Source organism: Streptomyces sp. NPDC048420, assembly GCF_040651535.1.
Lineage (GTDB): Bacteria > Actinomycetota > Actinomycetes > Streptomycetales > Streptomycetaceae > Streptomyces.
Genome location: NZ_JBEZKG010000001.1, coordinates 536,224 through 593,894 on the forward strand (window position 1 = coordinate 536,224; position 57,671 = coordinate 593,894).

Consider the following 57,671-nt stretch of genomic DNA (forward strand, 5'->3'; position numbering starts at 1 on the left):
CGCCCGATGCTCGCCGACCCGGAGTTCGTGAACAAGGCGGCCGAGGGGCGTCCCGAGGCCATCAACACCTGCATCGGCTGCAACCAGGCCTGCCTGGACCACACCTTCAACCTTCAGATCACCTCCTGCCTGGTCAACCCGCGCGCCTGCCACGAGACCGAGCTGGTGCTGTCCCCGACCCGGCTGCGCAGGCGGGTCGCGGTGGTGGGCGCGGGGCCCGCCGGACTGGCCTGCGCGGTGAGTGCCGCCGAACGCGGCCACGAGGTCACCCTGTTCGACGCCGCGAGCGAGATCGGCGGCCAGCTCAACGTCGCCCGCAAGGTCCCCGGCAAGCAGGAGTTCGACGAGACGATCCGCTACTTCCGCCACCAGCTCGACGCCCACGGCGTGGACGTACGGCTCAACACCCCCGTTTCCTCCGGTGACTTGGACGCCTACGACGAGGTCGTCGTCGCCACCGGCGTCAGCCCCCGCACCCCCGACATCCCGGGTGTCGACCACCCGAGCGTGGTGGGCTACCTCGACGTGCTGCGCGACGGCGCCCCCGTCGGCGACCGGGTGGCGATCCTCGGCGCCGGGGGCATCGGCTTCGACGTCGCCGAGTTCCTCACCGACGGCGGCGACAAGGCGCACGAGGACCCGGCGACGTACTTCCGCCAGTGGGGCGTGGACATGGACTACTCGGCACCCGGCGGACTCGCCGCCCCCGAACGCCCCGCCCCGCCCCGCACCGTGCACCTCCTCCAGCGCAAGACCAGCAAGGTCGGCGCCGGGCTCGGCAAGACCACCGGCTGGATCCACCGCACCGAGCTCAAGCACCGGGGCGTCACCATGGTCCCGGGCGTGCGCTACGACCGTGTCGACGACGCCGGACTGCACATCACCGTCGGCGAGGAGAGCACCGTCCTGGAGGTGGACACCATCGTGCTGTGCACCGGACAGGAACCGCGCCGGGACCTGTACGAGGAGCTCGTGGCCGCCGGTCGCAGCGCGCACCTGATCGGAGGCGCCGACGTGGCCGCCGAACTGGACGCCAAGCGGGCCATCAAGCAGGGCACCGAGGTCGCGGCGGCCCTCTAGTCGAACAGGCGCCGTCCCTAGGATGACCCCATGTCACTCCCGCACGCGATCCTCATCGCTCTGCTCGAAAGGCCGTCGGCGGGGCTTGATCTGACCCGTCGGTTCGACAAGTCGATCGGCTACTTCTGGTCGGCCTCGCACCAGCAGATCTATCGCGAGCTGGGAAAACTGGAGGCGGAGGGCTACATCCGGGCCCTGCCCGCGGCCCAGCCCACGCGGGGCCAGAAGAAGAGCTACGAGGTCCTACCCGCCGGCCGTGCCGAACTCGAACGCTGGACGGCCGCGGCGCAGGACCCCAAACCGCACCGGGACGCCCTGCTGCTGCGGCTGCGCGCGGCGGCCGTGGTCGGCACGGAGGGCCTCGAAGCCGACCTGCGCCGCCATCTCGACCTGCACCGGCGGCAGTTGGCCGAGTACGAGGAGATCCAGCAGCGCGACTTCCCGCCCGGCAACGACAGCGCGCAGGCCAGGCTCCAGCACCTGGTCCTGCGCGCGGGCATCGAACTGGAGACCTTCTGGACCCGGTGGCTCACCGAAGCCCTGGAGGAGTTCGCCGAACTCCCCGACAAGTAGGGGCCTTTCAGAGGCGGTACGGCCGCGAGCGGCGACGCAGGAACCACGCCGTGGCCACTGCGCCGAGTGCCACCAGGCCGCCGCCGGCCGCCAGTGTCAGGGTGCCGTAGTCCTTGGTGGCGCCGCCCAGACCGCCCATCACACCGCGGGACGGGGAGGCGGAGGCCGTCGCCGAGATCGTGGGCGTCGCCGACCCCGAAACGATGATCGACTGGGTGCCCGCGACGCTGTTGTCGAAGGCGCACATCACGATGACCGTGTACGTCCCGGGGCTCACGCTCGACCAGGCCGCGGACTGGAGCGAGGTGGTCCCCGACAGGGCCGCCTGGCGGCCCTGGCTGAAGTTCGCCTGGCTGCTGGTGAGCAGCGAGGCGGTGCCCCAGCCGCCGGTGGGGGCGGTGCGGGAGCAGGCCGTGGTCGTGACGGAGACCGTCGATCCGGAGGTGCTCACGGAGATGCCCGGGGCAGCGGCGGCCGGCCCGGCGGTCAGGGCGAGCGGCAGCGCGGCGACGGCCGCGACGGTCAGGCCGGAGCGGAGAAGTGGCTGAGTAGTGCGCATGGACTGCCCTCCGGCGGCACGGTCGGCGGTACATCCGTGGCGCCGCCGAGGTGGGGGAAGGCCCGTGCTGCCTCAGGGAAAGCCAACGTGCCCGTCGCCCGGCCCGCATGCGGAGCTCCCCCGGTCAGGTGACGGGGTCGTTCGTCCGGCGTAAACGCGACGGGCCGGTCACGGAGCCGCGGGAGCGCCCGTAGTCACGGTCCGCTCCTCCGACAGGCCGCCCCAGGTGCCGTCGGGCAGCCGGGCCCGTATGCGCACCCGGTGGCTCTCCCCGGCCTCGCGGCCCAGATAGAAGCTGTACGTCGCCCTCCCGCGCGGAGGCGTCCCGCCGAACACCAGCGAGGTGGCCGCCGTGCCGTCGAGGTGGACCCGGTACTCCGTGACGACACCGTCCGTAGCGGGCGGCACCCAGGCCAGGTCGAGGTAGTACGCGCCGTCACCGCCCAGCCGTGTCGTGGCGCGGAAGTCGGCCGGTGCCGTGGCCCGGCCGTCGTCGCTGCCGGGCGTGGTCAGGCGGATGGTGGCTCCGGCCGGCGAGAGGTTGTCGGCCGCGTCCCGGGCACGGACGGTGAAGGAGTAGTGGGTGCCCGGACGCAGCCCAGTGACCACGGCCGCAGTCTGGTCGCCGCCCACACTGTGGATCTTGCTGCCGCCCTGGTGGATGTCGTACGACACCACGTCCCGGTCGTCCGTCGAGGCGGACCAGGACAGCTGGACGGCCCGGCTGCCCGCCGCCCGGCCCGTCAGGTCCCCGGGGCGGGTCGGGGCCGAGCGGTCCGCCACCGCGACCGCGGGAGTCGTCGCGCGCACCTCTCGGCTGGGCGGGCCGAGGCGTCCCTGGGTGTCGCGGGCGCGCACAGTGAAGACATACGGGGTGGAGGGCTTGAGCCTGGTGACATCCACCATGTGCTGTGAACCCGGCACATCCTCGATCTTCGTGGGGCCGCGATACACCTCATAGCGATCGACGCCCTCCGCCGAGGGCACGGCGTTCCACATCACGTGCACGCTGGTCGCGCTGCCCGCGGCGGCGGTGACGCCCACCGGCGCGGCGGGCGGTCGGCCGCTCTCGCCGCCGTCCGGCCCGGCCCACGCGCAGGAGGGGACGAGGACGAGTACGGCGCAGAGCCGGAGGGGAACGGGAACGACGCGCACGTCTCTGCCTCCAGGAGAGGGCACCACGGCAATGGTCCGGACCAATATGGCGCCGGAGGGGTGCGCGCATCAAGAGGGCGGACCGTGTGGGTCCGCCCCGGGGGGAGTTACGTATGCTGAAGCCCTTCAGGGCTGAACTCTCTTGAGAGAAAGAGGAGTTCTGGCCGGTGGCGTGGGTTGCTGTCGTCGCTGTTCCCACGCCGGTACGGGTGGCCGGGAGGCCGGAGTCCGTCGAGGACTCGGGCCCCCGGGCCCCTGCCCCGTCCGGACCCCCTGCGGTGGCCGCACTGCTGAAACAGCATCAGATTGGGCTGAGTGTGCGTCACCGTTCTCCAGGAGAGGGTCCCTCATCGTGCGTGTCCAGTCGCTGACGCTGGCCGCGGCAAGCGCCGCCCTGCTCGCTCCGACGCTGTCTCCCGCCGTGGACCTCACCGCCGCCCGTATGGGACCCGCGGCCCAAAGCGAGGGCGATGTCCAGGCCGCCGACCTGCTGGCCGGGGTGCGGGACTGCACCCCCGTCTCGCGCGGCCGCTACCGCAGTGACGAGGACAAGCCCGCGACCATCCCGGTCTGCGGCACCCCGGACGCCGTGTTCTGGAAGGCCGACATGGACATCGACTGCGACGGTCGTCCCGGGCTCCTCTGCAACCGCCGCACCGACCCGCTGTTCTCCGACGCCACCGCGTTCCAGCAGTCCGACGGCCGCTATCCGAGTGCCGAACGCCTGCCGTACATCGTGGTCCCGGCACCGAGCGGGATCTGGGACTACCGCGACCACGGGGTGCGCGGCGGAGCGGTCGCAGCCGTCGTCCACGAGGACCGGGTGCAGTACGCGGTCGTCGGGGACGTCGGCCCGCAGAACATCATCGGCGAGGCCTCCTACGCCACCGCGAAGGCCCTCGGCATCCGTGCCGACCCGCGCGGGGGCGGCACGGACTCCGACGTCACCTACATCGTCTTCAAGGACACGAAGGTGACACCCATCGAGGACCACGAGGCCGCCGTGACGCTCGGGGAACAGTTGGCCCGCGAGTTCGTACAGGGGGAGTGAGCGCCTCCGGTTCGGGGCTGCGCCACCTGGCCTCTGGGAGGGGCGCCCGTCACACCTTCCGGTAGGTGTAGGCCTCCGCGGCCGCCGCCTCCACCGCCGTGAGGTCGGCGCCCGTCGCCGCCGTGACCACCGCGGCCACCGCCCCCTCGACGAACGGGGCGTCCACCAGGCGGGTGCCGTCCGGGAGTTCGTCGCCCTCCGCCAGCAGCGCCTTGACGGTGAGCACCGAGCTGCCGAGATCCGTCAGGACGGCGACTCCGGCGCCCCGGTCCACGGAGGCGGCCGCGGCGACGATCAGTTCCGCGCTCGTACCGAGCCCGCCGCCCTCGGTACCGCCGGCCGGAGCGACGGGCACCTCCGTGCCGCCGCCCGCGAGCCCTTTCGCCAGCTCCGCGACGGACGCGGCGACCTCCGCGCTGTGCGACACCAGCACGATCCCGACCAGCCGAGCGTCACTCACCGGAGGCCTCGGCGACTTCGCAGAGCGCGGCGATCAGCAAGGAGGCCGACGTCGCACCCGGGTCCTGGTGACCGATGCTGCGCTCGCCGAGATAGCTCGCCCTGCCCTTGCGGGCCTGCAACGGCGTGGTCGCCAGGGCCCCTTGCTCGGCGGCCGTCCGCGCGGCGGCGAAGCCGGTACCGAGCGCGTCGACGGCGGGCACCAGCGTGTCGATCATGGTCTTGTCGCCCGGCGCGGCCCCGCCCAGCGCCATGACCGCCTCCACCCCGGCCCGCAGCGCCTCGGTGAGCTGCTCCGCACTGACCTCGGCCGCCTCCCCGAGCGCCTTGCCGGTCCGCCGCAGCAGCGTCCCGTACAGGGGCCCCGATGCGCCGCCGACCGTCGAGATGAGCTGCCGTCCGGCCAGGATGAGGACCGCGCCCGGGGTCTCCGGGGCCTCCTTCTCCAAGGTGGCGGCCACCGCGGTGAACCCGCGCTGCAGATTGCTGCCGTGATCGGCGTCCCCGATGGGGGAGTCGAGGGCGGTGAGCCGTTCCGCCTCGCGGTCGACGGAGGCGGCGGTCGCCGTCATCCAACGGCGGAAGAAGTCGGCGTCGAGCACTGGATCTCCTTGCGTGGTCGGTTCGTTGGTCGACTGCTCACACACCCCAGCGCAGCCCCGGCGTCCTCACCGGCGCGTCCCACAGCCGCAGCAGTTCCTCGTCCACCTGGCACAGGGTGACCGAGGCGCCGGACATGTCGAGCGAGGTGACGTAGTTGCCGACCAGGGTGCGGGCGACGGCGACCCCGCGGTCGGCGAGCAGCCGCTGCACCTCGGCGTTGAAGCCGTACAGCTCCAAAAGCGGGGTGGCTCCCATGCCGTTGACCAGGAGGAGCACGGGGTTGCGCGGGCTCATGTCGTCCAGGATCGCCTGCACCGAGAAGTCGGCGATCTCCCGCGAGGTCATCATCGACCGCCGTTCCCGGCCGGGCTCGCCGTGGATGCCGACGCCCAGTTCCAGTTCGCCGGGCGGCAGGTCGAAGGTGGGGCTGCCCTTCGCGGGCGTGGTGCACGCGCTGAGCGCCACGCCGAAACTGCGGGAGTTCTCGTTGACCTGACGGGCGATCGCCTCCACCCGCTCCAGCGGCTGACCCTCCTCCGCCGCGGCACCCGCGATCTTCTCCACGAACAGGGTGGCGCCGGTGCCGCGCCGACCGGCCGTGTAGAGGCTGTCGGTAACGGCGACATCGTCGTTGACCAGGACGCTCGCGACCTGAATGCCCTCGTCCTGGGCGAGTTCGGCCGCCATGTCGAAGTTGAGCACGTCACCCGTGTAGTTCTTCACGATGAACAGCACACCGGCCCCGCTGTCCACGGCGGCCGCCGCCCGGACCATCTGGTCGGGGACCGGAGAGGTGAACACCTCGCCCGGGCAGGCCGCGGACAGCATGCCGGGTCCGACGAAACCGCCGTGCAGCGGCTCGTGTCCCGAGCCGCCGCCCGAGACCAGGGCGACCTTCCCGGCGACGGGGGCGTCCCGCCGTACGATCACACGGTTCTCGACATCCACGGTCAACTCCGGATGGGCGGCCGCCATCCCACGCAGCGCATCCGCCACGACGGTTTCCGGAACGTTGATCAACATCTTCATGGGTGCCTCCTGGTGGATGTGCGTCGGCTCGGAGTGCTGCTCCCGGCAGTATCGACCTTGGGACAGTGAAGGTCACGCCGGGCGACGGCGGACGGCGAGCTCGTCAACTCCGTTGATCGCCACTTCGCCCACCGCATAGGTTCCCGGGTATGACGAACCTTCGGATCGGTGTCATGCACGACCGCGACTGGGCCCCGGAGGGGCTGCCGGACTTCGCGCGGCGGGCCGAGGTGCTCGGGGTGGACGACCTGTGGGTCGTCGAGGACCTCGGCTGGAACGGCGGGGTGTCCGCGGCGGCCGTGGCGCTGGGCGCGACGCGGCGACTGCGCGTGGGCATCGGCATCGCACCCGCCCCGCTGCGGAGCCCGGCGTTGCTGGCGATGGAACTGGCCACTCTGGCAAGGGTGTTCCCGGGCCGGCTCGTGGCCGGGATCGGACACGGTGTGCGGGAGTGGATGGAGCAGGTGGGGGTGGCGCCGGACTCGCCGCTGGCCCTCCTGGAGGAGACGATCACCGCAGTGCGCGCACTGCTGCGAGGTGAGAAGGTCGAACTGGACGGTCGTGAAGTACGCCTGGACGGCGTCCAGTTGGTCCATCCTCCGGCCGAGGTCCCGCCCGTCGTCGCCGGTGTCGTCCGTCCCCGTTCCCTCGAACTCTCCGGCCGTGTCGCGGACGGCACCCTGATCGCCGAGGGCCACGGCCCACGCGACCTGGAGAACACCCGAGCCCTGATCGGCAAGGGCGGCGCGGGCGCCGACCACACCCTGAACGTCTTCGCCTTCTGCCACGTCGGCGACGACCCCGCTCAGGTGGCCCGGACCCTTCACCCCCACACCGAGGGCCACGGCGGCTGGCTCGGCCGTCCCCAGGAGGAGGTCTTCACCGTCTCGGGTACGGCGGCGGAGGCCGCCGAGGACATCCAGGCCCTGTCGGCGGCGGGCGCCGACACGGTCGTTCTGCGTGTGATCGGCTCCGAACCGCTCGGCCAGGTCGAAGCCGTACTCAAGGCTCTGGGGCGCCATCGCGTCTGATCCCGAATAGGCGGGAGAGCGCATCCACAGGTACAGGTGCCAGTCCTGGTCGTTGGCGAGCGGGTCGGCGCGGTGGGCGGGTCTGCCGTCGGTGGTCGAGGGCATGACGTATGCGCAGGTCGCCGCGCCGTCCTCGCCGACGTTGGCCGCGCCCGCGCGGAGGATCGTCTCGGCGAGACGGTCGGCGCGCGGGCCAGGCCGGGAGGCGCAGGAGGGTGGTGGCGGTCAGGGTGCTCCAGTAGTGCGGGAAGACGTCTCCCCACAGCCGGTCGGCGTCGAACAGTAGCCGTCCCAGTGCCGGATCGCGACACCGTGCAGCCGGACATGGGGCTGTGGGCCGCCGAACGCCGAACGCCGGCAGCCAGGGCAGCCGTTCGCCGATGGCCTCTTGGAAGACGGGGTCGCCGGGCAGGGTGTGGGCGTCGACGAGGAGGTCCGGCAGGGGCGCGCGCTCTTGATCAGTTGGGCACGCAGGTTCTCGGCGCGACCGGACTGACCAGTGGCATCGAGGCTCTCGCAGAGGGCCAGGACAGGTGTCGGCTGCCATCGAGTTCGAAGCCGCGCTCGATGATGCGGGCGGCGCCGTCGAGGTCCTCCTCCCTGCCGTGGACGAGACGCCGGTCGTGGAAGAACCGGGCCGGCCACGGGGTGTCGTAGAGACGGGGTCCGGTGTGCCAGGTCCGGAGAAGGTGTCGGACATGGGCGTGCGGCTCCCGGAGGCCGCGGGTGGGGTGGCTGCCGGTCAGACGGCGGTGAACGTTGGTGCTGGTGCCCCAGGTCCACTGCTTGGTGACGGAACCGGAGGAGACGTCGCCGCTGCCGTCACGAGCGGTGGTTGCGGGAACACCTGCGATCCCTGGAACCGGCCGCAACCCATAGCAGGGCGGCGGCCGGCGCCAGGCGCCGCGTGGCTGCCCGACCGTGCGAGGGGTCAGGCCCGCAGCGGATTGGCGCGGGCCCCGGCCAGGAGGTACCAGGCGGTGGCGCCCGTGTGCCGGTAGGGGTAGTAACCGAACCCGAAACCGGTGTCGAGCGGGCTGCTCGCGGAGACCACTCCGGAGCGTGCGGCCAGTGCCGTGCCGCCGATGCTCTGGCCGGTGCCGAGGAGGTCCTGGGCGCGTTCGATCGAGGCGAGCAGCCGGCGGGCACGCTGTGCGTCGCCGGCCGAGCCCCGGTCGCGCAGGGCGAGCGCGAGGTGGGCGGTGCCCTCGAACCAGACGCCGTTGCGGTCCGGCCTCGGCTGGCCGTCGGCGATCGGGGCGTCCTCGTTCGCCGCCAGGCTCGCGGAGCTGAAGGTGACGCCTTCGTAGGACTGGCCGGAGGGGACCGTGCTGTTGGGGCGGTCGGCCGTGTCCAGGACGGCCAGCTCGGTCGCGGCCCAGTCGAGCGAGCGGGAGTGGGTGCGGGAGGCGAGGGCGAGATGGGTCCAGGTCTGGGTGTCCTCCGGGATCGGGGACTTGTTGATCGTCACTCCGTCGTTGGTACCGGTGTAGAAGAAGCCGCCCGACGGCTCCCACATTCTCTCGACGAAGGCCCGTGCCCGCGCGCGCCGCTCCCGCCACGCCTTGTCCCCGGTCAGCCGGGCGAGCCGGCCGAACAGGCCGACCAGGTCCGTGTTGTGCTCGGTCGAGGTGAACGGCAGTTTCTCGTCCGCCCCGTTGACGCCGAACTTGTAGCCGCCGAGCGGCTCGTCCGTCCGCCCGGTCCGCTCGATCCACTCGCCGATCCGCACCGCCCCGGTGAGGAAGCGCCGCTCACCGGTCCGCCCGGCGAGCGCGCTGAGCGCGATACCGGCCCACGCCATGTCGCCCACCGCGGTACCGGTGAAGCCGAACTGGGTGCCGACGTTGGCCGTGCCGTCCGCCCGGACGAACCCGTCCGGCTGCGGGGAGCCGTCGTAGAAGGTGTACGGGCCGACGTTGTAGGCCTGCCGCAGTCTGCCGTCGTCGTGGACGGGGTCATGGGCCTGGGCGTACAGCAGTGCGTCACCGAGCGCCACCGCCCGTGACCCGCCCCCGGGTGACGCGAGCAGGGCGAGGATCGCCAGGGCGTTGTCGTACGTGAACGCCGTACTGAACAGGCCCGACTGGTCGGTGTAGCTCTGGGCGAGGCGGATCGTGCCGTGGTCCGGGTAGCCGTCCATGGCTGCGGCGAGGAAGGCATGCGCCCGGTGCGCCGCGGACGACGTGCTCTGCGCGGCCCGGGCCGTGCCGGTGCCGGTGGCGGAGAGGACCGCGACGCCGATGCCGGTCCCGAGAAGCGTACGGCGGCTGAGGGGCTGGCGTGGGCTGCCGGTCATGGGTCTCCTCGGGAGGGGCGGGCGGGGCGCGGTGCTGAGAGCGCTCTCAGGGCATGCGGGATCATTCTGCTGTTGCGTGTGAGGCGGGTCAACGTCCCTGAGCCGAACACCAGTTGACGATGCCGCAGGGCGCGGCCCCCTCGGCCGTTCGACCGAGGGCCGCCTCGTGTGCCGCGGCCGTTCCTGGCCGAACGGCCGATGTCGGGCGAGAGCGCGCGATCAAGAATCGATCAGCAGTCGGCGCCACCCGACCCCATGAGGGCGCCGGACCACTGAACGGAGAGCCCCCATGCCGGCTGCTGTCGCGCTGCCCCCTGCCCCGGCGGACCGAGTCCTAACGAGCGGCCCATGGCGGAGACGGCGGCTGCGCCCGCATCTGCGCCGCCACCGGGTCCCCCTGCTCGCCACCGTGACCATGCTGCCGCTGTACCTGGTCTGGGCCTTCTTCCGGGCCAACGGCGGCGGCGACCTCGCGGCGCAGGAGACCTGGGCGCGCTTCGCCGTCGAGCACGGTGACTCGGCGTACGGCCTGTTCTGGTTCGGCGGTGCCCACACGGCCAACTACAGCCTGATCTCGCCGTATCTGATGGGCTTCTTCGGCGTCCGTACGGTCGCCGTCGTCTCCGGGCTGGCCGCCGGCTGGCTGGCCTCGGTCCTCCTGCTGCGGTGCGGTGTCCGGCGGCCGCTGGCGCCCGCCCTGCTGGCCGCGTTCGGGCTGTGGACCGACGTGGCGGCGGGCCGTACGACCTTCGCGCTCGGCGTAGCCCTCGGGCTGGGGGCCTGTGTGCTGCTGGTGGGGGAGCGGCGGGCGGTCCTCGCGGCGGGGTACGCGCTGCTGGCGACGGCGGCGAGCCCGGTCGCGGGGCTGTTCCTGGTCACGGCGGGCGCGGCCTACGTCCTGACACGTGACCGGGTCCGGGGTGCGGCCCTGGGCCTCCCGCCGTTCGCCGTGGTCGCGGGCACCACCCTGCTGTTCCCCTTCCACGGACAGGAGCCCATGGCGGCGGGGCGGGTCCTGTGGCCCTGCCTGCTCGGTACGGCCGTCGCCGTGCTGGCGCCGCGCGGCTGGCGAGTGCTGCGGCTGGGCGGCGCCGTCTACGCCGTCGGGGTCGTGCTGTCGTATCTGATCCCCTCGCCGATCGGGGCCAACGTGGAGCGGCTCGCGCTGCTCTTCGCACCGGCCGCGCTGCTCGCGGCACTGCTGTCGACGCACCACCGGGCCCGGGTCCGGCGCGGCGCTCTCGCCTTCGCACTGGTGGGCTCCCTGTTCTGGCTGGGCTCGGGCACCCCCGTCTCCTTCCTGCGCGGCAGCGCCGAGGTCCCCGCGTGGGCCGCCGACAGCCACAGTGTCGTGCGGGCACTGCACCGGCTCGGTGCCGACCGCGCCCGCGTGGAGGCCGTCCCCACCGGCGACCACCGCGAGGCGGCCCTGCTCTCCCCGTACGTCAATCTCGCCCGTGGCTGGAACACCCAACTGGACATGCAGCGCGGCCGGTTCTTCTACGACGGTACGTTCTCCGCCGCCAAGTACCGGGCCTGGCTGGATCGGTGGGCCGTCGGATACGTGGCCCTTCCGGACACCGAGCCCGACCGTTACGGGGAGGCGGAAGCGCTGCTGGTGCGGAGCCGGCCTGCGTGGCTGGAGCCTGTGTGGAGCGATGCGCACTGGCGGGTGTACCGGGTGCGGGACGCGGTGCCGCTGGTGTCGGGAGCCGCCCGTGTGATTCGGACCTCGGACGCCGAACTCGACGTACGGATGCCGGAACCCGGGTCGGTGACCGTGCGGGTCGCGTACTCGCCGTGGCTGCGGGTCACGGGCGGATGCCTCAGCGAACAGGGGGAGTTCACGCGGCTGACGGTCCCCGAGGCGGGGGTGTACCGGATCGGCTCGGCCTATCTCCCCTCGGAACCGGCGTCGGACACGGAGGGGTGCTGAGCCGGTCTCACGCCGGTCCCGCAGGGATCAGCCTGCCGTGCGAGATGAGCGACGCGGCCTGCTTGAGACGGCGGACGCGGATGCTGACGCCGTAGGCGTCGATGCCGGGGACGGCGGCCATCCGTGTGGTGAGGTAGCGGTAGAAGTCCTGTGCGTCACGGCAGTTGACGATGACCATGACGTTGTGATCGCCGCTCATGGCACCGGCGAACGCCACTTCGTCGTGGCCCGCCAACTCCTCGCCGACCCGGTGGAGACGGGCCGGGGCGACGCGCAGCCAGAGGGTGGCGTTGAGATGGTGGCCCAGGCGCTCGGGGAGCAGGTCGATGTCGTAGGAGAGAACGCCCGAGGACTCCAGGGCGTCCACCCTGCGGGCGACGCGGGCCTTGGACCAGCCCGTGAGTTCGGCGAGCCGTGTGTGGGTGGTACGGCCGTCCTCGGCCAGGGCGTCGAGGAGCGGGGTGTCCTCGGCGGTGGGCGGGTCGTGCGGGCCGGGGGTGGGCGCGGGCGGCCGGTCCGCGGTGAGCAGGTCCACTTGGTCGGGGGCGAGGTGACCGCCGTATCCGCTCCATTCGGAGTTGCCCTTGGTGCCGAACTGGTGGATCAGCAGGTCGATGCTGACGTCCAGCACCGAGGCCGCCTTGGGCAGTTGCCGCAGCAGGATGTCCTCGCGGTGGGCGTCGACCGGTGAGTGGATCACGCAGATGATCTCCGAACCGCCGGAGGCGAGACCGAGGTAGGCGATGTCGGACCGGCGGGTGAGGGCGTCCGCGAGCGGGGTGACCCGGTCGGGGCGGCAGCGGATGCGGGTGATCCAGCGCGCCAGCCCCTGCGCCTCCGGGTTGACCAGGCCCACCACCCGCATCACACCCTCGCGCCGCAGGGCCTGGTAGCGGCGGGCCGCGGTCTGCTCCGACACACCGGCGACCTCGCCGATGAGCCGGAACGAGGCGCGCGGGGAGTAGTGCAGCGCGCGGAGGATTTTCCTGTCGATCTCGTCGGCCATGAGAGAACTCTGGCAGAGCCGGCGACTCGGATGGAGGTTTGTGCTCACTTCGGACCGTGGCGTTGGGATCCGTTCCGGTGTCGCCGATGCTGGGGCGCCTGAGCACCAGTGAACGACCGCGGCGCGCGTCGCCGTAGAGGAGAGTCCCCCGTGAATGTCACGACCCCGGCAAGCGGGCCGGCCGATCGGCGGGCGGCCACGTTCGTCATGGCCTGCCTCGGCGTGTTCGTCGCCTATCTGCCGGTCACCACGGTCGCCGTCAGCCTGCCCGCCATCCAGTCGGCGCTGGACGCGACGACCGCCCAACTGTCATGGGTCCAGGACGCGTTCGTCCTGCCCATGGCCGCGTTCATCCTGACCGCCGGGGTCGTCGGCGACGTCCACGGGCGCAAGAAGGTGTTCCTGGCCGGGCTGCTGTTCTCCGCGGCCGGTGCCGCCGTCGCGCTCTCGGCGCAGTCGGTGCAGGTGCTGTGGATCGGCCAGGCCCTCGCCGGACTCGGCGCGGCCACGCTGCTGCCCACCACACTCGCGCTGATCAGCCACGCGGTGCCCGACCACCGTGAGCGCGGCAGGTTCATCGGCCTGTGGGCCACCGCGCTCATGCTGGCGCTGGCCGTCGGCCCGATCGTCGCCGGTGTGATTCTCGACCACTTCTCCTGGCGCTGGATCTACCTGCTGGCGATCCCCGCCTCACTCCTCGCGACCGTCGCCGCCGCCCGGCTGCTGACCGACTCGCGCGCGCCTTTCGAGCGACGCCTCGACTGGCCCGGGCAGATCACCGCCACGGTGGCGGTCACCGCCCTGGTCTACGGCGTCATCGAGGGCGGAGCGGACTCCTTCACGGAGCCGAAGGTGCTGGTGGCGCTCGCGGTGGCCGTCGTGGGAGGCGTCGCCTTCGTGCTCGCCGAGCGGCGCAGTGACAGTCCGATGCTCGACCTCGCGCTGTTCCGGAGTCCGGCCTTCACCGCCACCACCTTGGTCGCGATGATCACCTTCCTGGGGTTGATCGGGTTCTTCTTCCTGCTCAGCCTCTACTTCGGGCTCGTGCAGCGGCTCGACACCCTGGAGGCGGGCTGGCGGATGCTGGTGGTGACCGTGTGCGCCATCCTGGTCGGCGGGCCCGTGGGACGGCTCATGCACCGGGTCTCCGCGCGCGTTCTGATCACGGGCGGTCTGCTCGTCGTGTCCGCCTCGCTGTTCTCGCTCACCGGCATCGACGCGGACACCTCCTTCCTGTCCCTCGCCTGGCGGCTGGCGCCGCTGGGACTCGGCCTCGGGGCCGTCATGACCCCGATGACGGCGACGGCCGTGGCCTCCGTGCCGCACCACCTCGCCGGTATGGCCGCGGCGGGCAACAACGCGTTCCGGCAGGTCGGCGGAGCGCTCGGACCGGCCGTCCTGGGGGCGTTGCTGACCACCCGGGCCCTTGACACCCTTCCCGGTCGTCTGGCCGACGCCGGGGTGACCGGGACGGCGAGCGAACGGGCCCTCGCGGCCGCGGACCAGGGGGGACTGGGCGCGGTCGCCGGGATCGACCTCGGGGCGGACACGGGGCGGGTCATGGGCGCCCTGGGCGAGGCCTTCCTGGACGGGCTGCGGCTGTGCCTCATGGTCGCCGGATCACTGACGATGCTGGCCGCGGTGGTGGCGCTCGTGCTGCTGCGTCGGCCTCGCGGCGGGGGTGTGGGGCACACGCGGGTCGCCGCGTCGAGTTCGGCGGGCGGGGCGGTGGGCGGTGGGGTGGCCGTGGTGGCGGGAAGCGACGGGGGAGAGGGGCGGCGGCAGGTCTGAGTGACCGGCCGGGAGTTCTGAGGGTCTGAGGGTTCCCGGTTCACCCACCGTGCCGTACGCCCCCGCCGTTGACCTCCCCGCCCCCTGGGTACCCGTACGCCATGATCACCCCCTTCCCGCCGCACGCGCTGCACGACTACGCGCTGCTGGCCGACGGAGAGCGCGGGGCGCTCATCGGGCCCGACGGGGCCATCGGCTGGCTCTGCGCGCCCACCTGGCACGACGACGCGGTGTTCGCCGCGCTCGTCGGCGGGCGGGGCGCGTACGCCATCACCCCCAGCGGCCGGTACGTCTTCGGCGGCTACTACGAAGAGGGCTCGCTGATCTGGCGCAGCCGCTGGGTCACCGACGGCGGAGTCGTCGAGTGCCGTGAGGCGCTGGCCTTTCCCGGCGACCCGGACCGGCTCGTACTGCTGCGACAGCTGAGGGCGGTCGACGGACCCGCCCACCTCTCGGTCGTGCTGGAGCCCCACAGTGACTACGGCGCGGCCCCGATCGACTCCGTGCGCCGCGGCGACGACGGGGTGTGGGAGCTGCGTACCGGAAGGCACCGCCTGCGCTGGCAGGGCGCCGCGCACGCCGTCGCCGACGAACGCGGCCTGACCGCCGACATCGCGCTCGAACCCGGCGAGCGGCACGACCTCGTGCTGGAGTGCGCCGTATCGTCACTGCCCGCCGAGCCGCCGCGGCCGGAGCGGGCCTGGGCGGCCACCGAGGCGGCCTGGCGCGAGACGGTCCCCGCACTCGACGGCACGGTCGCCCCCGGCGACGCGCGGCGGGCGTACGCCGTCCTGCGCGGCCTCACCACCCAGGGCGGCGGCATGGTCGCGGCGGCCACCACCAGCCTCCCCGAGCGCGCCGAGGCAGGCCGGAACTACGACTACCGGTACGTGTGGATCCGCGACCAGAGCTACGCCGGACAGGCCGCGGCCGCTGTCGGGGCCCACGATCTGCTGGACGCCGCGGTCGGCTTCGTCACCGCACGTCTGCACGCGGACGGGGCACGTCTGGTCCCCGCCTACACCGTGCACGGCGATCCGGTTCCCGCCCAGCGCGATCTCGACCTCCCCGGCTACCCGGGTGGCTTCGACCGCGTCGGCAACCAGGTGGGTGACCAGTTCCAGCTCGACTGCTTCGGCGAGGCCCTGCTGCTGCTCGCGGCCGCCGAACGCCACGGGCGGCTCGACGAGAGCCACTGGAAGGCCGCGGAGATCGCCGTACGGGCCGTCGAGGACCGCTGGCGTCAACCGGACGCGGGGATCTGGGAGTTGGACGAACAACACTGGACCCACAGCAGGCTCATCTGCGTCGCGGGCCTGCGAGCCGTGGCCGCCGCGGCACCCCGTCACCCGCTCGCCGAGACCTGCACCGGCCTGGCCGACACCCTTCTCGACTCGGCCGAGCGGACCTGTCTCCACCCCGCCGGGCACTGGCAGCGCACCCCCGAGGACCCGTCGCTGGACGCCGCTCTGCTGCTGCCCGGTGTACGGGGTGCCCTGCCCGCCGAGGACCCGCGCACCCGGGCCACCCTCGCCGCATGCCGTCGCGAACTGGCCGACGACCACTTCCTCTACCGCTTCCGTCACGACGAGCGGCCGTTGGAGGAGGCCGAGGGCGCCTTCGTGCTGTGCGGGTTCGTCATGGCGCTCGCCGAGCACCAGCAGGGCCGGACCGTCGAGGCGTACCGCTGGTTCGAACGCAACCGCGGCGCCTGTGGGGCCTCCGGCCTGTACGCCGAGGAGTTCGACATCGCCCAGCGTCAGCTGCGCGGCAACCTCCCGCAGGCCTTCGTCCACGCACTGCTGCTGGAGGCGGCCGCCCGGCTCGGTGAGTGACCGGGCGCCCGCCTCCAGCAGGCAGTGCGCGGCAAGGGGCCGTGGGCGTCAACCGGGCCCCGGCCCGCCGCTCCCGAACGAGCCGCTGCCGCCCTCGTTCCAACGAGGCCGTTCTCGCGACGGGCCCGTCCGGGTCGGGCTGTTGCCGTGGTTCGGCAGTTCATGAGGGGTCAGCCGGGTCTCGCCCCTGGGCACCTCGTCGGGTTCCCGGTTCTCCCTGACCTCACGGACCGGACCGCTCTCCGGCAGCCTCGGCTGCTCCTCGGGGGACGGCGGGCGCGACTCGCGGCGCCTGACGCGGGAGCCCAGGAAGAAGGCGCCGATCAGGACCGCCACGACCACCACACCCGCGACGATCACCCCGGCCGCGAGAGCGCCCCGGCCCGCGGCCATGTCCATCCATTCGGTGTTCACGGCTTGGTTCATGCCACGCGAGTACCCCTGGCACCCGGGGTGAACCGAGCAGACCAGGCGGTGCGGAAACCCGGGTTTGGCCGCTCCGCGTGCGGCTACTCGCCCCGTGTGACGACGACAACTTCCCAGCAGGAGCTCTTCCGCTTCCTGGAGGACCGGTTCGCGTGCGCCCAGGCCTGCACCGAGTGCGCACGGGCCTGCGCGCTGCGCGCGAGCCTGGTCGATCCGGACGGGACCGAGGAGCAGGAACTACTGCGCCGCAAGAGCATCATGTGCGCGGAGGTGTGCGACGCGACCTGCCGTGTGCTGTCCGAGGAGAACCATCTCGACGAGGCCGGCATCCGCGTCCAGCTGGAGTGGTGCCGCTCGGTCTGCCTGGAGTGCGCGCAGGTCCTCGACCGGCACGCCGGCACCGAGGACGCGGCGAAGGCGTGCCGCGAGTGCGCCCAGGCGTGCACGGACTTCATGGCGACCCTGGTCTGAAAAGACCACTGTGCACGACGCCTGACCGTTCCCAATTTCTGGAACACGTTCTACGGTGTGCGCCGTCAGGACCGGTCCCGGGAGCCTGGAGGCGCCGTGCATCTCGACCACACGCCCGAGCAGCAGCTGCTGCGCACCGAACTGCGCGCCTACTTCGCCGACCTGGTCCCGGACAACGCACACGCCCGCTTCACCGACCGGGACGCCCAGAAGCGCTTCTACCGCGACACCATCCGCCGCCTCGGCACCGACGGCTGGCTCGGCGTCGGCTGGCCCCAGGAGTACGGCGGCCGCGGTCTGACCGCGATGGAACAGTTCATCTTCTTCGACGAGGCCGCCCAGGCCGGCGTACCGCTGCCGCTGATGGCCCTGAACACCGTCGGGCCGACGATCATGCGGTACGGCACCGAGGAGCAGAAGTCCTGGTTCCTGCCGCGCATCCTCTCCGGCGAGATCGACTTCGCGATCGGCTACAGCGAGCCGGACGCGGGCACCGACCTGGCCTCCCTGAAGACGCGCGCCGTACGGGACGGCGACGAGTACGTCGTCAACGGCCACAAGATCTGGACCACCAACGGCGACACCGCCGACTGGGTCTGGCTCGCCGTGCGCACCGACCCGGACGCCCCGCCGCACAAGGGCATCACCATGCTCCTGATGCCGACGACCGACCCCGGCTACTCGTGTACGGTGATCAACACCCTCGCCTCGCACGACACCACGGCCAGCTACTACGAGAACGTCCGCGTCCCCGTCTCGCACCGGGTCGGCGCGGAGAACCAGGGCTGGCGGCTGATCACCAACCAGCTCAACCACGAGCGCGTCACCCTCGCCGCCCACGGCACCATGGCGATCCGCGCCCTGCAGAACGTCCAGCAGTGGGCCATGGAGACCAAGCTCGCCGACGGCCGCCGTGTGATCGACCTGCCGTGGGTGCGCCGCCGCCTCGCCCAGACCCACACGAAGCTCGACGCGCTCAAGCTCCTCAACTGGCGGATGGTGAACGCCGTCCAGGACGGCACCCTCACCCCGCAGGACGCCTCCGCGGTCAAGGTGTACGGCTCCGAGGCCCGCCGGGACGCCTACGCGTGGCTCATGGAGATCGTCGCGGCGGCCGGCGCGCTGAAGGAGGGCTCGGTGGGCGACGTCCTCCACGGCGAACTGGAGCGCGGGTACCGCTCGGCGGTGATCTTCACCTTCGGCGGTGGCAACAACGAGATCCAGCGGGAGATCATCTCGTGGATCGGTCTGGGTATGCCGCGGGTGCGGCGTTGACCTGCTGTGACGAGGATTGCACGAGTTCTTCGTACCTGGCGGCGAGGCAGGGGTTTTCGGGCGTAGCCAGGTGCGCGTCGTTGCCACCCTTGCTCGCTCACGGCTGAGCTCCGTCGCGGCCGTGGTCGGCGGAGTACGCGGCGAACACTTCCGTCGGCGGGCCGCCCGTACGGAGGAAACGCTGGTCGAGGATGTCGGCGAGGTCTTTCAGCGCCCCGGCGAGCAGCGTGCCGGCCAGTCGCACCTCCGGCCGTCCAGCCGCCTCCCCGCGCTGGGCCAGCACGGCGGCGTAACCGATCATGGCCGCCAGCGACGAATGGTCCTCCCCGTCATGGAAGTAGTACGCCTCGGCGTACTGGGTGAAGTCGATGCGGATCCGCACGACTTCGGTGGACAGGCTGTCCAGCAGCAGTGCCCCCGCGGTGCAGTCGATCTGCCGTGTTGCCGGATCCGCGTCGCGCAGCAGAGCCAGTCGGACGGCCAGGACCCTCCTGCGGGTCAGCGCCGGGTAGATCTCCAGCACCCAGGAGACGGTGGCTGTCAGGAGGGCGAAACCGACGAGGGCTTCGAGCGGTGAGACCAGACGGAGCCACCCATCGGCAGGCGCGATGTCGCCCAACCCGAGGGTGGCCACCGTGACGAGCGACAGGTACAGGGAGTCGAGCAGCGCCGGCTCCTGGGCCGCCCTGGAACCGGGGGAGAAGGTGAAAGCCCCTGGCATGTGGGGCCAGTAGACGATCGCCCAGCCAAGGACCACCATGACGGCCCACATGCCCACGACAGTCACCATTGCGAGCGGCCCGACGAGCCCGACCACGCGCCCGGGTGCACGGAAACGCCGGGCGAGTCGCCACAGCGCTGTCATCACGAGGCGGCTCAGGCCACCGTGGCGGGTGGGGTGCCACAGCGTATGGAACAGATCCCGCAGGGTGACCATGACGAGCGCGGCGCCGACCAGCGACACCAACCACTTCATTCGTGTCTCCCTAGGGCTCGTCTCATGAGACGCGAATCTGGTAGTGCTCCGTCTCCGGCTCGAACACCGCGAGGTCCACCCAGAAGCGGGCGATCTGCAGGAGCATCTCCGCACCCTTGGTGTGCAGGTATTCGGTGTCGCCGGTGGCCTCGCAGTACTGCCACACGTTGTACGCGATCACCGATCCGACGCGCCCCGAACGGGGGTTGAGATGCCACTCCTGGGTCTCCTCGCGGCCATCGCTGCCGCTCTGCCAGGGGTACATCGCCCCGGCCCGGCCGATCGCGGCGCCGGTTTCACAGGCCCGCGGGCGGCGAACGGTACGGCACCCGTACCGCCGGTCGCATCTCCGACTCCGACCACGACCCGGCCAACGGACCCTCGAACGTTGCGCTCCTCGCCTCGGACGACGATGACCGGGCACATGGCGGGGGCCGCCACCGTGAGGCTGACCGCCCCCAGCAGCAGCCCGGCGACCTCGCCACGCCCTCGAGCGCCCGTGACCAGGGCGAACGCCTCGGAACCGGCGCTCGACACCTTCACCTCGGGGTCGCGAAGCTGGGTGCGTTCCACGCAGGACGCGCGCTCTTACAGGGAGGCATGGACCAGCCGCAGCGGCAGCCCGTGGCGTGCCGGCCGATCCGTCGACGCCCACGACAAGCGGGAGTTCCACGAGGCCACCGCCTTCCGTCCCGTTGTTTGGCAGACCCCCTGTGACTACCGTCGCATCGCCCAGGCCGTGCCGCGACATACGGGCCAGCGCTCGGATTGGACGGTTGCGGGCCGGGTCGCCGGTGCTGCACCACGTCCTCCATGCCCAGCAGATCCAGCACTGTCCGAACTCGGCAGGGAGGCCTGGCGACCGCTGATGAGCTCACGACCGCTCCTGGGTCAGGGCTCGATGTCGAGTACCTCCGACACAGGGCGGCGCGGCGTGCCGGGACCGGTGGGGCCGTAGCCCAGGCGCAGCAGGACCTGTGTGTAGCCCGTCCCGGTCATGGGATCGCGCACCGGCCAGCGCAGGTCCGTCCATTCGAGAGGCTGGGTCACGAAGGAGCTGGCGAGGCCCTCGCGGGTGGCCAGCAGCAGGACGCGTTCCATCGCCTGGCCGGCGCGGAGCCAGTCCTCCGGGCGGTCGTGATCCGTGCTGATGAGAGCCAGTTGAGGGTTCTGCTCGAAGTCCGCCGCGTCACGTCCCGCCACCTGCCGGGGGCCCGCGAAGTCGCGCATGGGTGCCTTGCCCCCGCGCTTGCGCGGCCCGAAGGCGTAGTGCGGGACTCCGTCGTCGGCGGTGCGCACCGACGGGGCGTCGATACGCGTCCACCGGGCCAGGTCCTGGTCGCTGCCGAGGTCGGTGATGTTGCGTGCCTCGGCTTCCTGAACGAGTTCCAGCACTTCCCGCAGATGCCATGAGTCGGGGAACGTAAGTGCCGCTCCCTCTACGCGAGCACTCGCGGCGAGAGCCGCCCGCACGGGCTCGGGGATCTGTCTCTCCTCGAACGGGTGGCGGCTGCTGTGCCGTTGGCGGATCGCCGGACACAGCGCGCCGAGGCCGCTCACACCGCCCGTACGGCTGGCCAGCCGCACGCTCGCGAGGAGGGCCCGGTCGGTGAGGTCGGGCAGTAGCCGGGTTTCCGAATGCCAGCCCGCGTGGGCGATGCCGGCCCTCAGGTTCAACAGGGCGGCACCGCAGCCGAGATGAAGGCCGCGGGTATCGGGGTCGGAGTGCGGCATGGCGCGCTCGAAGTCGGCCCACACCTCGAAAGCGCGGTTGCGCCGGAGATAACGGAAGCGCCAGGGCTGCACGTTGTGCATCGACGGCGCGGCCACCGCGTCGCGTACCACGGCGGCCACCCATTCGTCGGACGGTGCTGGCTGGCTCATCGGAACACCCTTCGAGAGCCGTCGGGACGGGAGCGCTCTTCAGTTGGCCCGCGACTGCCTGGTCATCCATCGGCTGGAGTGATGCGGTGGCCCGTGAGGTGTGCGGGCCGGATCGACACCCACATCTCGCGTTCACCGCCCGGCCATGGCGTGGTGTGGGAGTGTTCGGTGAGCCTGCGGACGGCGTCAGGCTCCGTCACGACGCTCGCGGGGCCGACGACGAGGACACTCCAGCCCTGACTCAGGGCCTCGTCCATGTGATCGACCTCGAAGGCGACCTCGGCTCCGACGGCTGCCGCGGGTGTGGAGTCCGGCGCGGTCCGGAAGACGATCGCGTCATCCACGACGTCGTAGTTGACCGGAACGACCGCCGGGCGGCCGTCAGGCGCTGACACCGCGACGCGCCCCACGCCGTGGGTGGAGAGCAACGTGCGGCATTCCTCCGGGCCGATGTCCCGCAGCTGAGGATGCAGCAGTGCCTGTCCTTGGCCGGGTGGCAGATCCATTCCTCCGCCGCGCAGCGTGGTGACGGTGGTGCCCAGCGCGTCGGCCAGCCTGATGAGGGTCGCCATACTCGGGTCGGCAGTCTGTGACTCCAGGTACTCCAGGTAACCGGGGGACATTCGGGCGCGGCGGGCCGTCTCCTCGCGGCTGAGCTGCTGCCTGTGGCGTTCGACGGCCACGCGTCGGCCGATGTCACCGGGGCCGGGTGCCCTGGGCGGTATGGCCTCCGCCTCGGCCGTGCCGTAGCCGGAGGGGGCGTGGGTGCTCCTGGGCTGTCCGTGTTCGAGAGGGCAGATGTGTGCGTCGGGCCCGGGGAACACGAGCGTCACTTCGTCCGTGTCCGACCAGCGCACGTCGTAAGGAGGCGTTCCGTCCTCGTGATGGAGCCCGACGATCTCGCCGTCACGTTTGGCGGCGCCGGTCGTCGTGCGTTCGATGACGAGTTGATCGCCGAGGTGAGCTCTCATGACGCCGCCCTCTCCTCAGAATGGTGCTGTATCCAACGTGCCACGCGCGACGGGCGGCCGCACGGGACCGATCAGCCTGGGAGGCTGCTGCCTCGCCTCGCTCCCGCACGGCCGTCCACCGACTCAGCCGGTGTGACGGTTCTGCCGGCGGACCGCCCCGCTGTGTTCCTTCTGCCCGGCGACCTCCACGGTGATCTGGTCCTTGCCCACTCCCGGCCACTCCAGTTCCACCGGGTAGGCGTCCTCGGTGTCCTCGATGCCAGACCGGTCCCCTTGACTTCCGCCTTGGGGGTCGCTGTCGGTCACGTGGGCCACCCGGTGACCTCCCTGCCGCGTGGCCGCTGTGCGCCCATGCCCTCGATGTCGCGCTCGGCGGTCTTCAGCAGCTGCCGGGCCAGGTCGTTCATGGCCCGGCCCGCGGCCAGTTCGTCGCCGATCTCCGGCACGTTCCCGTCCGCCGGGTGGCAGTGCGCGGTGCCGTGACCGGTGAGCTCTGCGGTGCCGGTGTCCAGGATCAGATGTGCCTTGGTCGTACCCTCGTCGTCCTCGAACAGGTGAAGACGAACCTTCCATTCCAACGTATGCGGCATCTTTTCTCCCCTTACCTTGGTACGGACCGCTGCGATCCGGATGCGGCGTGTTCTGAGCTCGGGGGTACGTAGGGAGCCGACGTCCGCTCGTCGATGCGGCGGCGGACGGAGCGGGCGAGGGCGCCCAGCCGCTCGGAGTTCGTCGCGCGGGGTGCGACCGGGGCCCGAGTGCGGCGGGCGGCCGGCGGTAGTCCGGCCAGATCCGCGACGAATCTCTTCCGGCAGTCGTCGAGCGTGGGCCTGCTGCCGGTACGCTGCCCGCCGCGCATCACGGTCTCCAGCATGGGGCTGCCGTCGCCGGTCGATCGCTCGTCGGCGAGACTGATGACGTCGGCGTATGCCGTGCGGCGGAACACCTGCTTGGGGCCGGGTGCGGTCACTTTCGCCGACGACAGCTTCATTACCGGCCGGCCGTCGTATTCCACCATCTTGTACGCGGAGTCCAGGAACGGGGCGTCGGAGGAGACCCCGACGCGGGTGCCGACGGCGTAGGCGTCGATGGGTGCCCCGGAGCCGACCAGGTCCTCCACGGCGTACTCGTCGAGACCGCCGCTGGCGATGATCCGCACGTCCGGCAGACCCGCGTCGTCGAGCAGGGAGCGGGCTCGGGCCGCCAGGCTCCCGAGGTCGCCACTGTCCAGACGTATGGCTGAGCCGGGTCCGCGGTCGAGATCCCGCAACACGCGGGCCGCGACGCGGACCCCTTCCTCAGTGTCGTAGGTGTCCACCAGCAGGGTCACCGGGCCGGGGTGGGACCGGGCGAAGGCGCGGAACGCGTCCTCCTCCGTGGCGAACGCCTCCACGAAGGAGTGGGCCATCGTGCCAACGGCGGGGATGCCCTCAGCGGTGGCCGCGGCTACGTTGCTGGTCCCGGCGAAGCCGACCATGGCGCCCAGGCGAGCAGCCTGGAACCCCGCCTGCGGCCCGTGGGAGCGCCGCAAGGAGAAGTCGACGACCGGATGACCGGCCGCCGCGACGACACAGCGCGCGGCCTTCGAAGCCATCGTCGTCTGATGGCTTAGTTGGTTGAGCACATACGTCTCCACCAACTGCGCCTGCGGAAGCGGTGCGGTCACCTCCAGCAGCGGCTCACCCGCGAGCACGATCCGTCCCTCCGGCACCGCCCGCACCTGGCCGGTGAACGTCAGGCCCAGTAGAGGCTCAAGATCCTCTCCAGGCCGGTGCAGGGCTGCGGCGAAGGCATCGATGTCCTCCGCGCCCACATTCAGGTCGCCCAGGTAGTCGAGTGCCGACTCGAGCCCCGCCGCCACCAGGAATCCCCGCTCAGGGGGAAGATCGCGGATGAAGAGGCTGAACGTGGCTGGGGCGGTCATCCCCTCGTGTAGGTAGGACATGGCCATCGTGACTTCGTACAGATCGATGGTTGTCGCTTTGGACATCGGTGTCGCCTCCTCGGCTTCTGGCCGGCCCTGTGTCCGTCACGGACGGAAGGGCGCGGACCACCGGGGTTCCACCAGACGCCATTCGGCGTCCCATTGCGCGTACCTTCTCCGGTCCAGGACCAGGCGGATGCCCGCCCAGACCGCATAGGATCCGGCGCCCACGCCGAACGCCGCCATACCGCCCACCAGCCAGCCACTGGTCGTCGCGTTGAGCGTGGTCGTCGGCGGATCGGTGACTTGTCCGTCGCGGGTCACCCACACCCGTACGGTGGAGCCCTTGGGAGTTCCCGGCTTCACCAGGGCCGCTCCCGTCCGTACGACACCGTTGAGGTCGGTCCAGCGAACAGGCGCCGGTCGCTTCACCCAGTCGCCACCCTGGGCGGTCGACGTCAGCCGGGCGGTGACCTGGTGCCGTTCCGCTGCCTGGGTCCGCACAGTGCGCATCGAAGCCTCGTGCGCTGTCAGTCCCGCGCTGACGGCAGCTGCCGGCAGCCCGAGGACCAGAACGACCATCAGAACACGGCGCATCCAGCACTCGAACGTGTCGGACGCACGCCTCAGGGAGTTGCCGCCCCTGGCCGCGTGATTGCCGCGCCTCGGCGGCTGACCGGGTGTGCACGGCGAACCTTGTGTGCTCATGACGCGCCGGCACTGATCACGTCGGAAGGCTCGCGGTCACCGGCAGCCGAATGCAGGTGGAGCGACAGACTGTGCCGGGCCGCCTCGGCGGCGGCCAAGTCCACCGCCTCCAGGCTCCATTCGGATCGGTCGATGCCGACCACCAAGGGAATCGCCACCGCACCCGTCTCCTCTCGTGGTGGGTGCCGCGTGCCTGGCCTTCCTCCCCTCTACGGCTCCACATGCGCCAGGGGGGATATTGGGGTACTCCTCGAAGGAGAGAAGCACCGCGCTCGGCATGTCGGCGACGTCCTGAGCATGCACGCCATCGGACTCGTTCACCGTCACCCACCGTCGTATCCAGTTTCGTACGGGACGGAGGCCGCCGCCATGCAGCCAGTCATCACCGTGGGCCTCGACGGCTCACCCGAGAGCCTCGCCGCAGCCCGCTGGGCCGCCGACGAGGCCGACAAGCGCAAACTCACGCTGCGCCTGCTGCACGCGTGGCCACTGCTGGCGCCGGAACCGGCCCGCGTCCCTTCGGAGGTCGATCAGAACTACTGGGCGAAGCGCTTCGTCCACACCGCGCGCGCGGAACTGGAATCCAGCCACCCGGGTCTGACCGTCATCGGAAGCCTGGTGGCCGAGGACGCCGGGAAGGCCCTGCTCCAGGCGGCGTCGGAATCCGAGCTGATCGTGCTCGGCTCACGGGGGCTGGACTCCGTCGGGAGCTACTTCCTGGGTGACGTCAGCATGCCGGTCGTGGCCCGGACGGAGCGGCCGGTGGTCCTGGTCCGCACCGGATACGGGACCGCGCAGCCGACGCCGGCGAGCCGTGTGGTCGTGGCATTGAAACTCCACGGATCCAGCGACGAACTGCTCGACTTCGCCTTCCACACCGCCGCGGTCAGGGAGGTTCCGCTCCTGGCCGTGCACGGCCGAAGCGTGCCGCTTCACGCGCGCGTGCCCTGGGGCGTGGACCACGCCGTCAGCGAAGAGATGACAGGCGAGGCGCAGCAGGAGTTGAGCAAGGCCCTCCACCGCTGGCGCGAGAAGTACCCGCAGGTGGACGCGGCCCACGCCATCCGGCTCGAGACTCCCGCGAAGGCCGTCGTGCATGCTGCCGAAGGCGCCGCGCTGCTCGTCGTCGGCCGGCGCACACACCGGCACGACGTGGCACCCCACCTGGGCCACGTGACCCATGCCGCCATCCATCACGGACGCTGCCCCGTCGCCGTCGTCCCTCATGCCTGAGCCCGGCCACCAGGGGCCACCGCCCCCGCGCGCGGAGGTGTGCGAGACCCACACCGCGATCGTGTTCTTCGCCGGAGACCGCGCCTTCACGCACGCGGCGCGCCAGGACGCGTGCGAACGCGAAGTCGCTCTCAACCGCCGCTTCGCCCCGACGTCTATCTTCCCGACCCGAACAATGCCGTACCGCTGGCGGTCGACGGCTCGCCGGTGGGCGAGAACGTCGCTGAGTCCGCCTTCACCGAGCGACGAGCGACCCGTCTGGATCGTGCGTACGCCGAGTGGCCACTGCGGACCGAACGGAGGGAGTCTGGAGGGGGCGATCCAAGTTCCGGAAGCTGTTTCAATCGCCGGGAAGGCTGCCACCAGGTCGGGTGACCAGCTGATGGGAGAAGGCCATGAGGGTTGGAGTGCTGACCGGCGGCGGTGACTGTCCCGGCCTCAACGCCGTGATCCGCAGCGTCGTCCGCAAGGGCATCCAGGAGTACGGCATTGACTTCGTCGGTCTGCGAGACGGCTGGCTCGGACCGCTCCAGGACAAGGTGATGCCGCTCGACATCCCCAGCGTGCGCGGAATCCTCCCCCGCGGCGGAACCATCCTCGGCTCCTCCCGCACCAACCCGTTCAAGCACGAGGACGGCCTGCGGCGTGTGCAGGACACCCTTGCGGCGCACGGAGTGGACGCGCTCATCGTGATCGGTGGCGAGGACACGCTCGGTGTCGCCACCGAGCTGAGTCGTGAGGGGATCAATCTGGTCGGTGTACCGAAGACCATCGACAACGACGTGTCCGGCACCGATTACACCTTCGGCTTCGACACCGCCGTCGGCATCGCGACCGAAGCCATTGACCGCCTCCACACGACGGCTGAGTCGCACATGCGCACCCTGGTGGTCGAGGTGATGGGACGGCACTCCGGGTGGATCGCACTGCATGCCGGCATCGCGGGCGGCGCCAACGCGATCCTCATCCCGGAGCAGCCGTTCGACATCGATCAGGTCTGCGCGTGGGTGCAGAGCCGATTTGAGATCAACTATGCGCCGATCGTCGTGGTGGCGGAGGGAGCTGTCCCCCATGAGGGACACCTCATGCTCAAGGACCAGGCGTTGGACGAGTTCGGCCATGTGCGGCTGTCCGGCATCGGCGAGTGGCTGGCCCAGGAGATCTCGGAGCGCACGGGCACGGACGCCCGCACCACGGTCCTGGGGCACATCCAGCGCGGCGGGACGCCGAGCGCCTTCGACCGGTGGCTGGCCACGCGCTTCGGGCTGCACGCCGTCGACGCGGTCAAGGACGGTGACTTCGGCAAGATGGTGGCCCTGCACGGCACGCAGATCGTCCGGGTTCCGCTCGCCGATGCCACAGAGACGACCAAGAAGGTCGATCCGTCGCTCTACGCCGAGTTCGAGGTGTTCTTCGGCTGATCCCCAGGCACTCGCCGGATCGCCATCGGACCTGCTGGTCGACCGTCAGCCCACGTGTGGGACGACTGCCACCGGGCAGCGGGCGTGGTGCAGTACGGCGTGGGTGATGGGCCCCATTCTGCCCTCGACCGCCTGCGGATCGGTACGGCGGCCCACGACGAGCAGCTCCGAGCCGCGGGACGTGTTCAAGAGCGCTTCGGCGGGGTGGAGCAGCACGACGTCGGAGCGGACCGTCACCCGCGGGTACTTCTCCTGCCACGCGCGCAGGGCGTCGGAAAGCTGCAAGACCTCCTGATCCTCCCAGGTGGCACGGTCCTCCTCGGTCACCGCCAGAGTCCGGGGATACACGGAGTCGGCAGGAAGGGCCCATGCCTGGACCACCCGCAGATGTGCTCCCCGTGCCTCAGCGGCAGAGAAGGCGAAGTCCGCCGTTTCGCTGACCGGGTGATGCGCGTCGAACCCCAACACCGCCTGGGCGGCGCCGCGTGCTGCGGGTCTCCCTTCTCGCAAGGCGCCGGCGCGCTGTGGGGGCACCAACACGACAGGGCAGGGGGCTGCCATGGCCATCCGCAGGGCCACCGAGCCGACTGCGAGCCCGTCGAAGCCGCCCGCGCCCCGGGTGCCGACCACGAGGATCCCGGCAGTGCGTGCCGCAGCGAGGAGTGCCGAGGACGGTGCGTCATCGGCCTGTTCACTCCGTACTGCGAGGTCCGGGTAGCGTTCGCTGAGGTCGGCAACCGCCCGCTGGAGCAGCTGCTCACTCACGCGACGCAACCTGTTCACCGCCGGGAGCGGCACGGCGGCGCCCGGCAGTGGTGGGGAGGCATGTATCAGGCGCAGCTGAACGCCACGCAGCGCAGCCTCACGCGCCGCCCAGTCGGCTGCCACCGAACTGTGCGCGGACCCGTCGATACCCGCCAGCACAGGGCCACCCATCGTGTCCTCCTTCGCCGGGCGTGGACCTCCGCAGGAGAACCGCTCAGCCCCTGCCTTTTCCCTTCCACTGTTCCACGGCGCGAATGCGATGGCGTCTGCAAGACCCCGGCAAGCTACCTCGCTGGACTCCGTCTGCGCGCTTCGATGACCTGGATCGAAGAAAACCGGTGGGCGGTGTCCTCGGGGCTGCTGTCGAAGGCGAGGGCCGCTTCGGGCGTCGGCCCGTTGAGCAGGGCGGATGGTTCACCGCCCGGGTGCATCAGCTGTGGTCTCGCTCCCGGCGCGGAGGTGATGCGTGACGTCGACGACACCGTCGACGCTCTCGGCCAGGCGTACCGCGATGGGGATGAGACTTTCCTGCGGCACGGTGGCGCTGAGTGTCACCCTTCCGTCGGCGACCCGGACGGCGACCGTGCCGGGGCGCAGACCGATGCTCCGGGTCAGGACGTCCGTCGTGATCTCCTCCTGGACCGATATGTCTCGCCGCAGGAAGACGCGCAACAGGTCACCTCGGCTGACGATGCCCACCAGCCGGCCGACGTCATCCACGACGGGCAGCCGCTTGACGTGGTGGTGGGCCATGGCACGGGCCGCCTCCACGACCGACCACTGTGGCTGCGCCGTGACGACAACGTCGCTGGGGTCCCCCTCTGGGGGAGTGCGTGCCAGGCCCCGCGCCGCCGGCATGATCCGCCGGACAGGCCCTGGTCATCAGACCCTCGGCGGCCCTCATCGTCCTCGTCCGGGGCAATCTCAACACCCACCGGGCCGCCGGGCCGCGTCAGTATGCCGCTGAACGCGACTGGCTCACCATCGTGCAACTGCCCTCTTGTGCAACTGGGACTTGAAACTGCAGACGGCGTCTGGTCGCTGTTACGGCGAGGTCCGCCGGCCTGCCCGCTTCTGAAGAAAGTGCGGTGGAGGAGTGCGCCCACGATCTCGACCAGCGGATCGACCTGGCTGGGGTCCGTCGTTGAGGAGCACCGCAGCCACCAGGTTCTTCAGGCGCTTCCCCGCAGCAGGGGCTCGTTGCTGCGGGGTGAGGTGGGTCCCTCGGGCCCGTACCCGAGGCGGATCACCATCTGTGCGTGAGAGGGACGGGCATCCGCCGATGGAGCCAGTTCTTCGCGCAGGTCGGGCCATTCCAGTCCTTGGTGCAGGAGGGACGCCCGGACTCCGTTGGCGGTGGCGACGAGGAGGATCCGTTGGGCAGGAGTGGATCACGCCGGACACCGCGGAGGTGCTCGACCACCGGCACGTCCTGGATCTGTCCTGTGGGCTGCTGGAGCGCAGGACGCGGTTCGGGCTCGGTGCGGGGCGGGTCTTGACCGTGCGGCAGCAGCGGCTGGTACACATGGCCGATCCCCATCTGGCCGCCCTGCGCACAGAGTTCACCCCCGACGGCTTCGCGGGTGAACTGGAGGTCGAGGCCGCGCTCGACGGGAGCGTCACCAACGCGGGGGTGACCCGCTACCGGGACCTGGACGGCCGTCATCTGACCCACGTGCACACGGGTACCGTCGCCCCCGACACCGTGTGGCTGCGCTGCCGTACCCGCACCTCGGACATCCGCATCGCACTGGCTGCCCGACTGACCGCGGACGAGCCGGTGTCGGACGGGCACGAACCTTCGCGCGCCGTCCAGCGAACGCGCCTGCAGTTGACGCCGGGCCGGACCGCCACAGTCGACAAGACGGTCGCTGTGCATACCTCGCACGACCCCGCGATCAGCGACCCATTGCGCGCCGCCATCGACCGCGTGGTCGCGGCGCCTGGATTCGACGATCTGCTGGAGACACACCTGACCGCATGGGACCAGCTGTGGCGGCGAGCCGACCTCGAAGTGCCCGGGGAGGCCGGCCGCATCCTTCGACTGCACCTCTTCCACGTTCTGCAGACCCTCTCCCCGCATACAGCGGACCTGGACGTGGGAGTCCCGGCGCGAGGACTGCACGGCGAGGCGTACCGCGGCCATGTCTTCTGGGACGAGCTGTTCGTCCTGCCCTACCTCAACCTGCACTTCCCCGAGGTGTCCCGTGCTCTGCTCCGCTACCGCCACCGCCGCCTCGACCAGGCCCGCGCCATCGGCCGGCGCGGCGCCCTGTACCCGTGGCAGAGCGGCAGCGACGGCCGTGAGGAGACACAGGAGCTCCATCTCAATCCCCGTTCAGGCCGCTGGCTTCCGGATCACTCCCGGCTCCAGCACCACGTCGGATCGGCGATCGCGTACAACGTCTGGCGGTACTGCGAGGCCAGCGGTGACACGGAGTTCCTGCACACCAAGGGTGCCGAAATGCTCCTGCAGATCGCCCGCTTCTGGGCCGACTCCGCCACCTGGGACGACCAACTGGAGCGCCACCGCATCAAGGGCGTAGTCGGCCCGGACGAATACCACGAGGCCTATCCGGACGCACCGGAACCGGGCCTCGACGACAACGCGTACACCAACGTCACCGCCGCCTGGGTCCTCACCCGCACCCTGGAGCTGTTGCGCACGCTGCCCGAACCCCGGCGGCGCGAACTCGCCGAGCGCACCGGCCTGGACGACGGTGAACTCGAACAGTGGGAGGACGTCTCACGCACTCTGCACGTGCCCTTCCACGAAGGTGTCATCAGCCAGTTCGAGGGCTACGGCGACCTCGCCGAACTCGACTGGGACGGCTACCGCAAGCGGTACGACGACATCCGCCGCCTGGACCGGATCCTGGAGGCGGAGGGCGACATGGTCAACCGCTACCAGGCGTCGAAACAGGCCGACGTCCTGATGCTCGGCTACCTCCTCTCACCGGCCGAACTCCGCTCCCTCTTCGGACGGTTGGGCCTCCGGTTGGACGAGGAGACATGGCATCGCACGGTCGACTACTACCTGCGCCGCACCAGCCACGGCTCCACCCTCAGCGGCCTGGTCCACGGCTGGGTGCTGGCCCGGGCGCGACGTGCGGAGTCCTGGACGTACTGCCAGGAGGCCCTGCGCGGGGACATCGCCGACCTGCAGGGAGGCACCACCGGAGAGGGCATCCACCTGGGCGCCATGGCCGGAACCCTCGACCTCGTCCAGCGCGGCCTGACCGGCCTGGAGACCCGCTCTGGCGCCCTGTGGCTCGACCCGGTGCCGCTGCCCGAACTGTCGTCGTACGGATTCTGCCTCCGCTACCAGGGGCACTGGGGTGTCCGGCTGCGCCTGGAACACAGCTGCCTGAAGATCGAGGTCCCCTCGTCCGACCGCTCACCGATCGACATCCGACTGCCCGACCGCGCGGTCAGTGTGGAGCCGGGCGAGACCTGCCGACTGGTTCTTCCGGACTGACCTCGCCGTCCTGCCCCGGCGTGGCTGTCCGCGAGAACCTGCACGAGGGTCGTCCCGCACACGTCCTGGTACGGGCGGCGAACGGGGCCGGTCTGCTGGTCGTGGGGCGCCGCAGGCGCCGTGGCGCCGTCGGCTCGTACACCGGCACGGTGGCCATGACCTGATCCACCATGTGACTCGGCCGGTCGCGCTGGTGCCGCACGACTGACGATCGTGGGCCGCGCCGACGGTCCACGACCGCTCATCAGGAAGGCCGGCGGTCGAGGTGTACCGGTATCCCACGACATAAGCGGCCAGGGAACGGTCCACCGTTAGAGCGTCTTGATCGCTGTTGGCGTGCTGTTCTACCGCGCCCTCAGCCACGGCGCCGTCCGACCGCGCACAGGTGACACGTCCGCTGCAGCGGCCGGCCGAGGACAGGGCCGGACGTCGGGCTTGGGGGACCGTCCGGCCCTGTCGGGGCGTCACGTTGCGGCCGGTGGAAAGCGCGGCGCGGGAGGCAGACCGGCACGGGGTGGGTCTCCGCCTGGCATACGCTCTTGTGTGGCAACCGGCTCATGTCCGCCGGGCGTTCCACCGTGGGACCGGGGCGGGGCCGGGCTGCGCGGTGCGGTCAACGGCGCGCTGACCGAGGCCGAGCGCCGGGCTCGCCGTACGGCGCCCTGTGTGAACGTCACGAAGGAAGTCCTTACGGGCGAACCCGTGACAGGGCTGGAGGCCGAATCCCGCGAGGCCTCGTCCCGTCGTGTTGGTCGGCGACCACACCCGTCCGTGGTGTGAACCTGGTGGTGCTGGACACGACGAAGACGGGAAAGGCCTCCCGGCACCAGGAGTTCACCGATGCTCTGTCGTCACGCCCGCGTCCGCCGCGGAATCCGTTGAGCACTTGTGGAAGCGAACACCGAATCCCCGCTTGTCGTGGTCGACGCGCAGGACCGTCCGGGCGGCACTCCGTCACGCGGACTCACTCGTGGGGGTCAGACAGGGTCCGACGCCGAAGGGCGCGGTTTGGATGGTGGGGGCGCTGTACAGATACGGGCTTCAACAGCCCGTGCACCGGATACTCCCCTTGCTCCCAGCGAATCACCCCGTGACCTGCGATTCAGCGCAGGTCACGAACGTTCCCTAGTGTCAACTATCGATCCTGGTCATACTGCGGTCATGGGTGATCCCGGGCTGTTCACACCGAAGTCGGTGACGTGGCAGGTGCACGGCGACCCGATGATGTGGGTCGCCGGCATCCGTGCGCTGTATCTCCAGGCCCTGCACCCGCGTGCCGTGCGCGGGGTCACGCAGAACTCCGACTTCCGGCGCGACGCCTGGGGTCGGCTGATGCGCACCGCTCACTTCGTCGGTACGACGACGTACGGCACCACCGAGGCCGCAGAGAAGGCCGGCGCCCGGGTCCGGAAGATCCACACCATGCTGGGAGCGACCGACCCCGACACCGGTGAGCGCTACGGCGTCGACGAACCCGAACTCCTGCTGTGGGTGCACTGCGCCGAGATCGACTCCTACCTCCAGGTCGCCCGCCGCTCCGGGTTCCGCCTCACCGAGGAGCAGGCCGACCGCTACATCGCCGAACACCGGGTCAGTGCCCGTCTGGTGGGCCTGGACCCCGACACCGTACCGGCGAACCAGGCCGAGATGGCCGCCTACTTCGAGAAGGTGCTGCCCGAACTCGCCGCTACGCCCGAGGCCCGCGAGGTGGACGACTTCCTCCTCCGTCCCCCGACGCACCCCCTCCTCGTCCCGGCGCGCGAGGTGCTGTGGCGGCGCGTGGCGCACCTGGCGTACGCCGCCCTGCCGCCGTACGCCCACGAGTTGTACGGCAGGAAAGCCCCCGAACCCACCACCGTCACCCGCCAGTTGCGTGTCACCGGCACCCTGCTGCGCTGCATCCCCGCACGTCTGCGCTGGCAACTCCCTCCCAAACACATCCTGCGGGCCATGGCCCGGCTCGGCCCGGGCTCCCGGCCCGCCCCGTACAAACTCGGACGATAGCTCGCCATACTGGTCGAGCCAGGGGAGGGCGGGGCGAACTTCGACGGGGGCGGTCGCAGCAGATGGGGGACAGCAGGCTCATCCAGGGGCGGTACCGACTGCTCGATCTGATCGGGCGCGGGGGCATGGGCGAGGTGTGGCGGGCGCGCGACGAGTCGCTGGGCCGCCATGTCGCCGTGAAGTGCCTCAAGCCGCTGGGCGGGCAGCACGACCAGTCGTTCACCCGGGTCCTCAGGGAGCGGTTCCGCCGCGAGGCGCGGGTGGCCGCGGCCCTCAGCCACCGCGGGGTGACCGTCGTCCATGACTTCGGCGAGTCCGACGGGGTGCTGTACCTCGTCATGGAACTCCTCGACGGCCGCAACCTCAGCCAGCTCCTGGAGGACAACAAGCAGCACCCGCTGCCCGTCGCCGACGTCATCGAGATCGCCGACCAGGTCGCCGCCGCCCTCGCCTACACCCACCGGCAGGGCATCGTGCACCGGGACCTCAAGCCCGCGAACATCGTCCGGCTCACCGACGGCACCGTGAAGATCTGCGACTTCGGCATCGCCCGCCTCGGCCACGACGTGGACTTCACCTCCCGGCTGACCGGCACCGGCATCGCCATGGGCACCCCGCACTACATGTCCCCCGAGCAGATAGGGGGTTCCGAGGTCGACCAGCGCAGCGACCTGTACTCCCTGGGGTGCGTGCTCTACGAGATCGCCACCGGGGCACCGCCCTTCGACCTGGAGGACGCCTGGGCGATCCTCGTCGGCCACCGCGACACCCCACCCCGCCCGCCCCGCAGCCACCGCGCCGAACTCCCGGAGTACCTCGACAAGGTCATCCTGGACCTGCTGGCCAAGCAGCCCGAGCAACGCCCGCACGACGCACGCGAGTTGGGTCGCCGGATCACTCTGGGGCGTACGACACCGGCGTACGTGCCCACCGTGGTGACCCCGCAGCCCGACTTCGGTCGCCCCGAGCCGGCCCGCCCCCGCGAGCTGCGGCTGCCGTCCTGGACCCGCGGCATGACCACCGGCCACAAGGCGACCGGCGCCGGTCTCACCACCACGCCCCCGGACGCCGGGGCCGGCCTCACCGGCGACTGGATCGCCCGCCCCGCCACCGGCCTTACCGAGGAGCCCGTGCCGGACAACCCGCCCCCGCCCTCCGCGCAGGCGGTCACCGCGCTCGCCGGACGGCACAACGCCGGGCTCAGCCTCGGGCGCCTGGGCCGCTGGTCCGAGGCCGGGGAGGTGCACCGCGCGGTCGCCGCCGAACGCGAACACCTGCTGGGCCCCGACCACCCCGACACGCTGGCCAGCCGCTACGAGGTCGCCTTCACCCTCAGCCGCACCGGCCGCGCCGCCGACGCCCTGCGCGAGTACAAGCACGTGGCCGCGAAACGGACCCGTGCCCTGGGTGCCGACCACCCCGACACCCTCGCTGCCCGCCAGGAAATGGCGTACGTGCTGGGCCAGTTGGGCCGCCATTTCGATGCCCACCAGGTCTACAACTCGGTGCTCGCCGCCCGCGAGCGCGGCATGGGTCCCGACCACCCGGACACCCTCCGCTGCCGCCACAACCTCGCCTTCAACCTCAGCAGGCTCGGCCGCCTGGAGGACTCGTACCGCATGGCCTGCGAGGTGGCGGCCGCCCGGGCCCGGGTGCTCGGCCCGCACCACCCCGACACCCTGGTCACCCGCTACGAAGTCGCCTACGCGCTGGGCCAGTTGGGTCGCTGGGGAGAGGCCCTGCGGACCTACCACGAGGTCGCCGAGGCCCGTGCCCAGGCCCTCGGCCCCGACCACCCCGACACCCTCGCCGCCCGCTACGAAGTCGGCATCAGCCTCGGCCGCCTCGGCCGCAGCGCGGACGCACTCCAGCTCTACCGCGACCTGATCGAGGACCGCACCCGCATCCACGGCCCGGCCCACCCCGAGACCCTCCGCGCCCGCCACGGCCTCGGCGTCAACCTCGGACGCCTCGGCCGCTGGGAGGAGGCCCTCGCCGAGTCCCGCGACGTGTGCGCGATCCGCGAAAGAGTCCTCGGCCCGGACCACCCGGACACCCTGGTCAGCCGCCGCGAGGTCGCCGTCGGCCTCGGCTGGCTGGGCCGCTGGGCGGACGCCCTCACCGAGTACCGCAGAGTCGCCACCGCCCGCGAGCGCGTCCTCGGCGCCGACCACCCCGACACCCTCGCCAGCCGCAACGACGAGGCCCACTGCTTGGAACAGCTCGGCCGGGGTCCGGAAGCGGTGGAGCTGTACCGGCGGGTCGCGGTGCTACGGCAGCAGCGGGCGTCGGACGGGCAATGAGCCGGGTGCCGCCCCCTCTGGCCGACCTGGATCACCCCGTGTTACGAAGAACCATGCCTGCACACGAGGGACATCACCGCAGCTACGACGCCGTCATCGTCGGCGGGGGCCACAACGGACTGGTCGCCGCCGCCTACCTGGCCCGGGCGGGCCGTTCCGTGCTGGTCCTCGAGCGGCTCGGGAACACCGGTGGTGCCGCCGTCTCCACCCGGCCCTTCGCCGGGGTGGACGCACGGCTGTCGCGGTACTCGTACCTGGTCAGCCTGCTGCCCAAGAAGATCGTCCGGGATCTCGGCCTCGACTTCCGGGTCCGCACCCGGAACGTGTCGTCGTACACACCCGTGGAACGCGACGGACGCGCCACGGGCCTGCTCGTCGGAGGCGGTGAGCGGCGCACCAGGGAGGCCTTCGCCCGGCTCACCGGCGGCGAGCGCGAGTACGCGGCCTGGCAGCGGTTCTGCGACCTGACGGGCCGGGTGGCCGGGAAGGTGTTCCCCACGCTCACCGAGCCCCTGCCCACGCGGGACGAGCTGCGCCTGCGGGTGGACGACGAGGAGGCGTGGCGGGTCCTGTTCGAGGAGCCGATCGGGGTGGCCGTGGAGGATCGTTTCTCCGACGACCTGGTCCGGGGTGTCGTCCTGACCGACGCTCTCATCGGAACGTTCGCCGACGCCCACGACCCCTCGCTCGCCCAGAACCGCTGCTTCCTCTACCACGTGATCGGCGGCGGCACCGGCGCCTGGGACGTCCCCGTCGGCGGGATGGGCGCCCTCACCGACGCCCTGGCCAGGGCGGCACGGGACGCGGGCGCGGTCCTCGCCACCGGCCACGAAGCCGTGGGGATCTCCGCGGACGGCCGATCGGCGGAGGTCGCGTACCGCACCGCCGACGGCGAGGGAACGGTCGCCGCCCGGCACGTCCTCGTCAACGCCTCCCCGCAGGAACTCGCCGCTCTCACCGGCGATCGGCCGCCCGCCCCCGCCGAGGGCGCACAGCTGAAGGTCAACATGCTGCTCAAGCGGCTCCCGCGGCTGCGCGACAGCGAGGTCGACCCGCGGGAGGCGTTCTCCGGCACCTTCCACATCGCCGAGGGCTACCAACAGCTGGCCACCGCCCACGCCCAGGCCGACGCGGGGCAGCTCCCCACCGCCCCACCCTCCGAGATCTACTGCCACTCGCTCACCGACCCGACGATCCTCGGCCCGGACCTCGTCGAACAGGGCTACCAGACGCTCACCCTGTTCGGTCTGCACACCCCGGCCCGGCTCTTCGAACGGGACAACGACGCCGTACGCGACGAACTCCTGAAGTCGACCCTCGCCCAGCTCGACGACCATCTCGCCGAGCCGCTGGCCGACTGCCTGGCCACCGACGCGGAGGGGCGGCCCTGCATCGAGGCCAAGACCCCGCTCGACCTGGAGCGGGACCTGCGGCTGCCCGGCGGGAACATCTTCCACCGCGAGCTGTCCTGGCCGTACGCCCAGGAGGGCGCCGGGCGCTGGGGCGTGGAGACCCGGCACCCGAACGTCCTGCTGTGCGGGGCGGGCGCCGTGCGCGGCGGCGGGGTGAGCGGGGTGCCGGGGCACAACGCGGCGATGGCCGTGCTGGAGGAACTCGGAGACTGACGGCCACGCGCGCGTGCCTGGTGTCTCAGGCCGGGGTGTCGGGGGCATGTCGTTCCAGGCAGTGGCGTCGTGACCGCCGGTTGCGCAAGCGGGTGGTGGCGGAGTTGAGTGGTGTCGGCCGGGCCGAGTGCCCCGCCGTTCGAACGCGGCCTAGTTCGGCGAACGGTCACAGTGACCGCATCGCGAGCGCATTCGAATCCCAACTCCGGTCATGAGCCGGCCAATTACGGTCGCCCGTCCGTGATCAGGGCGGCGCCGGGCGCCCGTCGGCACCTCGATGATCAACCTCACCATCTCCCACGGAGGCCGGTTGCTTCACAGGCTCTAACGGTGGTCTCAGCTTCGCTCATTAGGAAGTAGGCATCAGATCAGCGATGCAACCCTTATGCAGGAGGCTAGTGATGGCAGTCGACGCAGCGCCGTCCGGAGAAGTGCCGGCCGGTCGGTTGGCAGGCCGGTGGGTGCCGTGGTTGGTGATTGGCTTATGGCTGGTGCTGGCGGCGGGCATGGTGCCGCTGAGCGGAAAGTTGAGCTCGGTCACCACCGACAGCGCCGTGGACACCCTGCCCGCCAGCGCCGAGTCCACCAAGGTCGCGGTACTGGAGGACGGTCTCCCCGACGGTGACGACAACACGTTCGTCTTCGTGTACCACCGTGCCGGCGGCATGACCGACGCCGATCGCGCGACGGTCGAACGCCACTACAACACCCTTGCCAAGCGGTACCCGCCGAAGGCGGCGGCCCCGGCCGGCGACGACGACGGCCCACCGACGAGCCCCTCCACCGACGGCAAGGCGATGATGTTCACCCTCGAGGTGAGCACGACCTACGGCGCACCGGAGGACATCGTCGGCCCGTTGCGTGACGCCGCGAAGGACCGCCCCGCCGGCCTGGAACTCGACGTGACCGGCCCGGCCGCGATCGACGGCGACATGGACGCCGTCTTCGACGGCATCGACGTGCAGGTCTTGCTCACCACCGTCGTCGTCGTCACGCTCCTGCTCATCCTCACCTACCGCAGCCCGGTGTTGTGGCTCATCCCGCTCGTGGCCGTGGGCGCGGCCGCACTGACCGCGATGGCGACCGTCTACCTGCTCGTCAAGGGCTTCGGCATCGTGGTCAACGACCAGAACTCGGCGCTGCTGACGATCCTGGTGTTCGGCGTCGGCACGGACTACGCGCTGTTGCTCATCGCTCGATATCGGGAGGCACTGCACCACCACGAGAACGTCCGGGTCGCGATGGTCCACGCGCTGCGCTCCGCGGCGCCGGCCATCGTCGCGTCCGCGGCGACCGTGATCGCCGGCCTGCTCTGCCTGCTCGTCGCCGACCTGAACAGCACCAGCGGGTTGGGCCCGATCGGCGCGGCCGGCATCCTGTGCGCGCTGGTGGCCATGCTGACGCTGTTCCCGGCGGTGCTCGTGGTGCTCGGCAGGCGGATCTTCTGGCCGGCCGTCCCGCGGTTCAGCACGGCCATGGAGGAGAAGCCGGGGCTGTGGGGACGGCTCGGCACCGCCCTCAGCCGCCGGCGGTGGGTGGCGACGCTCGGCTCGCTCGGAATCCTCGGCGTGCTCGCCCTCGGGCTGGCGGGCAACACCGGCAACCTGCGGGAACAGGACCAGTTCCTGTCCGCGCCGGAGTCGGTGACCGGCTTCACCGTTCTCCGCCAGCACTTCCCGGAGCTCGGCGGTCAGCCGATGACGATCTTCACGCGGCCGGCGTACCAGGAGCGGGTGCTCGACATCGTCAAGGACACTCGCGGTGTGGCCCTGGCCATCCCGGGTCAGACCAGCGGTGGCTGGGCCGACATCTCCGTGTTCCCGAAGGACGCGCCGGACACCGCCGCCGAGTACGACACGATCAAGCGGGTGCGCACCGCCGTGCACCCGGTGAGCGGGGCGGAGGCGATCGTCGGCGGGCCGAGCGCGGAGAACCTCGACACCGAGGTGACCACCAGCCGCGACGAGAAGCGGGTGATCCCGCTGGTGCTTGCCGTCGTCCTGATCGTCCTCGGGCTGCTGCTGCGCGCGATCCTGGCCCCGCTGGTCCTGATGGCCACCGTGATCGTCTCGTTCGCCGCGGCCTTCGGCGGCAGCGTGTTCGTCTTCGACACGATCCTCGGGTTCGAGGGCATCGACTATTCGGTGCCGCTGCTGGCATTCCTGTTCCTGGTGGCGCTCGGCGTCGACTACAACATCTTCCTGGCCAGCCGGGCCCGGGAGGAGACCGTGCGCCTCGGCACCACAGAGGGCATGCTCAAAGCCCTCTCCGCCACCGGTGGCGTCATCACCTCTGCAGGCCTGGTCCTGGCGGCCACATTCGCGGTCCTCGCCACACTTCCGCTGGTGATGCTGATCGAGGTCGGGTTCCTGGTCGCCTTCGGCGTGCTGCTCGACGCCCTGCTGGTGCGGTCGGTCCTGGTGCCCGCCCTCACCCTGCTGATCGGCCGGCGGATCTGGTGGCCGAGCCGGCTGTCCCGGCCGGCGGCGGAACCGCCGGACGGTCAACAGCCGCTCGCCGACGACGAGGAGCCCGCGCTGCAACGGTGAGCGCGGCGGCACGGACGAGATCCGGGACGGGGCTCCAGGCCCGTCCCGGATCTTTCATGGGCCCGACGGCCGCCGCCCTTTGGTCCTGTGCCACACGCCGGGGGCTCGGGGCGGCGCATCACGGTGTCCTGCCCGGTGGTGGGCCGCTTGTCCTGCGCCGTGCGGCCGGGGCTGGGGTCGGCGCACCGCGTTGTCCTGCCCCGGCGGTGAGCCGCGCGGGGCCATGCTCGAGGGCCGCCGTCCACTGTCCTGCGCCAAGCGCCGGGGCGGGTCAGCGCACCGTGGTGTCCTCCCCGGCGGTGAGCCGCGCGATCGGGTCGGGCGGGGCCGCGGCCGGAAGGCCGACCCGAAGCAGCGCGCCACCACGTGCCGAGCGGGCGACGGTGGCCCGGCCGCCGTGGGCGTCGACGACCCGCTGCACGATCGACAGCCCCAGACCGGATCCCGGCAACGCCCGGGCGCTGTCGGCACGGTAGAACCGGTCGAACACCCGCGGTACGTCGGCGGCGTCGATGCCCGGCCCGGCGTCGTCGACCTCGAGCACCGCCGACGCGCCCTCGGCACGGAGCCGGACCTGGACCGGCTGGTCCGCGGGGGACCACTTGCCGGCGTTGTCGATGAGGTTGAGCACCGCCCGCTGGAGCGCAGCGGGACGCCCGCTCACCCACACGGAGCTCACATCGAGCGCGACCTCGACGTCGGGCACGCGGGAACGCGCCCGGATCGCGGCGGCCACCACCACGTCGGCGAGGTCGAGCAGTTCGGTGTTCTCGTCGCTGACGTCACCGCGCGCCAGGTCGGTCAGCTCGGCAACAAGGGTGCCCAACTCGGCCACCTGGGCGCCGAGATCGTTGAGCAGCCGGGTCCGGCTCTCCGCCGGCAGTGCGGTGTCCAGGGTGCCGCGCCGATCGAGCCGGATCAGCAGCTCGACGTTGAGGCGCAGGCTGGTGAGCGGGGTCTTGAGCTCGTGGGCGGCGTCCTCGGCGAGCAGCCGCTGAGCCCGCCGGGAGTCCCGCAGCGCGGCAAGCATGTCGTTGATCGACCGGATCAGCCGCCGGATCTCCCCACCGCCCTCATCCGGGATGTCGGCGTCGAGATCCCGGGTGTCCGCGACACGTACCGCGGCGGCGGTCAGCCGGTCGATCGGTGCCAGCCCGGTCCGCGCCACGGTCCGCCCGACCAGGGCGCCGCCGGCCACGCAGAACAGCCCGATCAGCAGCATGCCGAACCCGAACCGGTTGATCGGGCTGTCGTCGGCGACGCGGGCCACCTGGACCGCGCCGTCGCCCGCCCGCAGCGTGTAGATGAGGTAGCCCTCGTCGTCGCTGTCGTTCGACTCCATCAGGTCGGCCGACGCGCCCTGCGCCACGCGCCCGGCGTGCTCGCTGACGGGGGGCAGCGCAGGTTGGCCGGCCGGCGTCCGGGTCGAACCGTCGGGCAGGATGACCCGCACCAGCCGACCGGATCCGGGATACGGCGGTAGCTGGACCCGCGCCAGACCGGCGCGCTGCGCGTCCGTCGCCAGGACGCGGGAGTCGGCGCGTAGCTGATTCTCGGCGGTGTCCCGCAGCTCCCAGTCCAACAACTCGCTGGCCACCTGGAACGCCACGAACACGCTGACCGCGATGGCCGTCGCCGCGATCACCGTCAGCCTGGTCCGCAGGGACCGCCGGCGCCACCATCGGGTCAGCCGGCGCGGTTCCCGGCCGGCGGGCCTGCTCACGGAGGAGACTCCCGCAACGTGTACCCCAGGCCGCGCAGCGTGTAGATCAATCGCGGCTCACCGTCGGCCTCCATCTTGCGGCGCAGGTAACTCACATATACCTGGAGGTTGTTGGCGGTGGCGCTCATGTCGAAGCCCCAGATCGCCTCGAACAGCGCGTCGCGGGTCAGGACACGGGTCGCGTTGCGCATGAGGACCTGCAGGAGGGAGAACTCGGTCCGGGTCAGGCGCAGCGGCCGCTCGCCCCGCCACGCCTCGAACCTGTCGGGATCGAGCCGGACGTCGGCGAACGACAGGATCTGCGACTCCTCGTCGGTCGGCGTGCGCCGGCGCAGCAGGGCCCGCACCCGGGCCAGTAACTCCTCGGTGGCGAACGGCTTGGGCAGGTAGTCGTCGGCGCCCGCGTCCAGCCCCGTGACCCGGTCGGAGACCTGGTCACGGGCGGTCAGCATCAGCACCGGCAGATCCCGACCCGCAGCCCGCAACCGCCGGCAGGTCTCCAACCCGCCGAGGCGGGGCATCATCACGTCGAGGATCAGCAGATCCAGCGTGTCACCGTCGGCCCCACCGACCCCGTCGAGCACGGCGAGACCGTTGGCGACGGTGCTGGTGTCGTAACCCTCGACCTGGAGTACCCGCTCCAGCGACTCACGGATGGCCGCCTCATCATCCGCGATCATGATCCGCACGCCGGCCCGCCCCCTTCCAGTCGATGTTTTGCCGCTCATTGTCGCCGATCAACCTGAGGCCAGGATTAGCGCGTTGCTGGGGTCTTGTGATCCATCCTCGGTTTTGCTCCCCAGCAGGCACGGCTCACGTGCGCATGGACAGAACCGGCTGGAATACGTCAGTGGCGCTTGGACAGCCGTCCGAAACAGGGAAGCCGGGACAGCCGCAAACAGGCACTGAGGGCGTGCACGCGTGCCCGGTGCCTCAGGCCCGCGCGCCGCCGTCGACCCGGAGCACCACTCCGGTGACGTACGACGCACGGTCGCTCAGGAGCCAGGCCGCGGCCTCGGCGATCTCGCTCGGGTCGGCACCTCGGCCCAGCGGGGTCTGGGCGACGAGACGTTCGACGATACCGGGGGTGGCGGCCTCCCAGTCGTCGATCATCCGGGTCAGCGTCCCACCGGGTGCGACGGCGTTGACCCGGATGCCCTCCGGGCCGTACGTGGCGGCGGCCGACGCGGTCAGGCTGTTGACCGCCCGCTTCGCGGCGCCGTACACGGGCAGCCACGGGTTGGCCATCAGGCTGCCGACGCTGGAGTTGTTGACGATGGCGCCGGTCCCGGCCGTGGCCCGGATCGCGGCGATCTCGGCGTTCATCGCGAGCCAGGGGCCTTTGAGGTTGACGGAGACGACGTGATCGAAGTCGGCTTCGGACAGCTGGTCCATCGGCCCGGGCGGCTGGATCGTCGCCCCGTTGTTGAAGGCGACGTCGAGCCTGCCGTACAGCTCGACCGCCCGGTCCACGGCGGCCCGGACGCTCGTCGGGTCGGCCAGGTCGCAGGAGACGTAGTCCGCGGTGCCGCCCGCGGCCCTGATCTCCTCGGTCACCGCCTTGAGCTCGGTCTCGGTACGGGCCGCGAGAAGCACACGGGCGCCCTCCCGGGCGAACAGCCGTGCGGCCGCCGCGCCGATACCGCGGCCGGCCCCGGTGACGAAGGCGACCTTGTCGGCGAGCAGGGGGGTGATGGTGGTGTTGTTCGTGTGGGTCATACCGACGAGCCTGCGTCCGGCCGCGATCCTCATCCAGGCACCGGCGGTACCTGGCTGGGCGCACGGGCCACCCGCACACTGGGGACGTGGACCGACATGAACTGGCCGACTTCCTGCGCGGCCGACGCGAGCGCATCACCCCCGCCGACGTGGGACTGCCCGCCGGACCGCGGCGCCGCACCCCGGGCCTGCGCCGCGAGGAGGTGGCGCAGCTGGCGTACATCTCCACCGAGTACTACACCCGCCTCGAACAGGCCCGCGCGCCCCGCCCGTCCCGCGAGGTCCTGGCCCAGGTCGCCCGCGCCCTGCGCCTGTCGGACGCCGAACGCGACCACCTCCACCACCTCGCCGGCACCCCGCCCGGTCCGCCGCCCGGCCCCTCCCGCGAGGTGCGGCAGAGCATCTGCGACCTGCTGCACCGGTTGCCGCAGGCCGCCGCGATCGTCATCTCGGCGACCCATGAGGTGATCGCCTGGAACGACCTGGCCGCGGCCCTCATGGAGGACTTCTCCCGGCTCTCCCGCCGCGACCGCAACCTCGTGCGCCGCGCGTTCCTCGGCCCGCACCCCGAGGGACGTCGGCTGTACGGCGTGTCGGACGGCGAGGAGTTCGCGCACTCCTCGGTCCAGCAGCTGCGCGCCGCCGCGGCCCGCTATCCCGACGATCCCGAACTGACCGCGCTGGTGGCCGAACTCCTCGAAGGCAGCGCCGAGTTCGCCGACCTGTGGGCCGCCCACGAGGTCACGGCCCGCCCCACCCTCTGCAAGACCTTCGACCACCCCGTGGTCGGCCCGGTCACCGTCAACTGCGACGTTCTGGACATCGCCGACCGCGACCAGCGCGTCGTGATCTACACCGCCACGCCCGGTTCTCCGTCCGAGGAGGCGCTACGGCTGCTGTCGGTGATCGGCACCCAGCGGCTGGACGTACCCGGCTGAACCGTCAGTCCGCCGAGGCCGTCCAGCCGACGGCCTCGACACGCGCCGCGTCCACCGGACGGGACTCGTCGAAGAGAACGCGGTCGTCCCCGTCGACGCGTAGCCCGTCGACATACGCGCCCCGCCCGACATACAGCCGGTCCGTGGAGTACCGCCAGCGCAGGGCCAGTTGACGGTGCGCCGGAAGCTCGGCCGTCAGCCGGAACCAGACCCGCTCCGACCAACCGGTGACCGTACCGGTGGGATGCTCCTGCTCGTCGTCGCGTCGCGTCGTGAAGGGCACCGGTTGCCAGCTGACCCCGCCGTCGGTCGTGGCCTCCAACGCGAGGACGTCCGCGGGTTCGAGATCCCACCACAGCGCGCACCGCAGCCGCGCCCCGCCCGACGACGTGTCCAGCGCGGGCAGCACGAGAGTGGCGGTCGTGGCGCTCGCCATCCCGGAGAACCATGCCGTACGGCCATGACGAGGGCGGACCGCCACCGCGCGGGCCATGTTGTTCCCGGCGGCAACCCGGGGCGCGGAACCGGAGCGCCAAGTCCGCACCGGATGGACCGAGTTGCCGAGGACGACGAGGAAGGAGTCGGTCGTCGGGTCGAGGACCAGCGAGGTGCCGGTGAAGCCGGTGTGGCCCGCCGTGCGCGGAGTGGCCATCGCGCCCATGTACCAGTGCTGGTAGAGCTCGAAGCCGAGACCGTGCTCGTCGCCCGGGTAGGCGGTGTTGAAGTCGGTGAACATCAACTGCACCGACTCCGGACGCAGGATCCGCGCCTTGCCGTACGTACCGCCGTTGAGCAGGGTGCGGCCCAGCACGGCCAGGTCCCAGGCGTTCGAGAACACGCCCGCGTGCCCGGCGACCCCGCCGAGGCTGAAGGCGTTCTCGTCGTGCACGTCGCCCCACACCAGCCCACGGTCCAGCCCGGACCAGGGTGTGCGGGCGTCCTCCGTGGCGGCGATCCCTGGCTTCCAGGAGGCGGGCGGGTTGTAGCGGGTGCTTCGCAGACCGAGGGGGCCCGTGATCTCCTCGCGCAACAGGACATCCAGCGCACGGCCCGTGATCCGCTCCAGGACCAGTTGGAGCGAGATGAGGTTGAGGTCCGAGTAGAGGTAGGCGGTCCCCGGCAAGCTCACCGGCTCCTCGTTCCAGATGCGCTGGAGCTTCTCCTCGTACGTCGGGGCGTTGTACAGCGGGATCCAGGCCCTGAACCCCGAGGTGTGGGTGAGCAGTTGACGGATCGTGATGTCCTGTTTGCCCGCCGCGCCGAACTCCGGCAGATACCCGGCGACCCTGCCCTCCAGTTCCAGCGCGCCCCGCTCGATCTGCTGTACGGCGAGGAGCGAGGTGAACAGCTTCGACACCGAGGCCAGGTCGAAGATTGTGTCCTCGGTCATGGGAATCTGTTCGGCGGCCGGGAACTCGACGCCGGTGTCCGTCTTCTCGTCGTACGCCTGGTAGCGCACCGCCCTGCCGATCGGCCGGTGCAGGGCCACCGTGCCGCCCCGCCCGGCGAGCAGGACGGCCCCCGCGTACCAGGGATGTGTGGGGGAGGGGGCGAGGAACGCCTCGGCGTCGGAGACGAGTTGGCGCAGGTGCGCGGCGAGGAGTCCGGCGCGCTCGGGGCTGCCGTGACGGAGGGTCGGACGGCTCCCCGCGACCGTGGCCGCCGCCTCGGCGGGGCCGGCGGGGAAGGGAGCGATGGTGAGTGCGCCGCCCATTGCGAGCGCTCTTCGGACCAGCTGACGGCGGGTCACTCCGGTGGTCACCTCATCGGTCATCGTGGAACTCTATCCGGCGTCCGGTGACCTGAATCTGACGGAGCATCAGAAAACCTCTTCCGTCGTCCGGAGGACTGCGGCATCCTGCGCCCATGCAGACGGAGCTGAGCAAGAAACTGGGACTGGAGCACGCCGTCTTCGGCTTCACGCCGTTCCCCGCCGTCGCCGCGGCCATCAGCCGGGCCGGCGGCTTCGGAGTGCTCGGCGCGGTCCGCTACACCGCCCCCGACGAACTCAAACGCGACCTCGACTGGATCGAGGCCCACGTCGACGGCAAGCCCTACGGCCTGGACGTCGTCATGCCCGCCAAGAAGGTCGAGGGAGTGACCGAGGCCGACGTCGAGGCGATGATCCCCGAGACGCACCGCCAGTTCGTCAAGGACACCCTCGCCAAGTACGGCGTGCCCGAACTCGCCGAGGGCGAGGCCTCCGGATGGCGCATCACGGGCTGGATGGAACAGGTCGCCCGCAACCAGCTGGACGTCGCCTTCGACTACCCGATCCGGCTGCTCGCCAACGCCCTCGGCTCGCCGCCCGCCGACGTGGTGGACCGCGCCCACGGGCAGGACGTGCTCGTCGCCGCCCTCGCGGGCAGCGCCCGGCACGCCGTCAAGCACCAGGAGGCGGGCATCGACATCGTGGTCGCCCAGGGCTACGAGGCCGGCGGCCACACCGGTGACATCGCCTCCATGGTCCTCACACCGGATGTCGTCGACGCCGTGGACCCCCTGCCCGTACTGGCCGCGGGCGGCATAGGCAGCGGCCGGCAGGTGGCGGCCGCACTGGCACTCGGCGCCCAAGGTGTGTGGCTGGGCTCCATATGGCTGACCACCACAGAGGCCGAACTGCCCTCGCCCAGGCTGATCGAGAAGCTCCTCGCCGCGGGATCCGGCGACACCGTCCGCTCCCGCGCCCTGACCGGGAAACCCGCACGTCAGCTCCGTACCGAATGGACCGACGCCTGGGACTCCGCCGACGGGCCCGGCACCCTCCCCATGCCCCTGCAGGGACTGCTCGTCGCCGAGGCCGTCTCCCGTATCCAGAAGTACGAGGTCGAGCCCCTCCTCGGTACCCCCGTCGGCCAGATCGTCGGCCGGATGACCAGCGAACGCAGCGTCCAGGCCGTCTTCGACGACCTCACCCGCGGCTTCGAGGAAGCCGTCGATCGCATCAACCGCATCGCCGGAAGGAGCGGCCAGTGACGAGCACCCCTCCCGCGGGCTTCTGGGCCCAGGCCGCCCAGGACCCCGCCCGTACGGTCCTCATCGCCCCCGACGGCTCGCCCTGGACCGCAGGCCGACTACTCGCCGCCGCCAACCAGCTCGTCCACGGCCTGCGGGCCGCGGGCCTCGAACGCGGGGACGCCTTCGCGGTCGTCCTGCCCAACAGCGTGGAGTTCTTCACCGCACATCTCGCCGCCAGTCAGGCCGGCTTCTACCTGGTCCCGATCAACCACCACTTCGTCGCCCCCGAGATCGCCTGGATCGTCGCCGACTCCGGCGCGAAGGTGCTGGTCGCCCACGAGAGGTTCGGGGAGACCGCACGCCGGGCCGCCGACGAGGCAGGCCTCCCGGCGACCCACCGGTACGCCGTCGGCGAGGTCGAGGGCTTCCGGCCGTACGCCGAACTCCTTGACGGACAACCAGAGTCGGCACCCGAAGACCGTGAGCTCGGCTGGGTCATGAACTACACCTCGGGCACGACGGGCCGCCCGCGCGGTATCCGCCGGCCCCTGCCCGGCAAGCTGCCGGAGGAGGCGTACCTCGGCGGCTTCCTCGGCATCTTCGGCATCCGGCCCTTCGGCGACGACGTCCACCTCGTCTGCTCACCGCTCTACCACACCGCCGTCCTGCAGTTCGCGGCCGCGTCCCTGCACATCGGCCACCGGCTGGTCCTGATGGACAAGTGGACGCCCGAGGAGATGCTCCGGGTGATCGACGAACATCGGTGCACCCACACCCACATGGTCCCGACGCAGTTCCACCGCCTGCTGGCACTGCCGGACGAAGTCCGGGCACGCTACGACGTCACGTCCATGCAGCACGCCATCCATGGCGCCGCTCCCTGCCCCGACCACGTCAAGCGGGCGATGCTCGACTGGTGGGGGCCCTGTGTGGAGGAGTACTACGCGGCCAGCGAGGGCGGCGGTGCCTTCGCGACCGCCGAGGACTGGCTGAAGAAGCCCGGCACGGTCGGCAAGGCCTGGCCCATCAGCGAACTCGCGATCTTCGACGACGACGGAAACAGGCTGCCGGCCGGTGAACTCGGCACCGTGTACCTGAAGATGAACACCGGCGGCTTCGCCTACCACAAGGACGAGGCCAAGACGAAGAAGAACCGCATCGGTGACTTCTTCACCGTCGGCGACCTCGGCCTCCTCGACGAGGACGGCTATCTGTTCCTCCGGGACCGGAAGATCGACATGATCATCTCGGGCGGGGTCAACATCTACCCCGCCGAGATCGAGTCCGTCCTGCTCCAGCACCCCGCCGTCGCCGACGCCGCCGCCTTCGGCATCCCGCACGACGACTGGGGCGAGGAGGTCAAGGCCGTGGTGGAACCGGCCCAGGGCCAGACCCCCGGACCGGACCTGGCCGCCGACCTCCTCGCCCACTGCGCCGACCGACTCGCGGGCTACAAGCGCCCGAAGAGCGTCGACTTCATCACCGAGATGCCCCGCGATCCCAACGGCAAGCTGTACAAGCGGCGGCTGCGGGATCCGTACTGGGAGGGGCGCTCACGACCGGTGTGAGCCTCGGAACCTCAGGAACGGACCCGGACGACCCTCAGCCCCGGCGACGACAGGATGTCCTTCTCGCAGAACCGGGACGTCACCCACTTCTCCGCCGAGAACAGCCGCGTCTGGTCGCTGAAGTGCGGTGAGTTCGGGTTCGAGGACTGGGAGTACGTCAGCAGGGTCCGGGCCACCGGGCAGCGGCCGCCGTCCCAGCCCACCGCCTGGATGTAGCTGGACCCGGTCGACACCTCCGTGTAGCCACCGCCGGCCGGGTTCCAGACCGGTTCGACCTTGTTCCACACGCCCAGCGACTCCGTGCCGCCCGGAACGGCGATGCGCTTCCCGTTCCGTACGACGAACTGGTGCTCTCCGAGCCGGGAGTCCAGCGGGACACCGGCCGCCCTCAGCTCGGTGACGGCGTCCGCGAGGGCCGTCGCGAAGGCGGGGGCCGCGGTGTTGAGCGTGTTCGGTGTGCCCACCGGGTCGGCCGCCGAGAACGGCACCTTCCACAACTGGCCCGTGGGCAGCTTCCGCCACAGCCGGTCGAAGAGCAGCGCGCCCCGGCTGCCGGTGTCCGCCGTGCGGTCCCAGGCCGCGAGCGCTCCGCAGGCCTCCCCGACGTCAACGGCCTTGCCGTCACTGCCCGTTGCCGTGCCACCGGGCAGGGCGGCACACGCCTTCGCCGCGTCGGCCGCGACCAGGTCGCCCGCGGGCACCCGGTTGGCGAACTGCTGCGCCTGAAGATCCCGTACGGTCAGCCGCCCGCGCTCGGCCATCGCGGACACGTCCTCCAGAGCACCGCGCGTGCGCATCGAGCGCTGCGTGCCCACCGTGCCGAAGACCCGCTCGTACCCGGTGATCGGACGCTCGGCGTTGGCCAGCCAGGCGCTGTCGTTGGAGTTCTCCGCGTAGGGCGCGTCCTTGAGGACCGGCAACTTCGACGGGCCGAAGATCCCCGGCTGTACGGCGTCCGGATCGCTGCCCAGTGCGCAGTCGCCGCGCGAGCCGTCGAGGACCGCCACTCCCGAGGCGGGGTAGGTGACCTTGCCCAGCGGAGTGGAACAGCGCTGGGCCAGCTCGTCGGTGATCCGGGGGAGCACCTGGGACTGTGTGAACAGGGTGTGGCCCCGAGAGTCGGCGGCGATCGTGTTGACCCACGGCAACCCCTGCGTGCGCTTCAGCGCGCTGAGCACGTCGCCCGTGCCGCGGGCCTTGCTGAAGCCGAGCGCGGTGTCGGAGGCGCGCAGGTTGCCGGCGTTCGGGTCGTTCAGGGCGTACGCCGTCGTGGCCGTCCAGGGCAGTGGCAGTGCGGCACCGAGGGAGGTGACGACCGGGCCGTACCGGGTCCACCACTGGGTGCGCGTGACCGGTGCGCCGTCCTTCACGGCGACGGTGACCTTGCGCTCGGTCATGCGCTCCGGCTTGCCGTCCACCAGGTAGGTGGTCGGGTCGCCCGGGGTCAGGGCCAGCTGGTGGAGGTTGAGAGTGATGCCGGTGGCCACGGTGTGGCTCCAGGCCACCCGCGCGTTGTGACCTATGGAGATCGTCGCCGAACCGAGCAGCGAGCCGCCCGAGATGTTCAGCTCTCCCGGGATGGTCTGCTGCGACTGCCAGAAGCGGCGGCCGCCCTGCCAGGGGTAGTGCGGGTTGCCGAGGAGGAGCCCGCGGCCGTTCGCCGTCGTGGCCCCGCCGAAGGCGACGGCGTTGGAGCCCATGTCGGCGGAGTCGGCCGCGAAGAGCTCACCGGCGGCACGCGCGGTGTCCTGCGCGTCGGGTGCGGCTGCCCCGGCCGTCGTCGAGGCGGGCGGCTGCGCGGCCGTGATGCCGTCCACGGCCCGCCCCTGGCCGCCGAGGACGGCCAGCGCGAAGTTGCGCGCGGCCACGTCCTGGAGCGTCACCGGGCGCACCCATTCGGCGCCCTTGCAGGACGGGTCGGTGATCCGGTTCTTCTTCAGCCAGGCGTTGTAGCCCGCCGTGAAGCCCCGCATCAGCTCCTTGACGTCACGGCTCGGACCGAGCGGTGCCGGTGTGGCCATGAGCTTCTGCACCGTGCCCGCCTCCCGCACCCCGCGGAAGTACAGGTCGCTGGAGAGGTTCTTCGTGGCCGAGGAGAGCGCGGAGTCGGCAGTCCCTTCGGCCCCGAAGTACCGCGCACGCTCGCCGCGCACGGTCACGAACCCGTCGGCGAGCGTGCACACCTGGTCGGCGGCCTGCGCCCACCCGGTGCCGAAGCCCAGGTCCGCGTAGTTCCTCGCGAGGATGTGCGGGATGCCGTACTCGGTGTAGCGGATGGTGGCGGACAGACCACCGTGGGACGGATGTTCCTGTTTGTGCCGGTCCTGTGCGGCTGCGGCCGGCAGCGTGCCGACGGCGGCGAACAGGGCCACGGCCGCGACCACGGCGCGTCTGGGGCGGGTGCGCATCGTGCCTCCCAACGTCATTGAGGGAAGGAGCGGTTGAGCGTACCAACCGGTAGGTTGTCCCGTATGACGCCTGGACACGGCAGTACGGTTGACGGGGTGCTGCGGCGCAGCGCCCGGCGCACCCCGGCGCGCGTCGCGGTGGAGTACGGCGAGCGATCGTGGACGTACGAGGAACTCGACGACGCCGTCTCACGAGCGGCGAGCCTGCTCCTCGACCAGGGCCTCGATCCCGGTGACCGGGTCGGCGCCTACGGCCACAACTCGGACGCGTATCTGATCGCCTTCCTCGCCTGCGCCCGCGCCGGCCTTGTGCATGTGCCGGTCAACCAGAACCTCACCGGGGACGACCTCGCGTACATCGTCGGCCAGTCGGGCAGCACGCTCGTCCTCGCTGACCCCGACCTCGCGGACCGACTCCCGGACGGCGTACGCACCTTGCCCCTGCGGGACGCCGCCGACTCGCTGTTGGCCCGCCTGGGAGCGACAGCGCCGTACGACGGCCCCGAGCCGGGCACCGACGACCTCGTCCAACTGCTCTACACCTCCGGGACCACGGCCCTGCCCAAGGGCGCGATGATGACCCATCGGGCCCTGGTGCACGAGTACCTGAGCGCGATCACCGCCTGCGATCTGAGCGCAGGGGACCGGCCGGTGCACTCGCTGCCGCTGTACCACTCGGCCCAGATGCACGTCTTCCTGCTGCCGTACCTCGCGGTCGGCGCGACGAACATCATCCTGGACGCGCCCGACGGCGACCGCCTCTTCGACCTCATCGAGGAGGGCCGCGCGGACAGTCTGTTCGCCCCGCCCACGGTGTGGATCGGTCTGTCCAACCGCCCCGACTTCGCCACCCGGGACCTCAGCGGACTGCGCAAGGCCTACTACGGTGCCTCGATCATGCCGGTGCCGGTCCTGGAACGACTCCGGGAGCGCCTGCCGAAGCTGGCCTTCTACAACTGCTTCGGCCAGAGCGAGATCGGCCCGCTGGCCACCGTCCTCGCGCCCGACGAGCACAAGGGGCGGATGGACTCCTGCGGCCGGACCGTCCTGTTCGTCGACGCGCGGGTCGTGGACGAGGACGGCAAGGACGTGCCCGACGGCACGCCCGGTGAGATCGTCTACAAGTCCCCGCAGTTGTGCGAGGGCTACTGGGACAAGCCCGAGGAGACGGAAGCGGCCTTCCGGGACGGCTGGTTCCACTCGGGTGACCTCGCGGTGCGGGACGCGCACGGCTACTTCACGATCGTCGACCGGGTGAAGGACGTCATCAACTCCGGTGGTGTGCTGGTCGCCTCACGGCAGGTCGAGGACGCTCTGTACACCCACGAGGCCGTCGCCGAGGTCGCCGTGATCGGCCTGCCCGACGAGCGGTGGATCGAGGCCGTGACCGCGGTCGTCGTCCCGCGCGGCGAGGTCACCGAGGCAGAACTCCTCGACCACACCCGCGAGAAGCTCGCCCACTTCAAGGCACCCAAGCGGGTGCTGTTCGTGGACGAACTGCCGCGGAACGCGAGCGGGAAGATCCTCAAGCGGGAACTGCGGGACCGGTTCGCCGACTAGCGGGGTCGCGAGTGCTTCACCCGGGCGGGCCCCTCTGCCCTGGGCGGAGCGGGCCCGCTGCCGGCCACCGCGCCGGATACGTTGCCGGGCATGAACACCGTCAAGGCGAACGGCATCACCCTCGCGTACCGAGCCTGGGGCCCTGAGGACGCCGCGCCCGTACTGCTGCTGCACTGCCGGGGTGCCGACGGCCCGGACTGGACCGGGATCGCGGAGCGGCTTGCCGCGGGGGCGTGTCCCCGTCGGGTGTACGCCCCCGACCTGCGGGGGCACGGGCGGAGCGACTGGCCCGGCGAGGTGGCGGGGGCGTACACGTACGAGGCGATGCGTGACGACATCCTCGGCTTCCTGGCGGCGCTCGGCATCGGCCGCGCCGACGTCGTCGGCCACTCGCTGGGCGGTGTCGTCGCCTGTCTGCTCGCGCAGGAAGCGCCCGACGTCGTACGGCGTCTGGTCCTGGAGGACGTACCCGCGCCGATTCCCCTCGATCCGCCCAGGCCGCCCGCCGACGCCCCGGGCACCGATCTGCCGTTCGACTGGGCCATGCTGCGGGCCACCGACGAACAGCGGAACACCCCCGACCCCCTGTGGTGGGACCACATGGGGCGGATCACCATGCCCACGCTGCTCATCGGTGGCGGCCCCACCAGCCTTGTCCCGCAGGAGGAGGTCGCCATGCTCGACTCAGTGATCCCCGCCTCCCGGCTGGTGACCGTCGGCGGTGGTCATCTGGTGCACGAGGCGAAGCCGGCGGAGTTCCTGGCCGTCCTGGTGCCCTTCCTCGACGCGCCGGACATCACTTCGCGAACGCCGTCATGAAGCGGTCCCGGAACTTGTCCATGCCCCACTTGGGCGCGTCGTCGGCGGGCTTGAGGCCCTCGGTCCAGTTCCAGTCGGCCACGCGGTCCAGGACCTTGGGGTCCTTGGCGACGATCGTGATCGGCACGTCCATGTTGGCGGAGCCCTTCGTGACCGTCGGGACGGGCTGGTGGTCGCCGAGGAAGACGAGGACCGTGTTCTCGTCGCCGTAGCGCTGCATCCACTGGGTCAGGCTGTCCAAGGAGTACTGGATGGCCTTGCGGTACTCGGTGCGCACCCGCTCCCCGCTCTTCCAGACCTCGCTCGGGTTCGTGCCCTCCTTCTTGATCTGCTCGAAGACCGAACCGTCGCCGAGCTCGTCCCAGTCGATGGTGTGGGCGATCGGCGACCAGGGGTTGTGGCTGGAGGCCAGGATGATCTCCGCCATGATCGGGTCGCGGTCCTTCTTGCCGTGCTCCAGCTTCTGGAAGGCCTCCAGGCTGAACTGGTCCGGCACCGGCGTCCAGCTGAAGTACGGACCCTTGTAGCCGAGGTGCGTGGAGTCGTAGATGTGGTCGAGGCCGAAGTACTTGCCCTCGGGCCAGGACTTGCGCACACCCGGCACGATGCCGACCGTGCGCCAGTCACCCGTCTTCTGGAAGTAGCTGGTGAGGGTGGCGCGGTCGCTGTTGGTGAGGTTCAGGTACCGCTGCTGGTTCTTGACCCACAGCCCGGACAGGAACGTCGAGTGGGCCATCCAGCTGCCGGCGCCCGTCACGGGGGAGGTGAGCCATCCGCTGCGCGAGGCGAAGCCGGCCGACTTGAGCCTCGCGTCGCCCTCCTTGAGCGTCGCGTCGATCTCCGGTGCCATCGCCGGGTCGTCGATCGCCACCCGGCCGTAGCTCTCGACGAAGGTGAACAGGACGTCCTTGCCGCGCAGTCCGGTCAGCAGCTGGTCGGGAGGGGTGGCGGCGAAGGCGTCGACGGCGGACTGCTTCTCGAAGACCTCGGCGTCCCCCAGCCCGTTGCGCACGTTCTGGACCCGGTTGGCGACGAACACGCTGTAGCCGTTGGTGGCGAAGGTGACCCCGCCGAACTGCACGCCGAGATTGAAGCAGGTGACCCACAGGGTTCCGACGACAAGTGTGGCGAGAACCGCCCTGGGGCGATGCCGGGACATGACGTTCGTCAACCGCACCACCGCGAGCGTGCACAGCACGAGGACCGCGATGAACAGGACGATCACCCCGATGATCGCGAGCACCTCGCCCGTGCGCCCGAACGACTCCCTGAGCCAGTCCGTCGCGTTACCCACCATGATCCAGTCGAAGACCAGGTCGAACGGCCGGGCCAGGGTCTGGCGGAACGCCATGTCCATGAACTTCAGGAGCGTGGACAGCCCGAGGAACATCCCGCAGAGCACCGCCGCGACCCTGCGGACCTTCGGGGGCAGCATCAACAGGACGGCCGCGAGGACGATCGCCTCGACGGGGAGCCGGAGGAACGACCCGAGGTGCATGTGATCGAGCCGGGCGGGGGAGACCAGCGCGACCACCACCAGAACTCCGGCCAGCACGCTCGTCCCCACGGACACCCCACGGGCCGTACGGGGACAGCGGCGGCGCCAGCCGAACCAGCCGGGGCGGGGGGAGTCGGGTACGTCCGGGGAGACGGGCTCATCCACCTCCCGGGCGGACGGAGTCTCCGCTACGACCTCCTCCGTCACCCCTTCCTCCCTCGCACCCCCACCATCCGCGTCTCCCTCGCCCCCAGCGGTACCCGGCAGTTGGCGTGAGCGAGTGAAGAGCGACACTCGGTGGTCCTTCCGTGCGGTCTTGCTGTGACGTGCGGTCCTGCCGCGAGGGCATGACGAACAGGGCCCGGTGACCGAGCCTGCCACCACCAGTACGGTCGCACGTCACCTTCGGTTCAATCGCACCCGGGACCGGAATCGGCACTCACCCGTCCGCCGCCACCGCCACCTTCTGCGCCCACCGATAGTCCGCCTTGCCGCTCGGGGACCGGCGAATGGAGTCCGCCAGGACCAGCTGGCGGGGGACCTTGTATCCCGCGAGCCGTGACCGGCAGTGCGTCTGGAGCTCGTCCAGGGACATCTGCCCCGCCCCCTCGCGCAACTGCACCACGGCCGCCACATGGTGCCCCCACTTGACGTCCGGCACTCCGGCGACGAGCGCGTCGTACACGTCCGGATGGGCCTTGAGCGCCTGCTCGACCTCCTCCGGGTACACCTTCTCGCCGCCCGTGTTGATGCACTGCGAACCCCGCCCGAGGACGGTGACGACCCCCTCCTCGTCCACGGTGGCCATGTCGCCGAGCAGCACCCACCGCTCGCCGTCCTTCTCGAAGAAGGTCTCGGCGGTTTTCCGCGGGTCGTTGTAGTAGCCGAGCGGCACATGGCCGCACTGGGCGACCCGCCCCACCTCGCCCACGGCCACCGGCTCGTGGGTGGCCGGATCGACCACCTGGGTACGGGAGTTGACCCGGACGCGGAAGCCCCGCTCGGGCCCCGAGTCCTCCGTCGCCGTCCCGTTGAAGCCGGACTCGGAGGAGCCGAAGTTGTCGAGCAGCATGGCGTTCGGGACGAGCGCCCGGAACTGCCGGCTCACCGTGTCCGACATGATCGCGCCCGACGAGGACACGCTGAACACCGACGACATGTCGGTGCCCTTCATCGGCCCCTCCAAAGCGTCGATGAGCGGCCGCAGCATCGCGTCGCCCACCAGCGACATCGCGCTGACCTTCTCCTCCTCGACGGTCCGCAGCACCTCTTCGGGCACGAACTTGCGGTGCAGTACGACCCGTTGGCCGAAGTTGAAGCCGATGAGCGCGGTGAGCGTGGAGGTGCCGTGCATCAGCGGGGGAGTGGGGAAGAAGGTGATCCCCGCCCCGCCGGCCGCGACCCGCTCGGCGAGTTCCTCGGGCCTCTTCACCGGCTCACCGGTCGGCGCGCCACCGCCCAACCCCGAGAAGAACAGGTCCTCCTGACGCCACATCACACCCTTGGGCATCCCGGTGGTGCCGCCGGTGTAGATGATGAACTGGTCGTCGGCAGAACGTGCCGGGAACCCGCGCTCCGGTGAACCGGAAGCCTCCGCGTCGGCGAAGTCCACCGCCGACAGCCTGTCACCCGCCTTGGTGGTCCCGACCCGCACCAGGTGCCGCAGCCGCTTCGTGAGCGGACGCGCGGCAGCCACCCGGTCCGTGAACTCCGCGTCGAAGACCAGCCCCACGAGATCGGCGTCCCGGTAGAGATAGACCAACTCGTCTTCCACATAACGGTAGTTGACGTTCACCGGCACGACCCGCGCCTTCATGCACCCCAGCAGCGCCTGTACGTACTCCACACCGTTGTAGAGGTGCAGCCCGACGTGCTCGCCGGCGCGTATCCCGCTGTCGAGCAGATGGTGTCCGATGCGGTTGGCCGCCGCGTCCAGTTCCGCGTACGTCAGACGGCGCTCCGCACCCGTTCCGGGGATGTCGAGGTACGCGAGCGCCTCACGGTCCGGCACCACGTCGACGACGGACTCGAACAGATCGGCAAGGTTGTACTCCACCGGC

48 protein-coding genes and 3 pseudogenes (1 of these 51 running past the window's edge) are annotated in these 57,671 nt (G+C 71.1%); 22 read left to right on the top strand and 29 right to left on the bottom strand.

Features of this window, described 5'->3' with window-relative positions; translation table 11 throughout:
* Together AB0D34_RS02290 and AB0D34_RS02295 are read left to right on the top strand one after the other, a co-directional pair.
* Positions 1–1,080, top strand: partial view of an NADPH-dependent 2,4-dienoyl-CoA reductase gene (locus AB0D34_RS02290; protein WP_362655161.1) — the 3' portion only. Its footprint begins 936 nt before the window's first position; only the last 1,080 of its 2,016 coding nucleotides appear in the window; the start codon falls outside the window, past its left edge; its stop codon occupies positions 1,078–1,080.
* Positions 1,081–1,110: 30 nt separating this feature from the next.
* Entirely contained in the window at positions 1,111–1,653 is a 543-nt protein-coding gene (locus AB0D34_RS02295; RefSeq protein WP_362655164.1) for a PadR family transcriptional regulator, read from the top strand.
* A 7-nt stretch (positions 1,654–1,660) separates the two neighbouring features.
* Here the strand turns inward: AB0D34_RS02295 and AB0D34_RS02300 are convergent, their stop codons facing one another.
* Both AB0D34_RS02300 and AB0D34_RS02305 read right to left on the bottom strand, forming a co-directional pair.
* A complete protein-coding gene (locus tag AB0D34_RS02300; protein WP_362655165.1) occupies positions 1,661–2,212 on the bottom strand; it encodes a hypothetical protein in 552 nt (183 codons plus the stop codon).
* 168 nt (positions 2,213–2,380) lie between these two features.
* Positions 2,381–3,367, bottom strand: coding sequence for a fibronectin type III domain-containing protein (locus AB0D34_RS02305; protein ID WP_362655168.1), 987 nt, complete (start codon positions 3,365–3,367; stop codon positions 2,381–2,383).
* A 352-nt stretch (positions 3,368–3,719) separates the two neighbouring features.
* On the opposite strand from AB0D34_RS02305, the gene AB0D34_RS02310 reads away from it, so the two are divergent.
* Complete coding sequence (locus AB0D34_RS02310) at positions 3,720–4,418, top strand: glycoside hydrolase family 75 protein (RefSeq protein ID WP_362655170.1); 699 nt, start codon at positions 3,720–3,722, stop codon at positions 4,416–4,418.
* 49 nt (positions 4,419–4,467) lie between these two features.
* Here AB0D34_RS02310 and AB0D34_RS02315 read toward each other — a convergent pair whose 3' ends face one another.
* From AB0D34_RS02315 to dhaK, 3 genes are read right to left on the bottom strand one after another with little or no spacing between them, the layout of a single operon-like run.
* Positions 4,468–4,878 (bottom strand): PTS fructose transporter subunit IIA, encoded by a 411-nt coding sequence (locus AB0D34_RS02315; protein ID WP_362655173.1) that lies wholly within the window; start codon positions 4,876–4,878, stop codon positions 4,468–4,470.
* Positions 4,871–5,479: a dihydroxyacetone kinase subunit DhaL gene (gene dhaL / locus AB0D34_RS02320; RefSeq protein WP_362655175.1), complete on the bottom strand. Its 609-nt coding sequence runs from the start codon at positions 5,477–5,479 to the stop codon at positions 4,871–4,873. Before dhaL ends, AB0D34_RS02315 begins: the two co-directional genes overlap by 8 nt.
* A gap of 37 nt (positions 5,480–5,516) precedes the next feature.
* Positions 5,517–6,509 carry a dihydroxyacetone kinase subunit DhaK gene (dhaK, locus tag AB0D34_RS02325; protein WP_362655178.1) on the bottom strand — a complete coding sequence of 331 codons (993 nt, stop codon included), beginning with the start codon at positions 6,507–6,509 and terminating at the stop codon, positions 5,517–5,519.
* Positions 6,510–6,658: 149 nt separating this feature from the next.
* Between dhaK and AB0D34_RS02330 the strand changes: the two genes are divergently transcribed.
* Positions 6,659–7,540: an LLM class flavin-dependent oxidoreductase gene (locus AB0D34_RS02330; RefSeq protein ID WP_362655180.1), complete on the top strand. Its 882-nt coding sequence runs from the start codon at positions 6,659–6,661 to the stop codon at positions 7,538–7,540.
* A gap of 458 nt (positions 7,541–7,998) precedes the next feature.
* On the opposite strand, the gene AB0D34_RS02335 is transcribed toward AB0D34_RS02330, so the two are convergent.
* Together AB0D34_RS02335 and AB0D34_RS02340 are read right to left on the bottom strand one after the other, a co-directional pair.
* Positions 7,999–8,412, bottom strand: a complete 414-nt coding sequence (locus tag AB0D34_RS02335) for a hypothetical protein (RefSeq protein WP_362655182.1) — start codon at positions 8,410–8,412, stop codon at positions 7,999–8,001.
* A gap of 59 nt (positions 8,413–8,471) precedes the next feature.
* Complete coding sequence (locus AB0D34_RS02340) at positions 8,472–9,839, bottom strand: Tat pathway signal sequence domain protein (RefSeq protein ID WP_362655184.1); 1,368 nt, start codon at positions 9,837–9,839, stop codon at positions 8,472–8,474.
* 289 nt (positions 9,840–10,128) lie between these two features.
* On the opposite strand from AB0D34_RS02340, the gene AB0D34_RS02345 reads away from it, so the two are divergent.
* Positions 10,129–11,775, top strand: a complete 1,647-nt coding sequence (locus AB0D34_RS02345) for a hypothetical protein (RefSeq protein WP_362655185.1) — start codon at positions 10,129–10,131, stop codon at positions 11,773–11,775.
* A 7-nt stretch (positions 11,776–11,782) separates the two neighbouring features.
* Here AB0D34_RS02345 and AB0D34_RS02350 read toward each other — a convergent pair whose 3' ends face one another.
* Positions 11,783–12,781 carry an Lrp/AsnC family transcriptional regulator gene (locus AB0D34_RS02350; RefSeq protein WP_362655188.1) on the bottom strand — a complete coding sequence of 333 codons (999 nt, stop codon included), beginning with the start codon at positions 12,779–12,781 and terminating at the stop codon, positions 11,783–11,785.
* Positions 12,782–12,931: 150 nt separating this feature from the next.
* Here AB0D34_RS02350 and AB0D34_RS02355 point away from each other — a divergent pair, with 150 nt between their 5' ends.
* Together AB0D34_RS02355 and AB0D34_RS02360 are read left to right on the top strand one after the other, a co-directional pair.
* The gene (locus AB0D34_RS02355; RefSeq protein ID WP_362655191.1) at positions 12,932–14,572 is read left to right on the top strand and encodes an MFS transporter; all 1,641 of its coding nucleotides are present in this window, start codon (positions 12,932–12,934) and stop codon (positions 14,570–14,572) included.
* A 101-nt stretch (positions 14,573–14,673) separates the two neighbouring features.
* Positions 14,674–16,407, top strand: a complete 1,734-nt coding sequence (locus AB0D34_RS02360) for a glycoside hydrolase family 15 protein (RefSeq protein WP_362655194.1) — start codon at positions 14,674–14,676, stop codon at positions 16,405–16,407.
* A 48-nt stretch (positions 16,408–16,455) separates the two neighbouring features.
* Here AB0D34_RS02360 and AB0D34_RS02365 read toward each other — a convergent pair whose 3' ends face one another.
* Positions 16,456–16,833, bottom strand: coding sequence for a DUF6479 family protein (locus AB0D34_RS02365; protein WP_362655197.1), 378 nt, complete (start codon positions 16,831–16,833; stop codon positions 16,456–16,458).
* A gap of 96 nt (positions 16,834–16,929) precedes the next feature.
* Between AB0D34_RS02365 and AB0D34_RS02370 the strand changes: the two genes are divergently transcribed.
* On the top strand, positions 16,930–17,304 hold the full coding sequence (locus AB0D34_RS02370) for a ferredoxin (protein WP_362655200.1): 375 nt from the start codon (positions 16,930–16,932) through the stop codon (positions 17,302–17,304).
* A gap of 96 nt (positions 17,305–17,400) precedes the next feature.
* On the top strand, positions 17,401–18,579 hold the full coding sequence (locus tag AB0D34_RS02375) for an acyl-CoA dehydrogenase family protein (protein WP_362655203.1): 1,179 nt from the start codon (positions 17,401–17,403) through the stop codon (positions 18,577–18,579).
* A gap of 97 nt (positions 18,580–18,676) precedes the next feature.
* Here the strand turns inward: AB0D34_RS02375 and AB0D34_RS02380 are convergent, their stop codons facing one another.
* The 10 genes and pseudogenes from AB0D34_RS02380 to AB0D34_RS02425 form a co-directional block, all read right to left on the bottom strand.
* A complete protein-coding gene (locus tag AB0D34_RS02380) occupies positions 18,677–19,555 on the bottom strand; it encodes a potassium channel family protein (RefSeq protein ID WP_362655206.1) in 879 nt (292 codons plus the stop codon).
* Positions 19,556–19,586: 31 nt separating this feature from the next.
* Positions 19,587–19,871, bottom strand: a pseudogene (locus AB0D34_RS02385) (glycoside hydrolase family 65 protein); the annotation flags it as partial.
* Positions 19,872–19,891: 20 nt separating this feature from the next.
* A pseudogene (locus AB0D34_RS02390) lies at positions 19,892–20,236 on the bottom strand (universal stress protein); the annotation flags it as partial.
* 210 nt (positions 20,237–20,446) lie between these two features.
* Positions 20,447–21,439 carry a nitroreductase family protein gene (locus AB0D34_RS02395; RefSeq protein ID WP_362655209.1) on the bottom strand — a complete coding sequence of 331 codons (993 nt, stop codon included), beginning with the start codon at positions 21,437–21,439 and terminating at the stop codon, positions 20,447–20,449.
* A gap of 62 nt (positions 21,440–21,501) precedes the next feature.
* A complete protein-coding gene (locus AB0D34_RS02400) occupies positions 21,502–22,410 on the bottom strand; it encodes a pyridoxamine 5'-phosphate oxidase family protein (protein ID WP_362655211.1) in 909 nt (302 codons plus the stop codon).
* A 123-nt stretch (positions 22,411–22,533) separates the two neighbouring features.
* Entirely contained in the window at positions 22,534–22,716 is a 183-nt protein-coding gene (locus tag AB0D34_RS02405) for a hypothetical protein (protein ID WP_362655213.1), read from the bottom strand.
* Entirely contained in the window at positions 22,713–23,000 is a 288-nt protein-coding gene (locus AB0D34_RS02410) for a DUF1876 domain-containing protein (RefSeq protein WP_362655216.1), read from the bottom strand. The genes AB0D34_RS02405 and AB0D34_RS02410 overlap by 4 nt, the downstream gene beginning before the upstream one ends.
* 11 nt (positions 23,001–23,011) lie before the next feature.
* Positions 23,012–24,400, bottom strand: coding sequence for a nicotinate phosphoribosyltransferase (locus AB0D34_RS02415; RefSeq protein WP_362655218.1), 1,389 nt, complete (start codon positions 24,398–24,400; stop codon positions 23,012–23,014).
* Positions 24,401–24,439: 39 nt separating this feature from the next.
* Positions 24,440–24,931, bottom strand: coding sequence for a hypothetical protein (locus tag AB0D34_RS02420; protein ID WP_362655221.1), 492 nt, complete (start codon positions 24,929–24,931; stop codon positions 24,440–24,442).
* 107 nt (positions 24,932–25,038) lie between these two features.
* Positions 25,039–25,200: a hypothetical protein gene (locus AB0D34_RS02425; protein WP_362655224.1), complete on the bottom strand. Its 162-nt coding sequence runs from the start codon at positions 25,198–25,200 to the stop codon at positions 25,039–25,041.
* Positions 25,201–25,411: 211 nt separating this feature from the next.
* On the opposite strand from AB0D34_RS02425, the gene AB0D34_RS02430 reads away from it, so the two are divergent.
* Together AB0D34_RS02430 and AB0D34_RS02435 are read left to right on the top strand one after the other, a co-directional pair.
* A complete protein-coding gene (locus AB0D34_RS02430; RefSeq protein WP_362655227.1) occupies positions 25,412–26,275 on the top strand; it encodes a universal stress protein in 864 nt (287 codons plus the stop codon).
* A 395-nt stretch (positions 26,276–26,670) separates the two neighbouring features.
* A complete protein-coding gene (locus AB0D34_RS02435) occupies positions 26,671–27,696 on the top strand; it encodes a 6-phosphofructokinase (RefSeq protein WP_362655230.1) in 1,026 nt (341 codons plus the stop codon).
* A gap of 45 nt (positions 27,697–27,741) precedes the next feature.
* On the opposite strand, the gene AB0D34_RS02440 is transcribed toward AB0D34_RS02435, so the two are convergent.
* The 3 genes and pseudogenes from AB0D34_RS02440 to AB0D34_RS02450 form a co-directional block, all read right to left on the bottom strand.
* Positions 27,742–28,632: a universal stress protein gene (locus AB0D34_RS02440; RefSeq protein WP_362655233.1), complete on the bottom strand. Its 891-nt coding sequence runs from the start codon at positions 28,630–28,632 to the stop codon at positions 27,742–27,744.
* Between the two features lie 243 nt (positions 28,633–28,875).
* On the bottom strand, positions 28,876–29,319 hold the full coding sequence (locus tag AB0D34_RS02445; protein ID WP_362655236.1) for a CBS domain-containing protein: 444 nt from the start codon (positions 29,317–29,319) through the stop codon (positions 28,876–28,878).
* Positions 29,320–29,633: 314 nt separating this feature from the next.
* Positions 29,634–29,840 (bottom strand): annotated as a pseudogene (locus AB0D34_RS02450) (hypothetical protein); the annotation flags it as partial.
* A 32-nt stretch (positions 29,841–29,872) separates the two neighbouring features.
* On the opposite strand from AB0D34_RS02450, the gene AB0D34_RS02455 reads away from it, so the two are divergent.
* The 6 genes from AB0D34_RS02455 (at position 29,873) to AB0D34_RS02480 (ending at position 40,420) form a co-directional block, all read left to right on the top strand.
* Complete coding sequence (locus AB0D34_RS02455) at positions 29,873–31,939, top strand: glycosyl hydrolase family 65 protein (protein ID WP_362655238.1); 2,067 nt, start codon at positions 29,873–29,875, stop codon at positions 31,937–31,939.
* A 20-nt stretch (positions 31,940–31,959) separates the two neighbouring features.
* Positions 31,960–32,103, top strand: a complete 144-nt coding sequence (locus AB0D34_RS02460; RefSeq protein ID WP_362655240.1) for a hypothetical protein — start codon at positions 31,960–31,962, stop codon at positions 32,101–32,103.
* A 997-nt stretch (positions 32,104–33,100) separates the two neighbouring features.
* Positions 33,101–33,943, top strand: a complete 843-nt coding sequence (locus AB0D34_RS02465) for an oxygenase MpaB family protein (protein WP_362655243.1) — start codon at positions 33,101–33,103, stop codon at positions 33,941–33,943.
* 62 nt (positions 33,944–34,005) lie between these two features.
* Positions 34,006–36,246, top strand: a complete 2,241-nt coding sequence (locus AB0D34_RS02470) for a serine/threonine-protein kinase (RefSeq protein ID WP_362655246.1) — start codon at positions 34,006–34,008, stop codon at positions 36,244–36,246.
* Positions 36,247–36,299: 53 nt separating this feature from the next.
* Complete coding sequence (locus AB0D34_RS02475) at positions 36,300–37,871, top strand: NAD(P)/FAD-dependent oxidoreductase (protein ID WP_362655249.1); 1,572 nt, start codon at positions 36,300–36,302, stop codon at positions 37,869–37,871.
* Between the two features lie 401 nt (positions 37,872–38,272).
* Complete coding sequence (locus AB0D34_RS02480; RefSeq protein WP_362655251.1) at positions 38,273–40,420, top strand: MMPL family transporter; 2,148 nt, start codon at positions 38,273–38,275, stop codon at positions 40,418–40,420.
* Between the two features lie 271 nt (positions 40,421–40,691).
* Here the strand turns inward: AB0D34_RS02480 and AB0D34_RS02485 are convergent, their stop codons facing one another.
* The 3 genes from AB0D34_RS02485 to AB0D34_RS02495 all read right to left on the bottom strand — a co-directional run bounded on the left by AB0D34_RS02485 (position 40,692) and on the right by AB0D34_RS02495 (position 43,862).
* The gene (locus AB0D34_RS02485; RefSeq protein ID WP_362655254.1) at positions 40,692–42,143 is read right to left on the bottom strand and encodes a HAMP domain-containing sensor histidine kinase; all 1,452 of its coding nucleotides are present in this window, start codon (positions 42,141–42,143) and stop codon (positions 40,692–40,694) included.
* On the bottom strand, positions 42,140–42,832 hold the full coding sequence (locus AB0D34_RS02490) for a response regulator transcription factor (protein WP_362655257.1): 693 nt from the start codon (positions 42,830–42,832) through the stop codon (positions 42,140–42,142). Before AB0D34_RS02490 ends, AB0D34_RS02485 begins: the two co-directional genes overlap by 4 nt.
* A 244-nt stretch (positions 42,833–43,076) precedes the next feature.
* A complete protein-coding gene (locus AB0D34_RS02495) occupies positions 43,077–43,862 on the bottom strand; it encodes a glucose 1-dehydrogenase (RefSeq protein ID WP_362655260.1) in 786 nt (261 codons plus the stop codon).
* Positions 43,863–43,948: 86 nt separating this feature from the next.
* On the opposite strand from AB0D34_RS02495, the gene AB0D34_RS02500 reads away from it, so the two are divergent.
* The gene (locus AB0D34_RS02500; RefSeq protein WP_362655263.1) at positions 43,949–44,800 is read left to right on the top strand and encodes a helix-turn-helix transcriptional regulator; all 852 of its coding nucleotides are present in this window, start codon (positions 43,949–43,951) and stop codon (positions 44,798–44,800) included.
* A 4-nt stretch (positions 44,801–44,804) separates the two neighbouring features.
* Here AB0D34_RS02500 and AB0D34_RS02505 read toward each other — a convergent pair whose 3' ends face one another.
* Positions 44,805–46,574, bottom strand: a complete 1,770-nt coding sequence (locus AB0D34_RS02505; RefSeq protein WP_362655266.1) for a serine hydrolase — start codon at positions 46,572–46,574, stop codon at positions 44,805–44,807.
* 92 nt (positions 46,575–46,666) lie between these two features.
* Here AB0D34_RS02505 and AB0D34_RS02510 point away from each other — a divergent pair, with 92 nt between their 5' ends.
* Together AB0D34_RS02510 and AB0D34_RS02515 are read left to right on the top strand one after the other, a co-directional pair.
* Positions 46,667–47,776 carry a nitronate monooxygenase gene (locus AB0D34_RS02510; protein WP_362655269.1) on the top strand — a complete coding sequence of 370 codons (1,110 nt, stop codon included), beginning with the start codon at positions 46,667–46,669 and terminating at the stop codon, positions 47,774–47,776.
* Positions 47,773–49,326: an acyl-CoA synthetase gene (locus tag AB0D34_RS02515; RefSeq protein ID WP_362655272.1), complete on the top strand. Its 1,554-nt coding sequence runs from the start codon at positions 47,773–47,775 to the stop codon at positions 49,324–49,326. The genes AB0D34_RS02510 and AB0D34_RS02515 overlap by 4 nt, the downstream gene beginning before the upstream one ends.
* 11 nt (positions 49,327–49,337) lie before the next feature.
* On the opposite strand, the gene AB0D34_RS02520 is transcribed toward AB0D34_RS02515, so the two are convergent.
* Positions 49,338–51,734, bottom strand: a complete 2,397-nt coding sequence (locus AB0D34_RS02520; protein ID WP_362655275.1) for a penicillin acylase family protein — start codon at positions 51,732–51,734, stop codon at positions 49,338–49,340.
* 63 nt (positions 51,735–51,797) lie between these two features.
* Here AB0D34_RS02520 and AB0D34_RS02525 point away from each other — a divergent pair, with 63 nt between their 5' ends.
* Both AB0D34_RS02525 and AB0D34_RS02530 read left to right on the top strand, forming a co-directional pair.
* Complete coding sequence (locus tag AB0D34_RS02525; protein ID WP_362655278.1) at positions 51,798–53,294, top strand: acyl-CoA synthetase; 1,497 nt, start codon at positions 51,798–51,800, stop codon at positions 53,292–53,294.
* Positions 53,295–53,384: 90 nt separating this feature from the next.
* Positions 53,385–54,113 (top strand): alpha/beta hydrolase, encoded by a 729-nt coding sequence (locus AB0D34_RS02530; protein WP_362655281.1) that lies wholly within the window; start codon positions 53,385–53,387, stop codon positions 54,111–54,113.
* On the opposite strand, the gene AB0D34_RS02535 is transcribed toward AB0D34_RS02530, so the two are convergent.
* Entirely contained in the window at positions 54,091–55,776 is a 1,686-nt protein-coding gene (locus AB0D34_RS02535; RefSeq protein ID WP_362655404.1) for a sulfatase, read from the bottom strand. The genes AB0D34_RS02530 and AB0D34_RS02535 overlap by 23 nt on opposite strands.
* Before the next feature lie 274 nt (positions 55,777–56,050).
* Entirely contained in the window at positions 56,051–57,667 is a 1,617-nt protein-coding gene (locus AB0D34_RS02540) for an acyl-CoA synthetase (protein WP_362655284.1), read from the bottom strand.
* Positions 57,668–57,671 lie beyond the last annotated feature (4 nt).

Bases quoted from the DNA above. Each gene is read 5' to 3' on its own strand.
- AB0D34_RS02345 (WP_362655185.1), top strand. From the start codon at position 10,129: ATGCCGGCTGCTGTCGCGCTGCCCCCTGCCCCGGCGGACCGAGTCCTA.
- AB0D34_RS02295 (WP_362655164.1), top strand. From the start codon at position 1,111: ATGTCACTCCCGCACGCGATCCTCATCGCTCTGCTCGAAAGGCCGTCG.
- AB0D34_RS02510 (WP_362655269.1), top strand. From the start codon at position 46,667: ATGCAGACGGAGCTGAGCAAGAAACTGGGACTGGAGCACGCCGTCTTC.
- AB0D34_RS02530 (WP_362655281.1), top strand. From the start codon at position 53,385: ATGAACACCGTCAAGGCGAACGGCATCACCCTCGCGTACCGAGCCTGG.
- AB0D34_RS02300 (WP_362655165.1), bottom strand. From the start codon at position 2,212: ATGCGCACTACTCAGCCACTTCTCCGCTCCGGCCTGACCGTCGCGGCC.
- AB0D34_RS02505 (WP_362655266.1), bottom strand. From the start codon at position 46,574: ATGACCGATGAGGTGACCACCGGAGTGACCCGCCGTCAGCTGGTCCGA.
- AB0D34_RS02435 (WP_362655230.1), top strand. From the start codon at position 26,671: ATGAGGGTTGGAGTGCTGACCGGCGGCGGTGACTGTCCCGGCCTCAAC.
- AB0D34_RS02360 (WP_362655194.1), top strand. From the start codon at position 14,674: ATGATCACCCCCTTCCCGCCGCACGCGCTGCACGACTACGCGCTGCTG.
- AB0D34_RS02410 (WP_362655216.1), bottom strand. From the start codon at position 23,000: ATGCCGCATACGTTGGAATGGAAGGTTCGTCTTCACCTGTTCGAGGAC.
- AB0D34_RS02440 (WP_362655233.1), bottom strand. From the start codon at position 28,632: ATGGGTGGCCCTGTGCTGGCGGGTATCGACGGGTCCGCGCACAGTTCG.
- AB0D34_RS02465 (WP_362655243.1), top strand. From the start codon at position 33,101: ATGGGTGATCCCGGGCTGTTCACACCGAAGTCGGTGACGTGGCAGGTG.
- AB0D34_RS02430 (WP_362655227.1), top strand. From the start codon at position 25,412: ATGCAGCCAGTCATCACCGTGGGCCTCGACGGCTCACCCGAGAGCCTC.
- AB0D34_RS02525 (WP_362655278.1), top strand. From the start codon at position 51,798: ATGACGCCTGGACACGGCAGTACGGTTGACGGGGTGCTGCGGCGCAGC.
- dhaK (WP_362655178.1), bottom strand. From the start codon at position 6,509: ATGAAGATGTTGATCAACGTTCCGGAAACCGTCGTGGCGGATGCGCTG.
- AB0D34_RS02475 (WP_362655249.1), top strand. From the start codon at position 36,300: ATGCCTGCACACGAGGGACATCACCGCAGCTACGACGCCGTCATCGTC.
- AB0D34_RS02470 (WP_362655246.1), top strand. From the start codon at position 34,006: ATGGGGGACAGCAGGCTCATCCAGGGGCGGTACCGACTGCTCGATCTG.
- AB0D34_RS02395 (WP_362655209.1), bottom strand. From the start codon at position 21,439: ATGAGCCAGCCAGCACCGTCCGACGAATGGGTGGCCGCCGTGGTACGC.
- AB0D34_RS02350 (WP_362655188.1), bottom strand. From the start codon at position 12,781: ATGGCCGACGAGATCGACAGGAAAATCCTCCGCGCGCTGCACTACTCC.
- AB0D34_RS02480 (WP_362655251.1), top strand. From the start codon at position 38,273: ATGGCAGTCGACGCAGCGCCGTCCGGAGAAGTGCCGGCCGGTCGGTTG.
- AB0D34_RS02400 (WP_362655211.1), bottom strand. From the start codon at position 22,410: ATGAGAGCTCACCTCGGCGATCAACTCGTCATCGAACGCACGACGACC.
- AB0D34_RS02365 (WP_362655197.1), bottom strand. From the start codon at position 16,833: ATGAACCAAGCCGTGAACACCGAATGGATGGACATGGCCGCGGGCCGG.
- AB0D34_RS02520 (WP_362655275.1), bottom strand. From the start codon at position 51,734: ATGCGCACCCGCCCCAGACGCGCCGTGGTCGCGGCCGTGGCCCTGTTC.
- AB0D34_RS02445 (WP_362655236.1), bottom strand. From the start codon at position 29,319: ATGCCGGCGGCGCGGGGCCTGGCACGCACTCCCCCAGAGGGGGACCCC.
- AB0D34_RS02340 (WP_362655184.1), bottom strand. From the start codon at position 9,839: ATGACCGGCAGCCCACGCCAGCCCCTCAGCCGCCGTACGCTTCTCGGG.
- AB0D34_RS02380 (WP_362655206.1), bottom strand. From the start codon at position 19,555: ATGAAGTGGTTGGTGTCGCTGGTCGGCGCCGCGCTCGTCATGGTCACC.
- AB0D34_RS02420 (WP_362655221.1), bottom strand. From the start codon at position 24,931: ATGCGCCGTGTTCTGATGGTCGTTCTGGTCCTCGGGCTGCCGGCAGCT.
- AB0D34_RS02330 (WP_362655180.1), top strand. From the start codon at position 6,659: ATGACGAACCTTCGGATCGGTGTCATGCACGACCGCGACTGGGCCCCG.
- AB0D34_RS02415 (WP_362655218.1), bottom strand. From the start codon at position 24,400: ATGTCCAAAGCGACAACCATCGATCTGTACGAAGTCACGATGGCCATG.
- AB0D34_RS02495 (WP_362655260.1), bottom strand. From the start codon at position 43,862: ATGACCCACACGAACAACACCACCATCACCCCCCTGCTCGCCGACAAG.